The organism is Nocardia sp. NPDC058658, assembly GCF_042716665.1.
Taxonomy (GTDB): domain Bacteria; phylum Actinomycetota; class Actinomycetes; order Mycobacteriales; family Mycobacteriaceae; genus Nocardia.
Map to the genome: position 1 here is coordinate 115,343 of NZ_JBHXRR010000011.1, position 57,671 is coordinate 173,013.

The window sequence follows — 57,671 nt, forward strand, 5'->3', positions numbered from 1 at the left end:
TGGCGAAGCGCGAGGCCAAGCCGTCGTTGGCGGCCAGCAACCGGTCGATCTCGCCGTCGTAGCCGGCGATGATCACCACGAGCCGATCGCGGTCGTTCTCCATCCGCGCCAGCAACGTGTCCACCGCCTCGCGACCGAACGCGTCACCGCCCGACAGTCCGGTCTGGATCAGCGTGTAGGCCTCGTCGATGAACAGCACGCCGTCCATCGCGCTGTCGATCAGCTTCTCGGACTTGATCGCGGTGCCGCCGAGGTTCTGACTCACGAAGTCGACACGCTTGGCCTCGACCACCTTGTCGGTCTTCAACAGTCCGACACCGCAATAGATCTTGGCGACCACCCGCGCGATGGTGGTCTTACCGGTACCGGGCGGACCGGTGAAAGCCAGGTGCTGGCCCCTGGACTGACTCGAAAGGCCTTTGCCCGCACGGATTTTGGCCAGCTGCGCCGAGGACTGCAGCTTGGCCACCTGGTTCTTCACCGAGGCGAGCCCGACCTGCTTGTCGAGTTGTGCGCGTGCCTCGGCGAGCACGGTCTTCGCCCGGTCCTCGGCGGCGGCCTCGTTCATCGAGGCCAGCGTCGGCGCGGAGGTGGGGTCCCACTTGTCGGTGCGCGCGTCGATCACCTCGCGGCTGGTGACCACGATCCGGAAGGTGCGGTCACGCATCGCCGTGGTGTTGGCGGCGAAATCGGGCAGCTGCGAGTAGACCTGCTCGAACAGCTTCTGTGCCTCGGCCTCGTTACCCGATTCCCGCAGGCACAGGCCACGGTTGTACATGGCGGTGAACTTGGCCGACGGAATCGGGCCTGCCTCAGCCTGTTCCATCCGCCGGATCGCCTCGCCGAACAATCCCAGCTGCGCGCACGCGGTGCCGACCATCACATTCGCGCCGGTGGCCAGGTAGGGGTCCTTCCAGCTTTCCGAACCGGCCAGCACGGTCATCACATCCGACCAGCGCTGCGTGTTGTAGTGCAGGATGCCGCGGATGTAGGCGCTGATCCGGTCGTCGATCTGTTTGTCGGGATCGTCGACCCGGCCTTCGCGCAGTTTCGCCAGTTCGTCGAGCACCTGCTCGGCCTGGTCGTAGTCGGTGTCGGCGATCAGCTGCGCTGCCCAGGCCAGCCAGATCTCGGTGAGCCCGGCCAGCGGGTAGTCGATGTAGAGCCCGGGCAGGAAGCGCCCGGCCATCGCGCGCGGGGCGAGACCGATCCGGCGCTGCTCGCGACCGAGCGAATCTCCGCTGGTGCGATGCAGATTGAACAGCACCTCCTTGGTCACCTCGCCCGCGGCCGCGCGGCCGAGCCACGCGTCGCACATCGACGAATCCCATTCCGTCGCGCGCTGGAACGCCAGCTTCGCGTACTCCTGATCACGCGCGGATTCCTGACCGTCGATGGACAGACCGAGCGAAAGGACGCCCGCGTCGAAGGCGCGCTGAGCCTGGCGAATGTCTGGCATGTGTTGTCGGACCCCGAAATCTTCGTCTGGTGGACAGCTGGTGTTCAATCCGGCGGAAAAGACTTCCATCGCGCCGGTTTGCCCTGTCCGTTAGATTAGGTAACGCTGCCGTGTGGTCGCAACGGAAGTAGTCAGCTACGACTGAGAGTTCATCACTGGTGTCGACGTTGTTAGGCAATGAGCCCGAACTATGCCGAGTTTCAGTGATCGGGGGTGATACGCAGCTCGACATAGGTCTGCCCGCCACGGTGCCGATCGCCGGATTCATCGGTGATCTGGTGGCGTTGATCCGTTCGAGGGATCCGCGCCTGCCCGACGGCGACGAGGACTCCGCCCCGGTCCGTGCCCAGCACTGGACGCTGGCGCGGCTCGGGCAGGACCCCCTCGCGCCAAGTCGCACGCTCACCGAGGCCGAGGTCTACGACGGTGAGTTGCTGGTGCTGAGCCCGGTGACCCGCAAGGAGTCGCCCGCGCTGTTCGACGATGTGATCGATGCCGTATCCCGGCTCACCGCAGGCGAATTCCGCGGTTGGTCCGGATCGGCGGCCCGCTGGACCGGGCTGGTGCTCGCGACCGTTTCGATCATCGCCGCACTCGCGCTGCTGATCGTCTCGCGCGCCGAAAGCGATCCGCTCGCCCCCGCCCTTGCGCTGCTCGGCACCGGGATCGCGGCCTCGGCCGCGGCCGGGATCGCCGCGCGGAAATTCACGGATTCGGTTACCGCGAACTGGCTTTCGCTGGACGCGCTGCTGCTGTTGTTCGGCGGTGGCGCACTGGTGGTGCCCGGCCCGCTCGGCGCGGGCAGTCTGTTGCTCGGCAGCGTGGTGCTGCTGGTCGCGGCGGTGATCGGGTACCGGGTGACCGGCCTCGGCGCCGGATTGTTCGCGGCCGCCATCACCGTCAGCCTGTTCGGCGCGGTGGTCGGCGCGATCTATCTGATCTGGCATCCGGGGCTGGCCAAGCTGTTCGCGGGCGTGCTCGTGGCGGCGGTGATCCTGCTGTCGTCGGTGGCCCGGCTGGCCGCGGTGACGGCACGACTGCCGATTCCACCGGTGCCGACCGCGGGCGGGGCGATCGACCCCGCCGATCACGAGCAGCGCCCGACCATCGAGGGCGTGGGTGCCGTTGGTGCGATCGCGTTGCCGTCGGCGGCCGGGCTCGGCGAACGCGCCAGGGTCGCGAATCAGATCCAGACCGGTCTCGTCGTCGCCTGCGCGCTGGCAGCGCTGATCGGCGCCGTCGGTGCGGCAGATCCGTTCGGCACCTTCCACTCCGGTGGTGTCGCGCTGGCCACGGTCGCGGCGATCGTGCTGTGTCTGCGCGGTCGCTCCTACGCCGATCTGGTGCAGGCCGCCACGCTGATCACCGCGGGCGGGCTCACCCTGCTCGCGCTCGTGACCGGGCTCGGCCTCGGCCATGATTCGCTCGAATTCGTCGCGGTGGCAATGCTGTTGGTGATGGCGGGTGGTGTTGTCGGGTTCGGTGTCATCGGGCCCCATGTCGAAGTGACCCCGGTGACGCGGCGAATGATCGAGATCTTCGAGTACCTGTTGATCATCGCGATGATCCCGCTCGCGCTGTGGGTGATGGATGTGTACTCGACCGCCCGCAACATATGACCGGCGCAGCCATGCGCCGCGCGCTGCTGCGGTTGACCTGCGCGGTGACCGTACTCGGCACCGTCGCCGGATTTCCGATGCCCGCGAGTGCCATCGCCCCGCCGCGGATCGACCAGGGCGCGCTCGACGCCGCACTGGCGCTCAGCGGTAGACCGGCGCCGCTCGAGGCGACCGAACAGCGCGAACTGTGTGCCGAACCGGTACTGCGCGGCAACGCCCCGGTCGAACCGCCGATGGCACAGCAGGTCCTCGATCTGCCCTCGGCCTGGCAGTTCAGCCGGGGCGCCGGGCAGAAGGTGGCTGTGATCGACACCGGCGTCAACCGGCATCCGCGCCTGCCCGCGCTGCAGGCGGGCGGTGACTACGTGAGCGATTCCGACGGCACCGTCGACTGCGACGGCCACGGGACCTTGGTGGCAGGCATCATCGCCGCCCGCCCCTCACCCGACGACGCGTTCGTCGGTGTCGCCCCCGATGCGGAGATCCTGGCCATCCGCCAGCTCAGCCTCGCCTACGACCGCAAGGACCGGGGCGGTGCGGTCAAAGAGGACGGCGCGCTGCGCAGCGACGGCTACGGCAGTGTGCTCACCCTCGCCGGTGCGGTCGTGCGCGCGGTGGACATGGGCGCCACCGTGATCAACATCTCCGAAGTAGCTTGCACCGCAGCTGGTTCCAACACCGCCGACGGTGCGCTCGGCGCGGCCGTGAAGTACGCCTACGACCGCAATGTGGTGGTCGTAGCGGCGGCGGGGAATGTGGAGCAGGGCGGGCCGTGCGAGAACCAGAACGAGGGGTCCGGCTGGAGTTCGGTGACCACGGTCCCGTCCCCGGCGTGGTTCACCCCGTATGTGCTGTCGGTCGGTTCGGTCGATGCCGACGGTCAGCCCTCGGCGCTGTCACTGCGCGGGCCGTGGGTGGGGGCTGCCGCCATCGGCCGCAACATCGTGTCGCTGGACAGCAAGCCCGGCGGCACCGGCCTTGTCGACGGCGTACAGACGATGGAGGGTGTGCAGCCGGTCGACGGAACCAGTTTCGCCGCACCGTATGTCGCCGGGCTGGCCGCGCTGATCCGGTCACGCTTTCCGGAACTGACCGCCCAGCAGGTGATCGACCGGATCACCCGCACCGCGCACGCACCGGGTCGCGGCCGCGACGATGCCATCGGCGCCGGTCTGATCGACCCGCTCGCGGCGCTCACCGCACCGCTGTCCGGCGAGCAGCCGAGCACGGGCGCCGATGTCGGTCATCCGATCGCGCAACCCTATGTGGCGCCGGACCCGGATCAACGACCGCGCCAGGTCGCGATCGCCGGATCGCTGTTTCTGTTGGGCGCCTTGGGAATCGGCGCCGCGTTCGGGTTCCCGTTCCGTCGGCGCGGTGTCGATCTCAATCGGGAATTCGAGGAGTAGAGGGTTCGATGGCAACCGAAGGTTTCGTCCGTCGCCCCCGGATCGCGCCGCCGCGCGCACCGGGCGGTGAAGTAGCGCTCACCCCGCCGCCGGAGATCCAGCGCGCGATCCCGTCGCCGCTGATGATGAAGCTGATGCCCGTGATCATGGTGGTCGCGGTGGTCGGCATGATCGCGATGATGGTCACGATGGGCCGCAATCTGCTGGCCAATCCGATGATGATGATGTTCCCGATGATGATGCTCATGTCGATGGTCGGCATGATGGCGGGCATGCGCGGCGGTGGCCCCAAGCGCGCCGTCGAGCTCAACGAGGAACGCAAGGACTACTTCCGGTACCTGGACCAGGTGCGCAAGGACGTGCGCACCACCGGCACCAAACAGCTGGAGACGCTCGGCTGGAGCCATCCCGAACCCGCCGATCTGCCGTCGCTGATCGGCAGCAGGCGGATGTGGGAGCGCCGCCCCAACGATCCCGACTTCGGGCATGTGCGTGTCGGCGTCGGCAGCCACCGGCTCGCCACCAGGCTGGCCAGGCCCGAAACCGGTCCGCTCGAAGACCTGGAACCGGTGTCGACGGTGGCGTTGCGCCGTTTCGTTCGCACGCATTCGGTGGTGCACGAACTGCCGACCGCGGTCTCGCTGCGCGCCTTCCCCGCCATCAATATCGGTGGTGACCTCGACGAGGGCCGCGAGCTGGTGCGGGCCATGCTGATGGAACTGACCACCTTCCACGGGCCGGACAATCTCGTCGTCGCCATTGTCTGCGCCGATCCGGACACGCACTGGGCCTGGGCGAAATGGCTTCCGCACGTGCAACATCCGTCAGTGCGCGACGGACTCGGCTCGGCGCGAATGATGTACACCTCGCTGGGCGAGCTCGAATCGGCGTTGCAGACCGAGCTGATGGAACGCGGCCGGTTCATGCGCAATCCGCAGCCGACCCAGGGCAGGTTGCACCTGGTGGTGGTGATCGACGACGGCTACATCAGCGGCAACGAGCGCACCATCAGCGAATCCGGCCTCGACTCGGTGACCGTGCTCGATCTGACCGCGCCAGAGAACGGACTCGCGGCGCGGCGCGGCCTGCAACTGGTCGTTGCCGACGGCGCGGTGTCGGCGCGCAGTGCCGCCGGGGTGGAACGGTTCGCCACGGCCGACGAGGTCAGTCAGGCGGAGGCGGCGGCGTTCGCACGCGCGCTGGCCCGCTACCGGCTCGCGACGGCCGCGCAGATCGTCAGCCTGGGGGAGGGCACCACCAGCGACCCCGGCCTGATGGCCCTGTTGCGCATTCCCGACGCCGCCCAGATCGACCCGGCCAGGGTGTGGCGACCGCGCACCGCGCGCGAACGCCTTCGGGTACCGATCGGTATCACCCCGGACGGCACGCCCGTCGAGATCGACATCAAGGAGTCGGCCGAGAACGGCATGGGCCCGCACGGTCTGTGCATCGGCGCCACCGGCTCCGGCAAGTCGGAATTCCTTCGTACACTGGTGCTTTCGCTGGTCACCACGCACTCACCGGATGCGCTCAACCTGGTGCTCGTCGACTTCAAGGGTGGCGCGACCTTCCTCGGCCTCGATTCGCTGCCGCACGTCGCGGCCGTGATCACCAACCTCGAGGACGAACTCTCGCTGGTCGACCGCATGAAGGACGCGCTGGCCGGTGAGATGAACCGCCGCCAGGAACTGCTGCGCTCGGCGGGCAACTACGCCAACGTCACCGACTACGAGAAGGCAAGGGCGGCAGGCGTTCCGCTCGATCCGCTACCCGCGCTGTTCGTGGTCGTCGACGAGTTCTCCGAATTGCTCTCGCAGAAGCCCGATTTCGCCGAGCTGTTCGTGATGATCGGCCGCCTCGGCCGCTCGCTGCACGTACACCTGCTGCTGGCCTCGCAGCGCCTCGAGGAGAACAAGCTGCGCGGCTTGGAATCGCACCTGTCCTACCGGATCGGTCTGCGCACCTTCTCGGCCAACGAATCACGCGCGGTCCTCGGCATCACCGATGCTTACCACCTACCCAGCGTGCCCGGCGCGGGCTACCTGAAAAGCGATGCCTCCGAACCGCTTCGGTTCAACGCCAGCTATGTTTCCGGTTCCTATGTCGCGCCGGTCGGCACGGTCATCGACGACGACGGTGCGCCGGTCGGCGGCCAACGGCCGGTGGTCTTCACCGCTGCCCCCGTCGAAGCCGTGGAGGTCGAGGCGGAACAGGAGGAGAACGACCCGGTTCTGCGCGGTCGCCCGGAACTTCCGCCACCGCCCCCGCCCAGCGGGCAGAGCGCGGAGGAGGGTATCCCGGATTCGCTGCTCGACGTGGTGGTCAAGCGACTGACCGGGCACGGCAGGCCGGCCCACGAGGTGTGGCTGCCACCGCTGGAGGAATCGCCGACCGCCGACATGTTGCTGCCCGACCCCGACTGGCGTTCGCCGGTGAACCGGCACGGTCAGCTGTGGATGCCGATCGGTGTCATCGACAAGCCCTACGAGCAGCGCCGCGACGTGCTCACCATCAATCTCGCAGGCGCACAGGGCAACGTGGCGGTGGTCGGTGGCCCGCAGTCGGGCAAGTCGACCACCTTGCGCACGATCATCCTGGCCGCGGCCGCCACGCACACGCCAGAACAGGTGCAGTTCTACTGCCTCGACTTCGGTGGCGGCAGCATGGCCGGCCTGGTCGGGATCCCGCACGTCGGTTCGGTCGCCGGTCGTCTCGACGGCGATCGGGTCCGGCGCACCATCGCCGAACTCACCACCCTCATGCGGCAGCGCGAGGAACGGTTCGCCGAACTCGGCATCGAATCCATGTCGGAGTTCCGTCGGCGTAAGTTCTCCGCGCTGGAGGCGCGCCAGATCAACGGCACCACCGCCGCACCGGGCGACCTGCTCGCCGCCGACCAGTTCGGTGACGTCTTCCTGGTGATCGACGGCTGGGGTGCCATCCGCGAGGAATTCGACATCCTCGAACCGCTGATCAATGCCATTGCCACCCAGGGGCTTTCGTTCGGCGTCCACCTGATGATCGCCGCCTCGCGGTGGGCCGAGATTCGGCCGGTGGTCAAGGATCAGGTCGGTACCAGACTCGAGCTCCGCCTCGGCGATCCCGGCGACTCGGAGATGAATCGGCGCACCGCGCACCAGGTTCCGGTCGGCAGGCCGGGCCGCGGTCTCACCCGCGAGCAGTTGCACATGCTGATCGCGTTGCCCCGCCTGGATTCGGACTCCGACCCGTCCACGGTCGCCGACGGTGTCACCAGGGCACGTGAGGAGCTCATCGCGCTGTATCCGGGACGACGTGCCCCGCAGGTACGCATGCTGCCGCTGAGCTTCCCGCGCGACGAGGTCATCGCCGCGGCCAAGGAACAGGGCGTCCAACTCGACCGCAGCAAGGTCGTCGTCGGTCTCGGCGAGTCCGAACTGCAGCCGCTGGTACTGGATTTCGGTCTCGAACCACACTTCATGGCCTTCGCCGACGTGGAATGCGGCAAGACCACGCTGCTGCGCAACATCGTGATGAGCATCGCCGAACAGTCCGACGCGTCGCAGGCGCGGGTCATCCTGATCGACTACCGGCGCACCATGCTCGGGGTGCTCGAAGGCGATCAGCTGGCCGGTTACTCGACCTCGTCGCAGACCTGCGGGCCGATGATCGCCGAGGTCGCGGCCTACCTGTCCAAGCGAATCCCCGGTTCCGACATCACCCAGCAGCAACTGCGCGAACGCAGCTGGTGGTCGGGCCCGGAGATCTATGTCGTCGTCGACGACTACGACATGGTGGTCACCGGATCGGCCAACCCCTTCGCCCCGCTGCTCGAATACCTGCCCCAGGCACGCGATATCGGCCTGCACCTGGTGGTCACCCGCCGGATCGGTGGCGCGTCGCGTGCGCTGTACGACCCGGTGCTCGGCGCGATGAAGAACCTGTCGGTGCAGACGCTGATCATGAGCGGTTCCCGGGACGAAGGAAAGCTGATCGGCGATGTTCGCCCGAGCAAGATGCCGCCCGGCCGCGGCACGCTGGTCTCCCGCAGCCAGGGCGTCGAACTCGTGCACATCGCCGACCTGCCGACGCTCTGATCAGTCCCGCGTCGAAGCCGTCGAGAGCCGTTGCCGCGCACGGACAACGGTGAATCCCGCCGGCAGACGGCGCGGCCACGTCGCAACCTGTCTCTCGAACAATGCTCTGGAGGGGCCGGTGGCGACGGGTCCGGCGACCCGGGCCAGCGCGAAACCCGCGCGGCGGTAGTAGTCGTGGAGTTCGGTGTTGGTCGTCCACGCGTCGAGCCGAACCCACGGCCGATGTTGCTGGGCGGCCAATCGCGCCGCATGAGCCAGCAGATGATCACCCACCCGACGACCCGCGAACCGCAGATCCACGATCATGAAATGCACGATCACCGACTCCGCCAGCTCCCACGCCGACCACAACCCCGGATCCGCCCGATGGTTCACCGTGATCGTCCCAGCCGACTCACCGTCCACCTCCGCGATCCACGTCTCACCCCGATCCAGCGCCCGCCCCACCGCCCCCGCGAAGATCTCGATCGGTCGCCCGCGCCCGGCCACCGTCCACTGGTCCGACCCGCGAGCCGTCAGCCACGACGTGCGTTGCACGCGCAGGCGGCAGATCAGCGGCAGGTCGCCCAGGGTGGCCGGGCGCATGCGCACCGTCATGGCAGGGCGACGGCCGACCCGGGGGCGATGCCCAGTGCGCGGGCGATGACGTCGGTGCCGGTGGTGTCGCCGAGTTGGTAGGCCAGCTGGTTGCGGCCTGCCAGGGAGCGGTGGCGGGTGGCGCGGGTGACGCGTTCGTGGTTGGCGCCGATGCGCAGGTGGTCGAGCAGGACGGTGCCGGTGGCGACGCCGAGGACGGCGGCTTCCTCGGCGGTGGCGGCGCGGGCCAGCACGGTGTCGCGGTGGGCGGTTTCGCCGTAGCCGCGGTCGGCGAGGCGGCGGGTGGTGCCCTCGGGGATGTCGCGTGGGGAGTCGATGCCCGCGGCTTCGGCCAGGTCGCGGGGGTAGAAGCTCACCTCCCACGACCACGGTTCGTTGTCGAGGTACTGCACGACCGTGCGGGCGAGCACCCAGGAGTCGGCGGCGACACCGAGCCAGCGCGCGACTTCGGTGCTGGCGGGTTCCATCCTGGTGCTGAACTGTTTGGAGGGTTCCCGGTTGGCCGCGCGCGCGATCTCTTCGAAGATGTCGTGCGCGGACTTGGGCCGATCGCGGCGGATGTGGTCGGTGACCACCGACTCCAGGACTTCCTGGTTGCGCACGATGGTGCCGCGGGAAGTCGCTGTGTAGACCAGATTTTCGGCGACCAGCACCTGAATCGCGTTGCGCGAGGTGGTGATCGAGACCTGCATCTGATCGGCGAGCTCGGAGTGACTCGGAAGCCGGTCGCCCGGTTTCCATGTGCCCGCGCGGATCTCCTCACGGAGAAGGTTCGCGATCCGGAGATAGGTCGGACCGTCCGCCATCTTGCTCCTCGGTAAGTCGTGCAGGTAACGAAGTGTACTCGTATCGGTTACCTACGGCCGAGTAATGCTTGACAGTGAGCTTGCGAGGTTTATTGTAATGAACGTCCTGATCCGGTGCTCTGCGGCGATGACGGCGAGGCAACGTGGCTGGTTCGGAGAGTTCAACAGTTGTAATGGCTTTCCCCGACACACTCCGGAGTGTCGATACCGCCGGGCCCCCGCCCGCTACCGGTCTGTTACCCCTCTCCGACATTCTCGTCCGGGCGTGTCGCGGACATCGGGTGGTCGGCGGACCGCTGCTGTGGTTCGCGCGCGACCTGGCCGTGCTGCACGAGAAACGGGTGGTCGGACGCGGCGGCCGGGTCGACACCGACCCGGAGGCTCTGCGCGAAATCGACTGTCGCCGTAGCGAACTGGTGCTGGCGATCGACGACTGGGTGCTGCGTGGGATCCCGCAACACCGTCTCGGCGCGACCCTGCACACCGAGACCGTCGGCGCCGTCATCGACCGCATGGCCGAAGCTTCGGTGCGAGCCCACCACGCCCTGATGACGATGGCCGCCCACGACGAGATGCTGCACAGCGCCTGGCACCACCTGGCCGAACTGGCCGACGCCTACGACGATTTGGTGCGCGATGTGCTGGCCGGACGTCGGCGGTTGCCGGAGTGGTGACCCAACTCTTCGACGCGGCGCAGGCGGCTGCCGCGGCGGTGACCTAGTCCAGTTCGGAGACCGTGCCCGCGTTGTTCACCGCGGGCACGGCTTTTCGTATCAGCCCAGGCGGTGGTGCTGGACGCCGAACTCGTCGGCCACCGTGGCGGCCAGTTCGACGTAGGCGCGCTTGGTGCTCTTGTGCAGGCGGTGCAGGTCGATTTCGGCGCCCTCGGAGAGGTGTTCGTCGAAGGGGATGATGTGGACGGCGCGGCAGCGGGACAGGAAGTACTGGCGTAGCTGCTGGACGCCGACGTTGGGGGAGCCCTCGCGGGGGAGGTTGATGACGACCACCGCGTTGCGGACCAGGTGGTCGTGGCCGTGCAGGGACAGCCAGTCGAGGGTGGCGGCGGCGCTGCGGGCGCCGTCGATCGCGGCGGAGGAGATCAGCACAAGGGAGTGGGCGAGGTCGAGGACGCCGCTCATCGCCGAGTGCATCAGGCCGGTGCCGCAGTCGGTGAGGATGATGTTGTAGAAGCGCTGCAGGATGCGGGCGACGGCGCGGTATTCCTCGTCGTTGAACGCCTCCGAGGCGGCCGGATCACGTTCGCTGGCAAGGACTTCCAGGCGGCTCGAGCCCTGGGAGGTGTGCCTGCGGACATCGGAATAGCGCTGGATCGACGGGTCGAGCAGTAGATCGCGCACGGTCGAGCGGGTCTGGATGGCGACGCGCTGCGACAGGGTGCCGAAGTCGGGGTTGGCGTCGACGGCGATCACCCGGTCGCCGCGGATCGAGGCGAAGATCGAGCCGAGACCGGTGGTGGTGGTCGTCTTGCCGACGCCGCCCTTCAGCGAGAGCACCGCGATGCGGTAATCGCCCCTGACGGGCTGCCGGATGCGGGCCACGAGCTCCTGCAGGCGCAGCTCCTCGGCGGACATGCCGGGGTTGATCGCGCCACCGGAAACGTGGTGCACGGCCTTGCGCCAACCACTGCCAGGCGCCTTCTTGGCGCGCTTGACGGGGACGTCGTCGAGGGAGGGTTGGTAGCCCTGTTGCTGTGCGCCCCAACCGGGTTGGCCGTAGGGCGGTTGGCCCTGGTTTCCCGGCTGCTGATGCTGCGGGGACGCGGTGGGCTGCTGGTACTGCTGATGCACCGGGGTGCCATCGGGGTGGAACTGGGGGGCATTCGGCTGCTGATATTGCTGCGCGAAGGTGCCGTTCGGCTGGTGCTGGGGTGCCGCAGTGCCGTCGGGCAGGAACTGCTGGCCGGGCTGCCGATACTGGCGCGCTGGGGTGCCGTCCGCGTGGTACTGCGGTGCAGGCGTGCCATCGGGCAGATACTGCTGGCCGGGGCCGTTGGGCTGCGGGTGCTGAGGCGCGGGTGTGCCGTCGGGCAGGAACTGCTGCGCGGGCGTGCCATTGGGAAGGTACTGCTGGCCCGGTCCGGTGGGCTGCTGCTGTGTGGGAGCCCGGTCGGGCTGGTACGGCAGTGACGGGCCGTTCGGCAGGAACTGTTGCTGCGCACCCTGATTCGGCTGAGCGAACTGCGAAGCCTGGGCGCCGTCGAGCGGATTCTGTTGCGCGGGTGCGCCGTCGGGCAGTCGGTGCTGCGTGGGCGCGGCATCTGGCCGGCGCGGAGCCGCGCCGTCGGGCCGCACGGCGACACCGTCGGGCCCGTAGGTGGGCAGCCCGTCGGGCTGTTGGTGCTGTGCCGGGGTGCCGTCGGGACGTGGATACGGCGAGACGGCATCGGCCGCTTGCACGAATTCACCGGAGCGATAACCGGTTTGGGCAGGGCGAGCCTGGTCCGGCGCGTTCGAGCCGCCCTCCGGTCCGTGGCTCGGCAGTCGCGGATCATCGGACCGGAAGACCTCGGTCCGCCCGTCCGGCGCATGCGTCGGCGCGACGGGTGTGGGATCGCCGGGCACCGAGTTGTATTGCGTCGCAGGATAAGTCGACGGCTGCACCGTCTCGCCCGACGCGTACGGCGACCGCTGGTCCGCGGACTGCTGCGGAGCGACCGATTCACCGGAGCTGTACGGAGATCCGTGCGGTGCCGCGGATTCGCCTGTGGCGTGCGGGGATCGGTCGCCCGAATGCCCGACGCCGGAGAATGCCTCAGTAGCCGAGTGGTCGGTCGGCGACGGCGCTGTGTGCGGCCGCTCGGGCTCGCCGGTGACAGGTCGCGGATCCGATTGCACAGCGCGCGAAGGCACTTCGGGCACCGCGTGATCCAGCGCGGCATCCTGCGACATGGATTCGGCTGCAGTGTGCGCGGCTCGGTGGGACGTCCGCGCGGCATCGGGCTGCGCATCACGGGTCGCGGAGTCCGAGTGCGGTTCAGGTGTTTCCGCAGGTGCCGGCGAGGACGTGCCATCGGCGAACGGGTCCCAGGCGGCCTGCGCTTCGGCGGCGGGCACTGGGGTTGCGGTGGGCGGCGATGCCGTGTCGGCGGGCTGTTCGGCCTCGCGGGGCGGGACGACCGGCTGCGGTGGGGCGGTCAGGCGCGGTGGGGCCTGGGTCGGGCGGGCAGGCGGGTCCGGCAGGGGAGGGGGTGGGGGGAGGTCGGGGCGTTGCGGGGTCGGGCCGAGCGGGGTGAAGCCGGTCGACGGTGCCGCCGGGGTGCGCGTCGGGAGCGAGCCATCGGCGTGATTTGGCGACTCAGCGGTCGGTGCGGGCCCCGCGTGGGCGGACGGCCCGCCCTGAGCAGGCGATGTGGCGGTCGGCGACGGCTGGCCGGTGTGCCACGGCATCGAGTCGTCCGCAGGACCTGTGGTCGCAGACGGCCGCTGGGCATTCGGCCGCGGGGCCGAGTCGCTCGGCGACGGAACGAGCGGGTTCGGGGCAGCCTGCCAACCGGCCCTCGCCTGCTGCTCCCGGCTCGGGGACCGCAGGTGGTCGCGGCCGGGCTGCTCGTAAGTAGGACGCGGCGGCTCCTCGCGGCGCGGCTGCTGGTGGGACGGGCCGGGGATCAGCGGGCTCGCGGGCGGCGGCGTCGACCAACCGGACTGGGGAGCGGGCTCGGCTGGAGCAGCGGTGGCCTCTTCGTCGGCTTCGCGGTCCTTGCGGCGGCGCCTGCCCTTGTCCTTACGCGGGGCGTCGTCACCGCGGCTCATGAAGCGGCGGCGTTTGGGTGCCTCGTCGATCTCGTCGTCCTGGGGCAGGTTCTCGACCGGAGCCTCGTAACCGACCTGCGTGACATCGCTTTCCGACAGCCACGGCGGCAGCATGGGGAGGCTGTCGTTGTTGCGGCTCACCGGCACGCCTCACTCACCAGGGTCCCCCGATTCTGATCGACCCAATTATCCGACGCCGTGGAGTTTACGCGACAACCCAGCCGACGTGGCGGGCGCCTCATCTCTGGGGCCATACCTCTGACGGCCCACCGTCAACCCCCGGATCTCTGGGTAACGAGCCAGCCGGATCGCACAGCGTAAGGCCCGTTCGGGGTGTACCGTGCGGGGCACTTTTGCCTCTGACCGCCCGGCCCGGTAAGCTTGAGCGGCGGTGCACCTATGCGCCGACTGTTCGCATGCATGTCGACTGATCGTCGGCCGTTGCGAGTGAGCAGCACGAACCAAAACTCAGGTTGAGCGTAACCGGGATCGCGGAGGATATGGCGAAGAAAGACGGGGCCATCGAGGTCGAGGGTCGAGTTGTCGAGCCGCTGCCCAATGCGATGTTCCGGATCGAGCTCGAGAACGGTCACAAGGTTCTCGCGCACATCAGCGGAAAGATGCGGCAGCACTACATTCGTATCCTTCCGGAAGACCGCGTTGTCGTCGAGCTGTCGCCGTACGACCTCTCACGCGGCCGGATTGTCTACCGCTACAAGTGATGCCTGACGGCGTCGCGAGCCCCACCGGCGCGCGGCGTCGCACAGTGTCCCGGCATCGGGACGCACCCCAGACTTCCCCAGTCCTCAGGCTGGGGAAAAACTGTGTTCACACACCTGTGTGGACCAATACAAGATTGGACTGACGTGAAGGTTAATCCGAGCGTCAAGAAGATCTGCGAGAAGTGCAAGGTGATCCGCCGTCACGGGCGAGTCATGGTGATCTGCGACAACCTGCGCCACAAGCAGCGTCAGGGCTGAGTCTCCCCTCACCACCGGGCACCGATCGTCTGATCGGACTGACCGAAAGAAGAACTCCCAGATCCAGCGCGTACGCACGTGTGCGCGCCATCCACCGGCACGGAGGCCGGTGCCCCCATTCAGTACTCGGGGGGACGGACGGGGAGCAGACCTCCGCAACCATTAAGGAACCTGCCACATGGCACGTCTGATGGGCGTTGATCTCCCGCGCGAAAAGCGCATGGAGATCGCGCTGACCTACATCTTCGGAATCGGGCGCACCCGCGCCACCCAGATCCTGGCCGAGACGGGCGTCAGCCCCGACCTGCGCTCCAAGGATCTGACCGACGACGACCTCGCGAAGCTTCGTGAGTTCATCGAGGCCACGGACTACAAGGTCGAAGGTGACCTGCGCCGCGAGGTGCAGGCCGATATTCGTCGCAAGATCGAGATCGGCTGCTACCAGGGCATCCGCCACCGTCGTGGCCTGCCTGTGCGTGGTCAGCGCACCAAGACCAATGCGCGTACGCGCAAGGGTCCGAAGAAGACCGTCGCCGGCAAGAAGAAGTAGGGATAGCGTATGCCTCCGAAGAGCCGGGCCGCTGGCCCGAAGAAGACTCAGAAGTCGCGTCGCCGGGATAAGAAGAACATCCCGCACGGCCACGCGCACATCAAGAGCACGTTCAACAACACCATCGTCTCGATCACCGACCCCGAGGGCAATGTCATCTCGTGGGCGTCGTCGGGTCACGTCGGTTTCAAGGGTTCGCGTAAGAGCACCCCGTTCGCCGCGCAGCTCGCTGCCGAGAACGCTGCCCGCAAGGCGCAGGAGAACGGCGTCAAGAAGGTCGACGTGTTCGTGAAGGGCCCGGGTTCGGGCCGCGAGACCGCGATCCGTTCGCTGCAGGCCGCAGGCCTCGAGGTCGGCTCGATCTCCGATGTCACTCCTCAGCCGCACAACGGCTGCCGTCCGCCCAAGCGGCGTCGCGTCTAATAGCGGGAAAGGAAAAAGCTTAAAATGGCACGTTATACAGGCCCCATCACCCGCAAGTCGCGTCGTCTGCGCGTCGACCTCGTCGGAGGCGACCAGGCGTTCGAGCGTCGTCCTTACCCGCCCGGCCAGCACGGCCGCGCGCGGATCAAGGAATCCGAGTACCTCATGCAGCTGCAGGAGAAGCAGAAGGCTCGCTTCTCGTACGGCGTCATGGAGAAGCAGTTCCGTCGTTACTACGAAGAGGCCAACCGCCTCAAGGGTAAGACCGGCGACAACCTGCTCCGTCTGCTCGAGTCGCGTCTGGACAACGTCGTGTACCGCGCCGGTCTGGCCCGTACCCGTCGTCAGGCCCGTCAGCTGGTCAGCCACGGTCACTTCATCGTCAACGGTGTCAAGGTGGACGTCCCCAGCTACCAGGTCTCCCAGTACGACATCATCGATGTCAAGGAGAAGTCGCTCCCGACGCTGCCGTTCCAGGTAGCTCGCGAGACCGTCGGCGACCGCCCGGTTCCCGGTTGGCTGCAGGTCGTCCCCGGCCGCCTGCGCATCCTGGTGCACCAGCTGCCCGAGCGCGCGCAGATCGATGTGCCGCTGCAGGAACAGCTCATCGTCGAGTACTACTCGAAGTAAGCGCTTTTGGTGGGGGTCGCTACGCGGCGGCCCCCGCAATCACTGATCAGGCATCAAATAGTGGATGCCCAGACAGGAAGTAGATCCTCATGCTGATTTCCCAGCGTCCGACACTGACCGAAGAGGTTGTGGCGGAGAACCGCTCGAAGTTCACCATCGAACCCCTCGAGCCGGGCTTCGGTTACACCCTCGGCAACTCGCTGCGTCGTACCCTGCTGTCCTCCATCCCGGGGGCCGCGGTCACGAGCATCCGCATCGACGGCGTCCTGCACGAGTTCACCACCGTCCCCGGCGTGAAGGAAGATGTCACCGACATCATCCTGAACCTCAAGGGCCTGGTCGTGTCCTCCGAAGAGGACGAGCCGGTCACCATGTACGTGCGTAAGCAGGGCCCGGGCACCGTCACCGCTGGTGACATCGTCCCGCCCGCCGGCGTCATCGTGCACAACCCGGACATGCACATCGCCACCCTGAACGACAAGGGCAAGCTCGAGATCGAGCTCGTCGTCGAGCGGGGCCGCGGCTACGTGCCCGCCGTGCAGAACAAGGCGACCGGTGCGGAAATCGGCCGGATCCCCGTGGATTCGATCTACTCCCCGGTGCTCAAGGTGACCTACAAGGTCGAGGCCACCCGTGTCGAGCAGCGCACCGACTTCGACCGTCTCATCCTCGACGTGGAGACCAAGAACTCCATCACGGCTCGGGACGCGCTGGCTTCGGCCGGTAAGACCCTGGTCGAGCTCTTCGGCCTGGCCCGTGAGCTCAACGTCGAAGCCGAGGGCATCGAGATCGGCCCCAGCCCGGCCGAGGCAGATCACATCGCCTCGTTCGGTCTGCCGATCGAGGACCTGGACCTCACCGTCCGGTCCTACAACTGCCTCAAGCGCGAGGGTGTGCACACGGTGGGCGAGCTCGTTGCCCGCACCGAGTCGGACCTGCTCGACATCCGCAACTTCGGCCAGAAGTCCATCGACGAGGTGAAGGTCAAGCTGCACACGCTCGGCCTCTCGCTCAAGGACAGCCCGGCGTCGTTCGACCCGTCCTCCGTGGTGGGTTACGACGCGAGCACCGGAACGTGGAGCGACAGCGGCACGTTCAGTGATACCGACGGCGGCGAGCAGGACTACGCCGAAACCGAACAGCTTTAATACGCCCAGGAGAAACCCACAATGCCCAAGCCCAAGAAGGGTCGCCGGTTCGGCGGCTCGGCGTCGCACCAGAAGGCGATCTTCGCCAACCTGGCCACGGCGCTTTTCGAGCACGGTCGGATCACGACCACCGAGGCCAAGGCCAAGGCGGTGCGTCCCTACGCCGAGAAGATCATCACCAAGGCGAAGGCCGGCAGCCTTGCCGACCGTCGTGAGGTCATGAAGGACATCCGCAACAAGGACGTCGTCCACGTCCTGTTCGCCGACATCGGTCCCTCGTTCGAGGGTCGCGAAGGTGGATATACACGAATCACCAAGGCGCTGCCGCGCAAGGGTGACAACGCGCCGATGGCCATCATCGAGCTCGTCCGCGAGAAGACCGTGACCAACGAGGCCGATCGTGCCCGTCGTGTCGCCGCTTCGCAGAAGACCGAAGAGGCTCCGGCCGCTGAGGTCGTCGACGAGACCGTCGCCGACGAGACCGTGGCTGACGCCCCGGCCGCCGACGAGGCCACCGAGGACAAGAAGGACGCCTGATCTCAGGCATCTTGGCCGAGCCCGTCACCCTTCGTGGGTGGCGGGCTCGGTTCTTTTCCGTGTGCGAGTTCAGGAGGATGGCATGACGCGGGTGCGGCTCGGGATCAGTTATGACGGAACCGATTTCATCGGCTGGGCGCGTCAGCCCGGGTTGCGCACGGTGCAGGGTGTGTTGGAGGAGTCGCTGTCGAAGGTGTTGCGTGAGCCCATCGTTTTGACGGTCGCCGGGCGCACCGATGCGGGTGTGCACGCCGAGGGTCAGGTCGCGCACTTCGACACCTCGGTGGAATTCGACGCGGACAAGCTGATGTACCGGATGGCGAAATTCCTCCCCAAGGATGTACGGATCACCGAAATCCGCACAGCGCCTTCGGAATTCGACGCCCGCTTCTCCGCGATGCGCCGCCACTACGCCTACCGCCTCACCACCGCCCCCTACGGCGCTCAGCCGTTGCAGGCGCGCGGAGTGGTGCCGTGCAAGCCCGGCGTCGACCTCGAGGCCATGCGCGCCGCCTCCCGAAACCTGTTGGGCCTGCACAACTTCGCTGCTTTCTGCCGCCGTCGTGAGGGCGCAACCACCATTCGCGAACTCCAGCGCTTCGATTGGGAACGCGACGGCGACTTCCTCACCGCCTACGTCAGCGCCGACGCCTTCTGTTGGTCGATGGTCCGCAGCCTCGTGGGCGCCGTCCTCGCCGTCGGGGAAGGCCGCCGCACCCCCGACTGGACCGCCACCCTGCTCGCCGAAACCGAACGCTCCAGCTCGGTCACCGTCGCCCCCGCCCACGGCCTGAGCCTGATCGCCGTCGACTACCCCGCCGACACCGACCTCGCCGCCCGCAACATCCAAACCCGCGAAACCCGAACCGTCCCGGAGCCCGGGTGCTGCGGCGATTAGTCGTGCGCCGCGCGCAAGTCATTGCTTCTGAGGGGGATAATGCCATTCAGACGAAATGGTCGGCGGTAGGGGAGGAGCTGTGAGTTCGGTGGAGCGCGGTGAATCCTTTGCGGAGTGGGAGTCGTTTCTTTCCGAGAGTTACGTCCCGTTGGCTGTCGACCCGGATCGGGGCGCGGAGTTTCACGGTGCGATTCATCGCAGCAGGATGGCCGGATTCGACTTGTCGACGATCAGTTCGAGTGCGCAGCGGATTCGGCGGACCAAGCGAGGGATAGCGCGGACCGAAGGGGAGTTTCTGCTCGGGTCGATTGTCGTCGAGGGGATCGGGCGGCTGCATCAGGACGGTCGGGTCGCGGTGGTGCGGGCCGGGGACATGGTCTTCTATGACACGTCCCGGCCGTATCACTGGGAGATCGACGAGTCGTGGGCGCAGGTCGTCGTGCAGGCCCCGCTCGAGTCGGTGCGCGCGGAAGCCGGGGCGGAACTGGGTAAAATGCCGACCGCGGTGGCGCTCGGATCCCACACCGCGGCGGGCGTGGTCGCGACGTTCTTTCGAGATCTGGCGCGAATCGAGCAGGCCGCGCCCGAGCACGCGAACGTACTGGCCGACAACGGGCTCACGCTGCTGGCTTCGGCGGTCCGGCTCGCGGCGGGCGAGCTGCCGACCGGGCCGCCGGCGCAGGCGCTGGTTCGCGAACACGTGCTCACCTATATGCGTCGGCGCTGCACCGATCCGCGGCTGAACGTCGACGAGATCGCGCAGGCCTGCCTGCTGTCGCGACGCAGCCTCTATCGCGTGTTCGGTGACGAGGGGGTCGGCGCGGTGCTGCGGCAGATGCGGGTGGATGCGGCGCGCGCACTGCTGCTCGGCGATCGCGGTCGGTCGATGGCGTCGGTCGCGGTTTCGTCCGGGTTTTCGTCCGAACGGCAGTTCTTCCGTGCTTTCCGGTGGGAAACGGGTATGACCCCTGGTGAGTTCCGAGAAACGCACGGCACCTGAAGAAACCGACGGGTTGGCACGTCCCGTCAGTCGACTGGCACGAATTGACAGTTTGAGACGCGCAATTCTGCGAGAGAGTGAAAAGAGCACTTTTACTCCGATAGGCGACCAGGGGGCACGATGAGCCGGATACGTGTGGCGGCGGTGCAAGCCGAGCCGAGGTGGTTGAACCTGTCTGCGGGAGTCGAGCAGACCATCGGGTATATCGAACAGGCCGCCGACGATGGTGCCGGACTGGTCGCGTTCCCCGAGACTTTCCTGCCGGGATTTCCCTGGTGGATGTGGCTGAACTCGGTTGACTGGGGCGGGGAATTCCTGGCCAGATATCGCGCGAACGCGCTCACCGCCGACGGACCCGAATTGCGGGCGATCGCCTATGCCGCCCGCCGCAAGGGGATTCACGTGTCGGTCGGATTCGCGGAGCGGGCCGGGGACGAGATCTTCATGTCCCAGGCGCTGATCGACACGAACGGCACGATCACGGTGGTCCGCAAGGCCGAGCCGACCGGGCTCGAACGCACCGTGTTCAACACCTCCGACGGCGGCCTGCTGGTCCGCGACACCGAACTCGGACGGATCGGCGTTCTCGGCGGCACCGACCACCTGCGTGCCGACCTGCGCGCCCGCATGCACGAACAACGCGAACAGATCCACATCGCGGCCTGGCCCGGCTTCACCGTCTACTACGGCGAGGACAAGGAGTGGGGCGGCGACCTCGACACCGCGGCCAGCGTTCGCTACGCGATGGACGGATCGACGCACGTCATCGCGCCGGTCGCCGTCGTTCCGGTGGCGGGCTGGGAGGTTGTCGACGCGCGGATGCCGGATCGGCGGCTGCTGCGTGGCGGTGGAGGGGTTTCGCGGGTCTTCGGGCCCGGCGGGTTGGAGCTGGCTGCGCCGTTGGCCGAGGGGCAGGAGGGGTTGTTGTTCGCCGATCTCGAGGTCGGCCGGGCGCTGCGGACGATCGGTGAGCGGGCGCCGAGGGTGACGAGTGGGCGGGTTGTTCGGCGCGAACCGGTGCGCGCGGGGATCGTTGAATCGGCCTGATAGATGCGAATCGAAGACCTCCGAAAGTAGTTCGCACAGCGATGTTTTCGCTGATAGAGCGAACCTCGCTGCCCTTGAACGGGATATGGTGCCGGGGCTATTGTTGGCCGATGCCGTAGGGGCGACTACGCCTGGGTTCCGGAGGTCGGCTGCTGATGGCCATCGAGACGTACGAGTTCTCCTCGCCGACGCCGCGCAGTGCCGCGCGCGACGAATGGGAAGCACTGATGTCGCAGACCTACGTGCCGCTCGCGGTCGACACTCATCCCGAGGCACCCTTCTACGGCCGGGTCACCACCGGCTCATTGACCGGTCCGGACGACTTCAGCCTGACAGCCCTCGCGGGCAGCAATCAGGCGTTCCGCCGCTCCAAAGGTCATGTCGCCCGTTCCAGTGACGGCTACCTCTTGGCGAGCATCCACACCAAGGGTGGGGCCTGCCTGCATCAGCACGGCCGGTCTGCCCCGGTCAGCGGGGGTGACATGGTCTTCTACGACACCACCGTGCCGTACCACTGGACCAACGGATCAGGTGATTGGAGCGACAGTCGAGACTTCGAGCAGGTCGTCGTGCAGGTGCCGATCAGCCTGCTCCGGGACCAACCCGGCCTGGAACAGTTGGAGTTGCCGACGGCGGTGACCGTGCCTGCCGACAGCGCGGCAGGCGTGGTCGCCGGCTTTTTCCGCAAGCTCGCGAGGTTTCAGCACGAGGCTCCTGCCGAAGCCGAAGTCCTGGCGGGCAGCGCGCTCGGACTGATCGGATCCGCGGTACTGCTGGCCGCGGGGGAACGGCCGACCGATTCGCCCGCCGAAGCGCTGAGTCGCGAACACGTCATGGTCTATCTGCGCAAACGCTATATAGACCCGGAATTGTCCGTCGACGAGGTCGCGGCGGCCTGCCATATCTCGCGCCGCACCCTGTTCCGGATCTTCGACGGCGGCGAGAGTTTCAACGCCAGCTTGCGCAAGCTGCGGGTTCGGCACGCGCAATCGCTGCTCATCAGCAGCCACTCGCATCCGTCGAGCGCGGTAGCCTTCGGTTCGGGATTTGCTTCCGAACGGCATTTCTATCGCGCGTTCCACCGCGAAACCGGAATGACGCCCGGCGAATACCGCCAGTCCCGTCGAAGTGGAATCTGCTGAAAGAGTTTTGCGTAGCGGGGTTTTCGCTGGTCAAGTGACCTGGAAGGTATTGAGGGGGTGTGAGCGCGGGGCTATTCTTGTGCGATGCCGTAGTGACGGCTATGCCTGATTCCCGTTTTTCCGGAGGACGCCTATGGCGAACGAGCCGACGACGCTCGAGTTCTCGGCGCCATCGCCCCGCAGTGCCGAGTTCGAACAGTGGGCAGCGTTGATGGAGCAGACCTACTTTCCGCTCACGCTCGCGCCCATCACCGAGGCGCCCACGTTCGGGCGGGTGACCAGCGGGATGCTGCCCGGGGCACCCGACTGCTCGTTCACCGCGCTCGCGGGTGGGAATCAGGAATTCCGTCGTACCAAGGCAGACGTGGCCCGCGCCTCCGAGGAATACCTGCTGGCCAGCATCCAGGTTTCCGGTCAGGCCAGGCTCACTCAGGACGGCCGATCGGTGTTGCTGCAGCCGGGGGATATGACGTTCACGGACACCTCGATGCCCTCGCTCTGGAACGACAGCATGGCCTATGAACAGGTACTCGTGCGAGTGCCGATGCGGGTACTGCGCGAACAACCGGGGCTCGGCCGGATACGGATCCCGACGGCGACAGCGATCGCACCGGAGAGTCCAGCGGGCGTGGTGGCCAACTACTTTCGTGATCTGGCGCGGATCCGTGAGAGTTCACCGGACCAGGCCGACATCCTGGCCGGCAGCGCGCTCGACCTGCTCGGCTCGGCGGTGTTACTGGCCTCTGGTGCCGAACCCGTCGACACGCCCGCCGATGCGCTCAGCCGCGAACACGTGCTCGTCTACCTCCGAAAGCGTTGCACCGACCCGGAATTGACGGTCGACGAGATCGCGGGCGCCTGTCATATCTCGCGCCGTACCCTGTTTCGACTTTTCGACGGATCGGGCGACACCCTCAATACGACTTTGCGCAGGTTACGAGTCAGACATGCGCTGAAAATGTTGGCGCGCAACAATACTCAATCTCCGGCGATCGTTGCGTTCGCCTCCGGCTTTGCCTCCGAACGGCAGTTCTATCGCGTCTTTCGCCAGGAAACCGGGATGACCCCGCGTGCGTACCGACAGGCGCAGCACTGACCGGTGATCAACATGGCACCGATTGTCAGAACCTTGGCGCGGTCGGACTGTAAGTACATATGCACGTGCATCACACTGGATTTCGTTGGACCAGTGGAGCGCGAGGGGCGGGCACGATGGCGATTCGGATCAGGGCAGCGGCGGTGCAAGCCGAGCCGGCGTGGCTGTATCTGCCCGCCGGGGTCGCGCAGACGATCGGTTTCATCGAGGACGCGGGCGCCGGTGGGGCGCAGCTCGTGGCGTTTCCCGAGGTGTTCCTGCCGGGGTATCCGTGGTGGTTGTGGCTGAACGCGGTCGACTGGGGGTCGGAGTTCCGGTCGCGCTATCTGGCCAACGCGATGACCAGAGACGGCGCCGAGATGACTGCGATCGCCGATGCCGCGCAGTGGGCCGGGGTATGGGTGGTGCTCGGGTTCGCCGAACGGGTTGGCGACGAGGTCTACATGGCGCAGGCGATCGTGAGTCCTGCCGGGCTGGTGCAGGTTTCGCGCAAACAGTGGCCGACGCAGCTCGAACGAGAAGTCTTCGCCGACGGGGTGGTGCCGTCGGTGGTTTACCACACCGAACTGGGCCGGGTCGGCGTCCTGGGGGGAGCCGATCACCTGTGCCCGGACCGGCGCGTGGACCTGTGGCGGGAGCAGGTCCACGTTGCCGCGTTCTCCGGATTCACGGTGTATCACGAGGTCGGCGACGACATCGTGGTCGCGGTGAACAGTACGGTCGCCGAGCAGTACGCGCGGGACAGCGGAACAGTGGTGATCGCGCCAACGGCCTTGGTCCCGATGACGGGGTGGTCGGTGGTCGACGCGCGCTCACCGGAACATCTGCTGCTCAGCGGCGGGGGAGGCGTGGCCAGGATCCTCGGGCCGGACGGCCGCGACCTGGTCCGGCCGCTGCCGCCCGGCAAGCCGGGGTTGCTGTTCGCCGACATCGAGCTCGACGAGTCGGGCAACCCGTGGACAGATGGTCGCGCCGATATGCGCGCGGCCGGTTAGCGATAGCCGAATCCTGTGACTCAGGATTGTTCGAGTGGCGATTCGATATTGATACGAGACATCTTCGGTGTCATTTACGAACGATAACGCTGTTGGGTAAAAGTTTGGCTGCGGTGACGGACCCAGCGTTAGTGGTGTGCTGATCGGGTAATGCTAGGTTTCTATCGAGAGGTCGGCGATAGCAATCTAGAAACGGGTGCAGTATGAACACATCCTCGGCCGCCTCATTCGGTGAATGGGAAGCAGTCATGTCGAATTCCTACGTCCCGGTAACGATCGATCCGCTCGGTCCGGAAACATCTTTCACCGGTGAGCTCACGCGCGCCTCGGCCGGCGGAGCCGAGTTCACCACTCTGCGTTCCAGCGGGCAGCGGGTGCGGCGCACCCGGCAACATATCGCCCAGTCGAGTGCCGAGGTGTTGTACGTCGGTATCTGTCTTTCGGGTACCGGGCGGATCGCGCAGGACGGCCGAGTGGCCGAATTACGCCCTGGCGAAATGGTTTTTGTCGACAGCAGGCGCCCGAACTGGTGGGAGTCCGACGGGGTGCACGAGCAGATCGTCATTCAGGTGCCGACTCAGGAGCTGGCCGAGCGTGGCGGCTGGGTCGAGTCGTCCACGCCCGCCGCGATCACCATGACCCCCGATTCCGCAGCCGGCCCGGTGATCGAGTTCTTCCGCAATGTGACGACGTTACAGCGCACCGCGCCCGCTCAGGCAGCGGAGCTGGCGGCGCACAGTATGCCGCTGCTGGCCTCGACGCTCGCGCTGACTTCGGGGCAGTTGCCAGGTGAACTCGGCGAACGGGCACACGCACGGCTGCGGGTGCGCGACGTCCTTCGTCGGCGCTGTGGCGACCCCACGCTGACGGTGGACGACATCGCCCGGGAATGCCTGCTCTCACGCCGAGCCCTGTATCGCCTCTTCGAGGACGGCGAACCCGGTGTGATGGAGCGGCTGTGGTCGATCCGGGTCGAGCGGGCGAAATCATTGTTCGCGGCATACCCGGACCGGACGGTCGCCGCCGTAGCGGCCGAGTCCGGGTTCGCGACAGAACGGCAGTTCTACCGGGCATTCCGAGCCAAGACGGGGATCACTCCCGGCGAGCACCGGGCGCGGCTTCATCAGATCCCGGCAGGGTAGTGATGACGGCCTTCGAAGGGTTTCCGGAGGTCGCCTCGACTGCGGAGGTACCGGCGCGGGAAGCATTCGGACACTGGGAGCAGCTGGTCACCGGTTCGCTCATCGAGGTGTCGATCGCGCCGACGGTGCCGGATGCGTTCGAAGGGCAGATCAGGTCGTCCGACTTCGGTGATGTCGTCGTGGGCACCGTGGCGGCCGGCGGCCATGAACTGCGGCGGACGCGGCGGCATATCGCCAGGTCGAGCGAGCCGCACATCATCGGCAGTGTCGTGCTCTCGGGGCACGCTCAGGTGGAGCACGCGGGCAACAGCGTCGCGCTGGCACCAGGCGCGATGATCTTCTACGACACCGCGCAGCCGATTCGGTGGCGCTCCGACGGCCCGTTCGAGGACCTCACCATCCGCGTTCCCCGGCAACGAGTCGTCGACTACTTCGGGTTCCGTGCTGATGCCTTGCCTGCGGGGAGGGTCGTCGGCGAGGGTGGCGTCGGGCTCATGCTGGCCAGATTCTTCCAACGGGTCGCGCAATTGCAGAGCACCGATCCGACGGCGGCGGCGGTACTCGCGGCCAACGGAATCGATCTTCTCGGTGCGGCGGCCACCATCGCGGCGGGCGGGCGGCCCGGCCGAACGCAGGCCGGAGCGGTGAACGGGCAGCACGTGCTCGACTATCTGCACGCCAACTTCACCGACCCCGGATTGACGGTCGATCGGATCGCGGACGCCTGCCGAGTATCGCGCCGAACGCTCTATCGGGTGGTCGAGGAGTTCGAGGGCGGGCTGGGTGCGATGCTGCGCGAACTGCGATTGGAACGGGCGCGAGAGTTGCTCGCGGCGGCGGATTTCCGTTCGGTGGCGGCCGTGGCATGCGCTTCCGGATTCGCCACCGAGCGGCAGTTCTATCGCGCGTTCCAGGCAGCCATGGGCATGACGCCGGGCGAGTTTCGCGCGATAGCTCGTAGCGGTGTTCACATCGGATAGCTGCCGTCCGTTATTCGGTGGGCAAAACTATTTCTTCTGCCAACAAATCGCGGTACCGATATGCCGACCCAGGAACTGCGCTTCCGACGCTCAATTTCTTCGACTCATTGATGTCGGGAGTAGCAATCGGCGCACACGGTGTGGCGCGGTCGCGTTCATCCTGCCCGGTCGTGACGGTGTGCTCGTACTTCTCATGACCGGCGTCGCCGTCTCGGGGAGCCTGGCGGTCACCTTGCCGAGACAGCCCCGGTCTGAAGCAGTTGGCCTATTCCTCGTCGTGGTACCGCATTACGGACGCGCACAGTCGCAGCATCGCGATGGCTGTGGTGCTGGCTGGGGTCATCGCGGTGATCGTTCGCGTGCGGGCCCATGTCATCGCGGCTGCCCGAGTCGCCAGCGAATGACACGTGTGCAATTACGTGAAGGTTCCGTTGCTGGCATGCTCGGTCCGTCGGGCGGCATGAAATGACAGTTTGCGCCCCGGAGCTCTCATGCATAGTGAAATGAACGTACTTCAGCGTTCAATCAGCGAGGAGCTCATCGATGTCGAATCGAGTGCGAGTAGGAGCAGTCCAGGCCGAACCGAAATGGCTGAATCGGATTGCCGGTGTCGAGCAAGTCATCGGATACATCGAAACCGCGGGCGACCGTGGTGTCGATCTCCTGGCTTTTCCGGAAACCTTCCTGCCCGGGTTTCCGTGGTGGATGTGGCTGAAATCTGTCGATTGGGGCGAGGAGTTCGCCTCGCGCTACCTGGCGAATTCGCTCGCCGCCGACGGCCTCGAGTTACAGGCGATCGCCAGCGCGGCCAACCGGAAAGGCGTCACCGTCTCGCTCGGATTCGCCGAGCGTGCCGAACGCGAAGTATTCATGTCGCAAGCGCTGATCGAGCCCGACGGCACTATCACGATCGTGCGCAAGGGCGACCCGACCGGCCTCGAGCGCACGGTATTCGCGCGGAGTGCGGGCGGAACTCTCGTGCGCGACACCCTGTGTGGTCGCGTCGGCGTACTCGGGGGCAGTGACCACTGGCGATCGGAGATCAGTGCGCGTACCCGCAGTGCGGGCGAACAGATCCATATTGCCGCCTGGTCCGGATTCGCCCACTGCGAGGGCGACGAGTTGTTCGGCCCCGAACTCAATACCTCGACCTGTGTGCGTTACGCGATGGACGCCGCGGCCTACGTGGTCGCCCCGGTTGCGGTCGTGCCGGTCACCGGTTGGGAAGTCGTCGACTCGCGTATCCCCGACCGCAGGCTGCTGCGCGGCGGCGGCGGTGTCTCACGGATCCTCGGCCCGAACGGGTTGGAGATGGCCGCACCGCTCGCCGAGGGAACGGAAGGCCTGCTCGTGGCCGACCTCGACCTGAGCCGGACGTCGCGACTGACGCAGCTTCGTCGGGTGGGTTCGACTCTCCACGCCGAGCCATCGAATTCGCGATCGGCCCGGGCGGTGTGAGCGAACCGGTCGGCCTTAGGACCGCACCAGGCGGGCGATGGCGTCGGTGGCCTCTTTGATCTTCGCTTCGGCCTCGGGGCCACCGGCGACCGCTGCGTCGACCACGCAGTGCGAGATGTGGTCCTCGAGCAGGCCCATCGCCACGGCCTGCAGCGCCTTGGTCATCGCCGAGACCTGGGTGAGGATGTCGATGCAGTATTTTTCCTCTTCGACCATGCGCTGCAGCCCGCGGGACTGGCCCTCGATGCGGCGCAGTCGCTTGAGGTAGTCGTCCTTGGCGGTGATGTAGCCGTGGCCCGTGTGCTCGCCGTCGGTCGCGGTGTCGGGGGTGGGTGTGCTCACCGGAGGTCTCCTCGCCTGCTGGGTAGCTCGCCTGGCGAACTAATACCCCCCTAGGGTACAGTTCCGCGGCGGAATTGTCAGATGCGCGGTCCCGGTGGTGCGTGCGGGTGTGGCGGACGGAAGAATCAGCGCCATGAGTTCGCTTCCCCGCCCCGCGCTCGCCGTCATCGGTGGCAGCGGTTTCTACGATTTCTTCGACAATGACGCGACGCACGTCGAGGTCGACACACCGTACGGCGCGCCGAGTGCGCCGATCGCGATCGGGGAGGTCGAAGGCCGCGCCGTCGCCTTCCTGCCGCGCCACGGCAAGCAGCACGAGTTCGCCCCGCACACCCTGCCCTACCAGGCCAATATGTGGGCGCTGCGTTCGCTCGGGGTGCGCCGGGTGTTCGCGCCGTGCGCGGTCGGCAGCCTGCGCGCCGATTGGGGTCCGGGAACCGTGGCGGTGCCGGATCAGCTCGTCGACCGGACCTCGGGTCGTCCGCAGACCTATTTCGACGGCGGTGGCGTGCACGTCTCCTTCGCCGACCCCTATTGCGACGATCTGCGCGCCGCCGCAGTGCGAGCGGGCCGCGACACCGACGCCGAGCACGACCAGGCAGGAACCTCGAGTGCGCTCCGGGTCGAGGATTCGGGCACGATGGTCGTCGTGCAGGGCCCGCGCTTCTCGACTCGCGCCGAGAGCCGCTGGTTCGCCGGGCAGGGCTGGGACCTGGTCAACATGACCGGCCACCCCGAAGCCGTCCTCGCCCGCGAACTCGAAATGTGCTACGCCGCAGTCGCTCTCGTCACCGATCTGGATGCCGGGCTCGAAGAGGGCGACGGTGTGCACGCGGTCGACGTGTTCGCCGAGTTCAAGAAGAACCTGGGCCCGTTCAAGGAGCTCATGCGTCGGGCGGTCACCGCGGTCGACGGCACCGACACCTGTGACCGCTGCCGCGTGCACGCCGGGGTCTCGCTGCCCTTCGAACTGCCCTGACCGCTACGGCGTCGAGGTGACCTGCACCTGAGCGAGCACGAACGTGGCTGCCGCGCCACCGCCGGGCAGCGGGGACACCTCGACGTCGACAGTGAGCCAGCCGCCGTCCTCGGCGGCCAGCCGCAACCCGGCCAGCCCGGCACGGGTGGCACCGGCCAGGATCTCGGCGCGCAGCGCGGCGATCCTGGGCCGGTCGTCGGGGTGCGGGACGGTCCGCTCGTCGACCCCGCGCCACGCCAGCCCCGGCACCGGCTCGCTGACCCAGCGCACCGTGCGCACCTGCGCGGTGTCGAGGATGACCAGATAGAGCCCGGCCTGGGTTTCGCGCAGCAGCTCGAGGGTGGCCGCCTCGAACGACTTGGGTTGCGGGGCAACGCTGTCGGTGACGTCGACGGTGACTCCCCGCCACTCGAACCGCTGCCCCTCCGTGCCGTTTCGCGCGGCGATCAGCACCGAACGCGGCCCGATCGCCGAATGCACGGTGGCGATACCCGACCACCGGCTGCCGGGATCCGAACGATGCAGTGCCCCGGCGAATTCCAGGCCGTGATCGAAACGCTCGACGAGCTGGAACGAATCGGCCGCGCTGTAATCGACTGGGTCATCGGCGAATTGAGGCCCGAGATCCGCGGGCCGGGTGCGCACGCGACGGTTGCGCGCATCGATCTGAAAGGGCGAGACATTGAGCGCGTCGGCGGGTGCGCCGGCGCCGACCCACACCTTCACCGCATGCGTCGAGGACCCCGGCCACACCACCGGCTCGGCCCGAAAGCGCAGCTCCGACCAAGGATTTCGCGACTTCGGCAGTACCTGCTCGATCGGCTGACCCGTCTCGTGCGTACCCGCGACCAGAGGTCGCAGCCGGGCCGGAATCGCCCGGTGGTACGACGCCCACTCACGTGGCGTGGTCCCCGTGGTCAGCATCGACCAGGTGTCCGGCTCGCCCAATGTCTCTACCAATTGCCACCGTCCAAGAATCACGTGACCCCCTTCGCTCCCCACGAGTACTTCACGACTGTGTCCCATCGTGCCTGATCGGAGTGAGCGCCAGATCAGGGGGCGTGGGTCGATAGGCTTGCGGCATGAACGCACCGTTGCGGTTGGAGATCATCGTCGCGAGCAACCGTCCCGACAGATTCGCGGACGTGCCCGCGGGTTGGCTGGTCACCGCGCTGCGCGAGCGGCCCGATTTCGAGGTGGGGGTGCTCGACCTACGCGAGCTCGGCCTGCCCGCCGATCTCACGGAATCACCTGCCACCGAAGGTTTTCGGGCCAGGTTGGCCACGGCCGACGCCATCATCGCGGTCACCTCCGAGTACAACCACGGCTACCCGGCCGCCCTGAAGACCGCGCTCGACAGTGCCAAGCACGAGTGGCGGGCCAAGCCGATCGGGTTCGTGTCCTACGGCGGGCTGTCGGGCGGATTGCGCGCGGTGGAGCAGTTGCGGCAGGTGGTCGCGGAACTGCACATGGTGTCGGTGCGCGAATCGGTGAGCTTCGCCCAGGCCAAACGACGCTTCGACAAGACCGGCATGACCGACGACGACGCCGCGATCGACGCCTGCGACCGCATGCTGAACCAATTGGCCTGGTGGGGAACGACTCTGCGCGCCGCCCGCACCGTAGAGCCCTATCCGGGCTGAGCGGTCAGGCGGAAGCCATCGCACGCTGCCCGCGCGGCTGACCGATGTAGGTCGCCTCGCGGGGGATCGACACCAGCGTGAGGTTCACCCTGGTCGTGCCCGTGCGTAGGACCACCCGGTTGCCGATCGCGCCGGGCTGGAAGATCTCCAAGTCGGGGCGTGAAGCAGGCCAGCCGTTGGGGTCACCGGTGAGGTAGATCGTGGTGACACCGGCGTGCGGGGCGGGCGCGAGCACACCGTCGACGACCGTCGCGGTGAAACCCGCGTCGGACTGGTGTGTTTCGACCGCGATGGTGAGACGCTCCGGATTGCCGACGGTGGTGACCAGCTGCTCCCAGGCCTGCGCCCGGTCGGTGCGCACCAGCACCCGCTCGCCGACGGCCAGCGCACGGAACACCAACTGCTGGGCCAGATACAGCTCACCCGCCACATACACCGTGGAGATACCGGTACCGACGATCCTGGTGGCGACGCCGTTGCCCTCGTCGTCGGAGCCGAGCAGCTGCCCGCAACCCGAGGACGGCAGGTGCAGCGCGCCGATGACGTCGATCGGGTACTCGATGGTCGGGATCGTGTCGTCGACACCGGGCACCGCGATCGGCAGGTGCGCGAGCAGCGCGTCGCGATGACGGCCGCGCATCGACACCATGCCCTTGGACTTGGTCTTCTCCGGCAGCTCCCGCGCCGTCAAACGCCAAGCGGCACCGACACTCACGGATTCGGCGTCGCTACCGGGACGCAGCCGCACGGCCACCGTGGTGCCCCGCGACGGCGCAACCCACAGCTGCGCGAGCAGATCCGAGCCGAGCTGCTTGGGATCCACTGCGGCGCCGATGTTCACGGCATTGCCGATCTCGGCGTACTTCCAGCGCTGCGTCAGCGTGCGCGGGTCCAGACCCGCGGTGATCTGCTGCACGGCCTTGCGGATTTCCGGCGCGGTGAGGATGCGCGCGTTGCAATCGGCGTCTTCGAGGGTGCGCATGATCCGCTGGGTGGCGATGGTGACCGAACGGGAAGCGCCGTCGGTGCCACCACCGCGACGAGCCGTCGCGTTCGGGCAGGCCACCGCGTCGAAACTGATCGCGAGCCAGACCGTGCGGTGCGCGGTGGCGGGCAGCGGGCCGAGCAGCGATTCGTAGATCGCGCCCGCGGGCGTGCCGGACCGGCTGCGGTGGCCGTGGCTGATGATGTCGATCCCGCTGAGCAGGATGTCGTGCTGATTGAGGCAGGCGGCCAGCTCGGGCAGCGGCAACAGGTGCGAGGCGTGCACGGCGGTGCGGGCGATGCGGGTGAGCCCACCACGCGGCGCGAGCACCTCGACGACGGTGACCACGCGACTGCCGTCCCAGTACAGGCCGAGCGAACGGCCGTCGGTGTCACGGAAGTCGACGGTGTCGCCGAGGGTGTACTCGCGCTTGCCGGAATACCTGCGGATCGTGGAGATCCAATCGAGGATCGTGCGCTTGCCGATCGGGATCAGCGGGATCAGCGCCACCGCGACCCCGATGCCGAGCGACGGCAGCGGATCGAGCCCGCAGATCATCGCGACAACCCCTGCGATCAGGCCGAGGACCTGCGCGGTGATCAGTTGCGACAACGTAATCCGACCGAACAGCGGGCGCGGTTGCGCGCCGGTGAACTCAGCCATTCGTTCCTCCCCCAGGTACCCGATTGTCGAGGCGACCGATGGCCGCATGCGAACATCTGCTGCCGGGAACTGTACTGTGTTGCCCGGACGAGAGCACTGTTCGGGGGAGGAACCATGCCTTCAAAACCCACAACGCGCTGGCAGGTCAGCGGATACCGCTTCCTGGTGCGGCGAATGGAGCACGCCCTGGTGCGCCGGGATGTGCGAATGCTGCACGACCCGATGCGCGCGCAGACGCGTGCCTACGTGGTCGGATTGGTGCTGGGCCTGGTGGTCCTGGCCGGCTGCGGCATCCTCGCGCTGTTGCGCCCACAGGACAAGATCGGCGACAGCAAGATCCTGATCGCCAAGGAATCCGGCGGCGTGTATGTGGTCGTCGAGAACGTCGTGCATCCCGCGCTGAACCTGGCTTCGGCCCGGTTGGCGGCCGGTGAGGCGTCGAAGGCGGCGATCGTCAAGGAGTCCGAACTCGGGAAGAAGCCGCGCGGTCAGCTGATCGGCATTCCCGGTGCGCCGTCGTCGATCCTGTACGACAAGGGCGGCAAGGGGCGGACCTGGACGGTGTGCGATCAGCTCAAGTCCGACGGCAGTGCTGATCTGACCACGTCGGTGCTGGCGGGTGACCCGAGTTTGGGTGCCAAGGCGTCGAAGGTCGAAGACGGCAAGGCCATGCTCGTGAAGGGCAAGGACGCGACCTATCTGGTCTACGACGGCAAGCGTGCTCGGGTGAAGATGGACGATCCGGCCGTCACCCACGCGCTCGGCGTCACTGGTTTGACCCCCCGTCCGATCAGCGAGGGACTGCTCAACGCGATTCCCGAAGTCCTGCCGATCATCACGCCGGTGATCGACAACCCCGGTGCCACACCGACTTACAACGTGAGCAGTCACAAGATCGGTGACGTGGTCCAGGTCTTCAACGAGTCCAACCAGAACTACGTGGTGCTCCAGGACGGACTGCAGCCGATCACGGCTGTGACCGCCCAGATCATTCGCAACTTCTACCCGACGACGATGCCCGGCACCACGATTCAGACCACCGACCGCACCTACGCGCCGACCGTGCAGAACCCGCTGAAGGTGCAGGACTACCCGCGCGACCGGCCCACGCTGATCACCGCCAAGGACCAGCCCGTCAGCTGCATGTCGTGGAAGCCGATCGCGGGCGCCACCGACAACGCCGATGCCACCGCGCGCGCCGAACTCACCCTGCTCACCGGCATCGACCTGCCGATCCCGGACAAGGCGAAGATGGTCGATCTCGCGCAGGCCGACGGCGCGGGTCCCAACGCGGACACCGTCTTCATCCCGCCGGCCTCTGGCGCCTACGTCCAGTCCACCGGCATCGAGCCGAACAGCCGTCGCAAGGACAGCCTGTTCTACATCGCCGACACCGGCGTCCGCTTCGGCATCAAGAACGGCGACGCGGTCAAGGCGCTCGGGCTGGAGGAAGTCAAGGCCGAACCGGCGCCGTGGCCGATCATCGGGCTGCTCGCGGGTGGGCCGACGATGGGTCGGGAAGAGGCGATGGTCGCGCACGACGGTGTCGCGCCGGATCCCTCGCCCGCCAAAAAGCCTGTGGCCGAGGTGAAGTGAGCTAGTCGGGCGGTGTGGTCGAGCGGAGTTCGGCGACCTCGGTCCGCAGGGCTTTGACCTCGTCGACCAGTTCGCGGAGCGTGGCCTCGGCGCGGTCGGTGGCATCGTCGACGGTCTTGAGCTGTTCGACGACCCAGCTGGTCATGGTGCCGATGGCGAACGAGATCAGGCCGATGCCCAAGGTCATCAGGATCAGCGAGACGAAGCGGCCCTCGGTGGTCACCGGGTAGACATCGCCGAACCCGACGGTGGTCACCGTGACCGCCGACCACCACAGCGCGTCGCCGAACGATTCGATCTTGCTGTCGGGTGCGCCGTATTCGGCGTCGAAGAACGCCAGGCTCGTCAGCAACAGGATCAGCACCGAGCTGGTGGCCACGAAGGTCACCAGCCGAGTGCGTGGATGCGTCGCCCGATTGAGCGCGTCGAGCAGCAGTAGGGAGGCTCGGAGTAGGCGCAGCGGCCGAAACGGCGGCACGAGGACGACCAGCAGGTCCAACGGATGCTTGCGTACGAACCGCACCCGGTCGCCGGACAGCCACAACCTGACCGCGAAATCGACCGCGAACACAGCCCAGATCGCGATATCCGCCCACAGCAGAGCGGCATCGAGCGTCGGTGACGCATCGGTGTCGAGCACCCGCCACGCGTACATGACGACGAACACCACCGCGAGCACGATCAACGGCAGATTGGTCGCACGCTCCCACCGCTGCCTGCGGGTAAGCGGTCGTTCGGTTGTATTCATACGGCTACCTGGGTAGATGGGTCCTCGGCCCCAGGACCGTACCCTGCTCTGTGGTCGAGCAGGTCAGAGATCGTCGGCTGACATCCCGAACTTTCGGCGGATCGGGAACGACGCCAGCACACCGAGGACCAGGATCAGGCCGATCGCGCCGGAACCGATCAGGGCCACATTGCGCGCGGTGTTATCGGGCGGCGGCGGCGGTGCGGGTACCGCGAGCTGCAGACTGCGGGCCGGACTTGCCTGCTTCGGCGGCAGTTCTCTCGGCACCTCGTTGGTCAGCGCCGCGACGGGATCGACTGCGCCGTAACCGATGTAGGGGTTCCAGCCCTCGGCCGGTGCGTGAGCGGTGGCCTGCAGTCGTTCGATGACCTGCTTGGCGGTCAGATCCGGGAACCGGTCGCGTACCAGCGCGGCGACACCGGCGACATATGGCGAGGCGAAACTCGTTCCGCTGTAAGCCATGTACTTGCCCTGGTTGTCGTACTTGCCGTCGGAGATGCCGGTGGTCCTGGCATCCAGGGACGTAATCCCTTCTCCCGGTGCGGCAATGCCGACCCACGGACCGGGCACGGTGAACGACGACGGGGCGCCGTTCGCGCCGATCGAGCCGACCGACAGAACGTACTCGTCGTACCAGGCGGGGTTGACGTAGGTGCGGATCGTGCTCCACAGATCCTGCGCGGGCTTGAGCGGGTCGGGTCCGGGATTGCCTGACTTGCAGGCACCGTCGGAGTTGCCAGCGGAGCTGACGATTACCGCGTCCTTCTCGACTGCCGCGTACTGCACCGCCGCGCCGAGCGCACGGAATGCCGGCTCGTTCGCCGGTGAACTCGTCGGGCAGGAAACCAGTGAGATGTTGATCACGCTCGCGCCGAAGTCGGCTGCACGTCGAACCGCACTGGCGAGCGAGGAAACCTTTCCGTAGCCGTCCGGGAAGTCATCGGGCGACTTGTTCCGTCCGGCGCCTTCGGCTTGGTAGAGCGTGCTGTTCTGGCGAATGCTGAGGATGCGGGCTTCCGGCGCCACACCGGAGAACCCTTGGCCATCGACCTGGGTCGCGCCGATGATCCCGGCCACGACCGTGCCGTGCACGTCACAGTCCTCGGTGCCGTCGCCGCCGGCGGCCACATAATCGCCGCCCGCCCACAGGTCGGGCAGACGAGGATGCGGTTGCACGCCGGTATCGATCACCGCGACGAGTTGCCCCGCGCCACGCGAGAATTGCCATGCGCGGTCCAGATCGAGCGAACGCTGGCTGGTCGGAATGACGGCGAGCGAATTGCTTGCTTGCGTCCGGAAACACAGGCCGTTGGCACCGCTGCCCTTTTCGGTCTTGTCCGGCGGCGCGGCTGGATCACCGGCGGGCAACATCCCGGGATCGATGGCAGGCGGCCGCTCGGCGTGAGCCGTGCCGTACAGCCCGAACCCGGCGTTCAGACCGACGACAAGAGCAACGGCCGTCAGTCGAAAGCCGAGCCTCACAGCCCGCGAACCAGCGAGTAGAGATCGGCGACCCAGAACACCAGCGGCAGCACCGCGGCGACGAACGCGTATTCGAGCAGTTCGACGGCCCGGCGCATCGGCGGAGTCGCGGACTGGTTCGGCAGGATCAAACCCATCACCAGCGCCGAGACCAGGATCACCAGCGCGGCGCCGAAAACGACCAGGGGCTGGCGCATTTCGAGTGCGACGCCGATCAGCATGATCAGCACGATCGCCGCACCACCCGCGATCAACACGATGGCCTGTTCGGCGCCCGCGTAGGTGCGGCTGCGGAACATCAGCACCACCGCGCACACCAGTGCCAGCGAGATGCCGGGCCAGTAGGGGTCCTCGGCACCGGCGTTGGTCGCCAGCAGCGCGCCGACGACGGTGACCAGCGTGGTCGCGCTGACCAGGCCCGCGAGGTAGTTACGGGCGCGCTCGGACCGTGCGCGCAGGGCATCGAGGGTCGGCAGGGCGCGGTGGTCGTCCGGGTCGTCCTCGGTGGGATCGATCGGGGTGCCGGGGGAGGGGACCGGCGGCAACGGCAGTTTCGCCAGCAGCATCGAAATACGCGGCGAGAGAGACAATCCGGCCAGACCGAGGGCCGCGACAACCGCGCCGATCGCCTTGACCGGCTGATCGGTGAGCAGCCCCACCAGCGCGGCGGGCACCCCGAACACCGAGACGGTCGCCGTACCGATGAACAGCGCCAGCCCGATGCCGGTGACCCGCCACGCGAGCACTGCGATGGCGCCGAGCAGCGCGAATCCGAGCAGCAGATGCGCCGCACCGTAATGATCGGGGACCAGCAGCAGACCCGCGGTGAACGCGGTCGGCAGCGCGCAGCCACCGAGTACCAGCGCGGCCGAGGTGTCGCGGTACATGCGGCTGAGCACCGTGCCCGCCACCACACACAGGATCGAGACGAACAGCGCCAGCGACCCGGATACCCAGAACGGCAACGCATCCGGCGCGGCCAACAGCCCGAAGCAACCGACCAGCATGGTGATCGCGGCGAGCACCGAACCGGTGATGCGAGCCGTCTTCGGCGTCCAGCTGCGGTAGTGCTCGGCATCGGCGACCGCGACGTTGTACATGATGTCGTCGAACAGTGGCGTCGGCGCCGCGTGCGAGGCGCTCTCCAGCATCAGCAGTTCGCCGTCACGCACGCCCTGCTCGCCCAGGCTCAGCGAGTTCGAGAACGGGGGGTGGCCGATGCGCGCGAGCACCCATTCGGCGGGCTCGTAGCGTTCGCCGTCGTTGTCGAAATCATTCGATCGACTGTGCTGGGCGACCATGTCGACCACGCTGGGAATGACCAGGGCAACCGGCACATCCACCGGGATCGCCATGTCGACCTGAGTGTGCTTGGCCAGGATGGTCACGCGGGCAAGGTCCGGCGCGCGAACGATGCCGCGTGCGGAGTCCTCTTCCACATGATGATCGAGTCGCGCGTGCGTCAAAACTCCCCCAGTTCCGTCTCTACCTCGTGTTTCCGCTCGACCGCTCTTAACGGTCGACAGTTTGCGGAACCCACCGTTCGGACAGCAGAATGCCTGACGAACCATACGACATGTCGGCGCCGACCTCTACACTGAGCCGCGACGACAGCTGAGCGAGTAGTCAAGCAGGGGGAGTCTTCGACCATGAGCACCGTCAGGTTCCAGCGCCGTGCCCGGCGCGAAATGCCGCGTACTCCGGGTGGCGAGGTCACCTTGCAGCCGCCGCCGGAGATCCCGCGGATCACCCCGGGCAGCCTGCTGATGAAGCTGATGCCCGTCGTGATGGTGGTCGGCATGGTCGGCATGATGGCGCTGATGTTCACCCAGGGCAGCGGCATGCTGTCCAACCCGATGTCGATGATGTTCCCGATGATGATGATCATGTCGATGGTCACCATGTTCGGCCAGGGCGGCGGCAAAGGGGCCAAGGCCGCGGAGGCCAACGAGGACCGCAAGGACTACCTGCGCTACCTCGATCAGGTCCGTAAAGATGTCGACGAGACCGCCAAGCAGCAGCGCGCCGCCGTCGAGTGGAGCCACCCCGAGCCCGGCCTGATCTGGATGCTCGCCGGCACCAGCCGGATGTGGGAGCGCCGCTCCGGCGACAAAGACTTCTGCCACGCGCGCATCGGCCTCGGCGGCCAGCGCCTCGCGACCCGGCTGGTGGCCCCCGAAACCGGCCCCGTCGAGGAACTCGAACCCATCGCCGCGGTCTCGCTGCGCCGCTTCGTGCGCGCGCATTCCACCGTCCCCGACCTGCCCACCGCCATCGCGGTGAAGGGCTTCGGCACCGTCGCTCTCGACGGCGACCGCGCCCAGGCGCGCGACATGACCCGCGCGATGTTGTTGCAGCTGTGCATGTTCCAGGCGCCCGACCAGGTGCTCGTCGCCGTGGTCTGTGGTCCCGACACCGCCCGCGAGTGGGAGTGGACCAAGTGGCTCCCGCACACCCAGCACCCCGATTCCCAAGACGGCATCGGCACCCAGCGCATGTTCTACGGCTCCATCCGCGAGGCGATGGCGGGCCTGCATCCGCTGCTGGGCAACCGGGTGCGCTACTCGCGTAACCAGCCCAACAACCCGAACATGGTGCACGTGGTGATCGTCGTCGACGGCGGCCTGCTCGAGGCCGAGGACGACCAGCTGCGCGAGTCCGGGTACGAGGGTGTCACCATCATCGACCTGTGCAATTACGCACCGCGCCTTGCCGTTTCGCGCGGCATCAAGATGGTCGTCGAAAACGGCGAGTGCCTCGGCCGCGGCGCCACCGGCAACCAGGAACGCTTCGCCACCATCGACCGCGTCAGCGCCGAACAGGCCCAGCAGCTCGCCCGCCGTCTAGCCCCCTACCGCGCGGCCACCCAGCGCAGCAGCGACGTCGAGACCGACGACTCCGAGGTGATCTCGACCTGGTCGCAGCTGATGAGCCTCGGCGACATCGGCACGTTCAGCCCCGCCAGCGCGTGGCGTCCCCGCTACGGCCGCGAACGTCTGCGCGTGCCGTTCGGCATCGGCGCCGACGGTGCCCCGGTGGAACTCGACATCAAGGAAGCCGCCGAGAACGGCATGGGCCCGCACGGCCTGTGCATCGGCGCGACCGGTTCCGGTAAGTCGGAATTCCTGCGCACCCTGGTGCTCAGCCTGCTCGCCACCCACTCGCCCGACCAGCTCAACCTGGTCCTCGTCGACTTCAAGGGTGGCGCGACCTTCCTCGGCCTCGACGGCGTCCCGCACGTCGCCGCGGTCATCACCAACCTCGAGGACGAAGCCGACCTCGTCGACCGTATGAAAGACGCCCTCGCCGGCGAGATGAATCGTCGTCAAGAGGTCTTGCGTCAGGCGGGCAACTTCGCCAACGTCTCCGAATACGAGAAGGCCCGCGCCGCCGGCGCCGACCTCGACCCGCTACCCGCCCTGTTCGTCGTGCTCGACGAGTTCTCCGAACTCCTCACCCAGCACCCCGACTTCGCCGAACTGTTCGTGATGATCGGCCGCCTCGGCCGCTCCTTGCAGGTCCACCTCCTGCTCGCCTCGCAGCGCCTCGAAGAAGGCAAGCTCAAGGGCCTGGAATCGCACCTGTCCTACCGCATCGGCCTGAAAACCTTCTCCGCCAACGAATCCCGCCAGGTCCTCGGCGTCCCCGACGCCTACAACCTGCCGAGCACCCCCGGCGGCGGCTACCTGAAGTCCGACTCCGGCGAGATCCAGCGCTTCCAAGCCTCCTACGTCTCCGGTCCGTATGTCGGCGGCGGCTCGGCCCGCGAGGTCACCAGCGCGGGCATCGTCGGCGGCGAAATCGACGTCAACGCACGGCCTTTCGCGGCCACCCACGTCGGCTTCCGTGCCGCCGACCGGGTTCCGCTGCCGGTCGAGGCCGAGTTCGAGCCGGAGCCCGTCGGCGACGAGAACGAGCAGATGTCGAACCTGGACATGCTGGTCTCGCGCATCCAGAGCTACGGCCAGGCACGCAAAGCTCACGAGATCTGGTTGCCGCCGCTCGACGAGGCACCGACTCTCGACCAGCTGATCCCACGTTCGATCCTCACGGGCGAGTACTCGGCAGCCGCGACGCTTCGCGCGCCGATCGGCATCGTCGACCGGCCCTACGACCAGCGCCGCGATCCGCTGATGCTCGATCTGTCCGGTTCGCGTGGCCACGTGGCGATCGTCGGAGGCCCCCAGTCGGGTAAGTCGACGGCACTGCGCTCGCTCGTGATGGCAATGTCGCTGACTCACACCGCTGAACAAGTGCAGTTCTACTGCCTCGATTTCGGTGGCGGAACCCTGTCCAGCCTGCAGGGATTGCCGCACGTCGGCTCGGTCGCCAGCCGGTTGGATCCTGACAAAGTGCGCCGGACGGTCGCGGAGATGTCTTCGCTCGTCCGTCAGCGCGAGCGTCGATTCCACCAGCTGGGAATCGAGTCCATGGTCGAGTACCGGCGCTTGCGGGCTATGGACCCGAACAGCAGTCCGGCCGCCGCTGGTGCCCATGAGGATCCTTACGGCGACGCGTTCCTCGTCATCGATGGTTTCGGAACCATCCGTCAGGACTACGAAGCAATCGAACAGCAGGTCACAAACCTTGCCCTGCAAGGTCTTTCGTATGGTGTCCACGTAGTCATCGGCCTTTCGCGCTGGATGGAAGCCCGTCCGGCATTGAAGGATCAGATCGGTACGCGCATCGAGCTCCGTCTCGGCGACCCGATGGACTCCGAGATCGGACGCAAGTTCGCCTCGCTTGTCCCGCAAGGTCGTCCGGGCCGAGGTATCACGCCCGACGCGCTGCACATGTTGGTGGCACTGCCACGTGTCGACGGCAGCTCCGACCCGGTCGATATCAGTACCGGAGTGGCACAGGCTGTCGAATTGATCGCGTCGCGCACTCCCGGCCGACCTGCCCCAGGCACCCGGACGCTACCGGATCAGTTCGACCGGGCCGATCTGCTCCGCGATATGCGCAATTGGCCCACCGAAATGGATCCGTCTCGGCCGTGCATGCATATACCGATCGGCGTAAACGAATCCGAGCTCGCGCCTGTCGTGCTCAACCTCGCGGATACTCCGCACTTCCTGGTTTTTGGTGACAGCGAATGCGGCAAGACCGCACTGCTGCGCAGTATCTGCCAGGGCTTGGCGGAATCCAATACGCCAGCGCAAGCGAAGATCATCCTGGGTGACTACCGCAGAACCCTGCTCGGCACAGTTGAAGGCGATCACCTGGCTGGCTACGCACCCTCGTCGGAGGTATTAACTCCCTTCATCCAGCAGGCCGCCGGGATCCTGAAGTCTCGTTTGCCCGGCGCGAACATCACCCAACAGGAGTTGCGTGCTCGTTCGTGGTGGACGGGCCCAGAGCTCTACGTCATCGTTGATGACTACGACCTGGTGGTGACGCCTTCGGGCAACCCGATTTCGCCGCTCGTCGAGTTCATTCCACATGCCAAAGACATCGGATTCCATCTGATCATCGCCCGCCGTTCCGGTGGTGCATCGCGTGCGATGTATGACCCCGTGCTCTCCCGAATGAAGGACGTGGGGTGCATCGGTCTGGTGATGAGCGGTAGCAGAGACGAGGGTCAGCTCTTCGGCACGGTGCGCGCCAGCGCGATGCCGCCCGGCCGAGGAACCCTGGTCACCAGGAACGCCGTCGATCTTGTGCAGTTGGCATGGACGCCGGCTTTGTGAACGACATAGATGTCGTGATCAGCGATGCGCGCATGTGGGCGCGCACCGCTACTCGGCACGCGGACGTCGTCGCTTCGGTGATGCCGGTCCAGAACGGGCTAGCCGTCGGTGTGCCCGTGGGGCCCACGCACCCTGCGGTGTACGCGTGGGCGATGGCCGACTCGGCGTGGATCGGGTTCATGCCCGCACCGGTGTCTGCCGCGGCCGCGATCGACGCGATGGTCGATGAGCTGTTCTCGGATCTACGCCCGTTAGCCGCGAGCCCGTCGATCTCTGTGGCGCATCCCAGTTCTTGGTCGTCGGTCCGGCGCGCGAGTATCGAGAACTCGCTTGGTCGGTACTCGAGTAATGTTGTACTGGAGCCTGTTTCCACGCGGATCGCCGCGCTGAGGCAGCCGCTTGCGACCTCCGAGTTGATCGTCGTCGTCGAAATCGAGCCCCTGGACGTCACTGTCAGCGCGGTCGGTCGATCCCGGGATCATGTCGTGCTCTCCGCTTGTGAGCGCGACCCGACGATGGGCGCGGACGAAGTGAGCGAGGCAGTCAGCGAACGCCTGGCCGCGATGATCCTTCGGGTCTTGGACGGCCATCGACCATCGACAGTGGTTGTGGTCGGACAACACGATGAGCGGTTGCTGGAACTCCTTCGCGCGTTCGTCGCAGAGTCCTGGAGCGTTCAGCAGCCCCTTGTCCAACCGATGGCTTTCACTGCTCTTCTCCGATCTTGGGCGGCAAGAGTCGACCAGGGTGTGTCCGCGGAAGCGCAGAGGCAGTCCGATTGGGTGGGCACACTGCGCGACCGCGCGGCAGCATCTGCTCCGTCTCCCTGGGGCGGTCCCGCAAAAATCGCGGCGGTAGCCGCAGTGATCCTGACCGTCCTCACCGTGGGCGTCGTCGTGATCGCGACCACCAGGGGCGGCGGCGCCGACGCAACAGCCACCGGCGAGACAACGACTCGGCTGCCAGAACCGACAACCTCCCTTCCGTCGTCATCACGATCGCCGGCCCCTTCACCGCACCACGCGATGGGCCGAGTCACCTTCGACGTTCCGCAAGACTGGCAGCTCGCGCCGGGTGCGACACCCGAACGAGCCACGCTGGTCCCGAAGTTAGCCGCTGCTGCCCGAATTACTGTGACGTACAACACTGTTGCGGATCGCTCCGGATATGATGAAGTGCTTAGGGACATCACGTCGCGAATAGATCGGGCAGAGCCCGGCCGGTTCGGTACGCCAGAACGTGACGTGGTGTTCGCTGGGCGCCGGGGGATCGGCTACCAAGAGCTCCCTGGCGACGGATCCGTCGTCAGGTGGTACGTCCTGCTCGATCATGGTGTCCAGACCAACGTTGGTTGCCAGCATGGATCGGAAGGATGGGGGACTGTCGGATCTGCGTGTGAGGAGGTCATGAGATCCGTCGCGATCACGCCGTAGACTCTGGAAAATTTTCTGGAAAATTACGGAACCGAACGCACTGCCCGTGCGTCTAACCAATATGAAGGGCTCAGATCGCCACCAGGGGGGTCTGGTCCACTGCTGGCCACGATGGATCGGTTCGCGCAGGGCGGACCGGGATGACAAAGGAGCTGATCATGCCATTCCAGGCAAATGCCGGCGAAATCTCAGATTTCGCCACCAAGGTTATGAAGCCGAAGCACGACGAGATCAACGCGATGATCCGCGCTTCCGAGGATCGGGCCAATGCGGTCGCGGAAAGTAACTCATTCAAAGGCTCCGCCGGTGGGGCGTTTCAGAATGTCATGCTCGAGTACCTCAAGTCGGCGCGCGCCCTCAATGAAGCATTGATGACCAATGCGGAAAACGTTGGGTCCGTCGCAGTGAAGATCGATGACCAGGAAGCGCGGGCCGCACAGGAGATGATGGCTGCCCCGCAGAAACTCAACATGTGACCACCAACTAACTCATTTACGAAGGGATTGGGCATACCATGGACTACGGCGAAATCAAATACAACTTTGAGGCCATCGACGATGCAGGAACCGGTCTGCAGAAGGACGCGCAAGATATTGCGACCGCTCTGCAGGATCTCGAAAACCTGTTCCAGGATTTCATCGTGAAGAGCTTTCCCGAGGGCGAAGGCTCGGGAGCGTTCTCTATCCTGCAAACGAAATGGTCAGGGCAGTCGGTCGAGCTGAACCAAGATCTCCAGGCGGTCGGTGCCAAGGTCGTTTCCGGTGGTCAGCACATGGCAGATACTGACAAAGCACTGGCCAAGTTTCTACTGAACGGGTAGTTGATCTACCTAACATGAGAAGGGGCCCGGATCAGTCCGGGCCCCTTCCCCATTCTATCGACACTGGGTGCGACTCGCGCATGCCAGGCTCGACGGAGGACCCGGCCTCCGCTGTCAGCCGGAGGGCCCAATTTGGCCGTCTTTAACGGCCTACGGCCAGGAGTTTGTACTGCGCGGCTGTCCGCTGCGCTAGGTCGAGAACATGCAGCGAAGTAACCCTCGCGACGTAGCGGTCGTACTGCACGTAGCAAATCGGCACGAAACGGTAAGAATTGACTGTCTTATCACGTGCTTCAAAACACTGTGCATTCGGTAGATGTGCCGGACTCTCGATGACTTTGTAATACTCCCGCTCAGGTTGAAGTAGCCCGGCCAAAAGCCGTTCCGCTGCGTCCGCGTCCGCTGCTCGGTACACACGCGTGTAGGCGTCGGTCGCGACGAAATCGACTTTGGCGTCGGCATATGCCGACGCCGCCGCTCGAGGGTTATTCTCTCGAGCCAAGGCGGCCTGTGCTGGCTCGACAGCACCCTCGGGCACTTCACTACTCCATTCGCCTTTGACGCTTGGTAGCGTGCGGCTCAGCATTTCATCTACGTCGATCGGTAGGTTCGCCATCTCGCTTATCGGCGTTGGTGTGTAATCCGCCAGCATCTCGATGGTCTTCTTGAAGGCCTTGGTGCTGAACGTGACTGCGGGTTCGGGATCCGGCGGTATGGTCATCGGATCTATGAAGGCGACGCCGATAACCATCGTCTTGTGCAACAGCCACGAATGGAGTTCACCATTGTGCCATGTAGTGAGGGCAGTGGAAAAATCAGGGATGTTTACGGATGTACCACTCTTGATGACACGCTGCGTATCGAAAATTCGGCGTACTGAATTCTCTGCTTTTGCAGAAGTCTCGTACTGTAGAACCTGGATGTAAGCACGGCGGCCCGCCGAACTGGCGAATCTGCGCTGCCCGGCAGTATCCCAACCTGCCAAGACTTCCTTGAAGATCTCCTTGCCGTCAGCTTTCTCGATTCCGATTATGGATCCGGGTAGTGACGAGGTCGCCCGCGGTTCGTAAGCACCGTAAGCAAATTCGAAACTGGGATCGATATCGTACGGGATCGGTACGTGGGCGGCCAGGCGAACCGCCTCGATCGCTTGACCGCTGGCATCGACCTTGGCCGTGTTCGGGTCGCGGGGTGCGGACGGGAAGCTTCCGGTTTCGAGTTTGCTCAGGTCTACGCCTGGTTTTGGGGCTTGGCTTTCTGAATCAGCGCTGCATGCCGTCGTCATGGTGATAGCAATGATGGCGGTGGCGCAGATGAGGTGGCTAAGGACTCGCATTGATCTCACTCGCTCTTCGCCAGGACGGCATACTGAGCAGCCGCGCGCTCGTAGAGGGTTGGGTCGACTTTTCCGGCCAATTTTTGCGGGGCGACTACTACGCCGACATAACGCCCGTGGACAACGGCGCACATTGCCTGGTAGTGGCGGATCTCATCTACTTCGTAGAGGCGGATACACCGAGTATCGGCGAGACCTGGTGGAGATTCTATCCTCTCGTCATTGTGGCCGAGAGTCACCAACGCAGATTGCAGATGGAATGCCGAAGCCAAGTCTTTTGTTCGGTACACAACGGAGTACCGCCTGCCGACCAGATCGACGCCGCTCTCGGCGAAGGCTGCCTTCATCAGAGCCTGGTTGCGCTCGAACGCTAGTTCGCCTGCAGGCGAGTAGGCGTGGAAATCGAGTTCGCTCGTGAATGGGTCGCTGTAGGTCGGCGATTTGGGCAGTGCCCTGCGCATGATTCCATCCGGATCGATGGGCGTATCGAGAATATCTTCCAGGGGCGTTGGCTTTAGCTGATCGAGTTTGGCCAGCTGATCCGCGACACCCTTCTCGAGGGTTTTGGTGACTGAGGTCTGATCGGGCTGAGATGCACCATAGTTTATTAACGTGACATAGGGGCCTCGGGTGGCCACAGCGATCGCCGACAAATCGTCCTTTATGGATGCCTTGATATCGGGATGTCCGTCGAGCCTCACCGGTCGGCGACTTTCTTCGCCCTCGTAGCTTATCCGATCCATCTGTTCGGCCGCCGCCCGTGCGGCCTGATCGGTCGGGAACCTGTATATTGCAGCTATCAGCTTCTGGGGGGTACGTTTGTTTCCGTCTGTGCGAGCGAAGTAAGTTCCAGCGATCAACTTATTGTCAGCCATCACAGGCCGGTACTTCTCTGGAAGGGCGGGTGTCTTGAACGGGCCGCCAGGATCGGCATAGGTCTCGACGGCAAGAGCGACTGTGAGGTCTGGATCCACATCGGTGGCGGTTACCATAAAGTTGAGCATGCGGTTCGCTTCGATGAGTCGAACATCCGCGGGCTTGGCCGTGTCTGGCAGCTCATATTGTGTCGGCTCAGCTGAATAGCCGCCGAGATTAAGCCTTTCCAGATTAACCGGCGTCATGCTCGGGACGGGGTTGCCAACAACTGTGCCCGATGAGCATCCAGTGAGAGCTACTCCGCCTGCCGTAGCCAGAACGAGTAGACTTCTTCGTAAGTCCATCAATCCCCCGCTATCTATCTGATGTTTCTGGTGTGAATGCGTGAGCTACTTGATGGCCCTCGAAATCGCGGGGACCATCTTTTCCAAGAGAATGGCTTGAGATTGGCTGCTCCAGACCTGGAAGGCCTGGACTGTAGACGGATCGTCGATGACGACGACCTTGCCGCTGCCGCTGGTCAATGAGTAGGGCAGTCCGCGGAAGCCGCCGTTGCCGGCTTGGCTGTCAGTGCGGAGGATGAGGATGACGTCAGTGTTGTTCTTTACGTTGTAGTCACCGACAGACAACGCGCGCGGTGACTTCTCTTCGCCCACCGCTTTGAATTCAGAGTTGTAGTCGAAATCCAAGTCACGCAAGAACTTCCACTGGTCGCTCGGGTTGAGAACAGCGGAGAGTGTGGAATTACCGAAGTTGTATGCGGTGATGGTTTTTCCGCTGAACTCGGGGTGCTCGGAGCGGGCCTGTGCCATGGCGTCGCCGCCGCCGGAGCCCCCATCCGGCCTGGTCAGAACGAACACTCCGGTTCCGACCAATGCGGCAACAACGAGGGTGATCAGGCCGGTCAGCAGCAGCTTTCGGGTTCGCTTGGGTCGGTACGGGGTGGGGTTGCGTGAGGTGATGACGTCGTGTTCAGAGACTCCGCCACCGGGACCGACGTAGGCCGCTACCGGGCGACTCGGGTCGGTGCCCCACTGGGTGGGTCTGACCACGTCGGTAGCTGCAGTTACGGGCGAGGCCGTTGGCATGCTCGATGCGGTGTAGAAACCCTGGGAGGCAGGTGCCTGCATGGAGGCGCCGAACAGTGCGGCGTGCGCATCCTGGACGAACTCGCGACAGGTGGCGTAGCGATGAGCCGGGTCCTTGGCCATGACCTTGGCGATGACGCGGTCGATGGTAGGCGGGAGGTCCGGGCGTATTGCGGTGACGCGGGGCGGCGGTTCGTGCAGGTGGCCCATCATGACCATGGCCGAAACTGTTGCGGGGTAGGGATTCTGGCCGGTGAGCAGCTTGTAGAGCGAGCAGCCCAGGCTGTAGATGTCGGCGCGGTGGTCGACTTTGCTGCCCATCAACTGCTCAGGGGGAGCGTAGGCGATCGTGGCCATGATATTGCCGGTGGCGGTCAGCTCTTGGCGGTCGTCGGCGGACTTGGCGACACCGAAATCGGTGAGCAGGACGCGTTCCTCGTCGCCGTCCTCGGCCGCGGCGATCATGAAGTTGGCGGGCTTGATATCGCGGTGGAGCAGGCCGCGGCGGTGCGCGTAGTCCAGGCCCTTGCCGACTTCGCCGATGATGCGCAGGGCGCGATGTGTCGGCATGACGGACGGACCCTTGGCGACCTCGGCCGAGGCGTCGGTGCCGTCGACGTACTGCATCGCGATCCAGAGCTGACCGTCCTCGTCGCCGCGGTTGTACACCGCGACGATGTTGGGATGGTCAAGGGCTGCGGCGAGATTGGCTTCGCGTTCGAAACGGCCGCGGAACTCGGGGTCGGTGGAGAGATCGCCGCTGAGCACCTTGAGGGCGTCGCGGCGGGGCAGGCTCGGGTTCTGGGCGAGGTAGACGGTGCCCATGCCACCGGCACCGAGCACCTTGATCACTCGGTAGCCACCAACAATTGCGCCGGGCCGCAAGGCCATTCGCGTCTCCTCTATCTTTCGCGCGCCCCGCAGTGCACGTGCCAACCAGGGCAATCTAACAGGTGCTGCGTTACCGCACCGTGCGCGCGGTCATCCGTTGAATCCGTTCAGCAGCTTGTACTGGGCTGAGATTCGTTGGTGCACATCCTGCAGCGACTTACTGGACGTGCTGATGACGTATCGGCCGAATGTGCCTACGCATTGCGGTTTCTCCAGGAAGGCGGACTTCGCCGCGGGATTCACCGCGAAGCACCGGAAGCTGGGCAGGTTCGGTGGGCTGTCTGCCTTGACGTAGTTCGTGTTCTCGCTGGTCTGGCTTTCGGACCAGGCTTGGAAGCGAGTCGCGGCATTCTCGTCCCGGGCGCGGAACACGGTCGCGGCATCGAACGCCAGGTAGTCGATGCCTGCGTCGGCGTAGGCGGCGCGGGCGGATTCGGACTTCTTCTCGAAGTGAAGCGCGGCCTGCGCGGGGTACACAGCAGAGGGGCTGGTGCCACTTTCGGAGCGCGAGGTGACTTCCGCAGGCAGAACGTGGCTCAGCAATCCCTCGGTGTCGAGGGGGAGTTTGCTGATCTCGCTCAAGGGAGTCGGCGTGTACGAGCGGAGCATCTCTAGATGTTTGTCGAAGAACCGTTGTGCGACAACGGCATCCGAATCAGCGTCGTAAGGAAGACCCAGCCAGTCGGTGACCTGGATGAACAGCAACATGTCCCCGCGGGCGAGCCAGGCGCGCAGGTTCTGAAATGGCAGGTTCTGAGTGTTGTGCTCGACCTTGGCCGGCACGTTCGGGTATCCCGGAATCGTACGTGCCGGTCCTGGGGCGCGATTGGACAGTTCGGTCGCGGCGAAGGCGGCCTGGTCGGGCGTTTCGAAGCGAATGCTCATGGTCGCGGTTTCCCGGCCGCCGTTGGATACCTCCCGGCGGCTCGACGAGCTTTCCCATCCTGCGACCAATCCCGGGATCACAGCATTGAAATCCTTGTAATCGATTCCTACACCGGAGAACGATGGCGGCTCGATGGGGGTGAGATGGCGATGACGGGAGTGGTTTCCCGTCCCGAAGACGAAGCGCGGATCGTATTGGACAGCAACAGGGGTCGCGGCACCGATGCGGATCGACTCGCGTTGGGCACCCGATGTCGGTTTCCGGGTGGCTTCCACATCGACCGGCGTGGTCGGGTAGTTGCCGGAGTCAAGCGTTGTGATGTCGATCTTCGGGGCCGGCGGCGCCGTCGCTGCCTCGGTGTCGTCGCCGCACGCGCTCAGCAGAAGTCCGAGCGCCACAAATGCGCTGCTCACGCGAAGTTTTCGCATATCTCTACTCGCTCTTCTTCAGGATCGCGTACTGCGCGGCGGTTCGCTCCTGCAGTGTCGGGTCGGTCTGCAGTCCCGTCTTGGACAGCGATGCCATCGACATCACCACGGCTACATACCGGTCATAGACGAGTACACAGAATCCGTTGAAGTTGCGGTTCTTGTCCTCCTCGGCCAGCCGGACGCATTGCGCGTCGGCGATGCCGGGGGGCGGGTCGAGAACGCTGTCGTCTTTACCGCGCTTGGCCAGGGCTGTCTGCAGGAGAAAGGCGGATTCGACGTCGCGGGTCCGGTACACCGTGCTGTAGCGACGTCCGATCAGGTCGACACCGGCCGCTTCGTACGCCTTGCGAACTTCGAGCGGATTGCGTTCGTAGTGCAGCATCGCCGACGGCAGGAGGGTACCGAAGTCCTCTTGGAGAAAACTCATGCCGTACGGGTCACCTGCCGGGGACTTGTCCATGGTCCGCCGCACGATTCCGTCGGGGTCGCGGGGCAGGTCCATCAGCTCGTCGGGCGCGATCACCTTGAAGGCATCCAGCGCGGGGATCTGCAGGTCCATCGACTGCTTGATCTTCGCCGCCAGCCCGGTCGCATCGGGTGTCGGCTGGGCGATGGAGTTGACGATCACGAAAGGGCCGTGCTGCTGAAAAGCATTGACGCCCATGTCATCTGCGCTGGAGCCGTTGGCGTCGCGATAGCCCGGGATGGTCACCGGGTGGCGAGGGCGTTCGCCTGCCATGTTGACCTGATACATGGCGGCGGCGGCGTTCTTGGCATCCTGGTCGGTGGCGAACTGCAGCACGCCGACCATCATCATCTCGAGATTTCGAACGGTGCCGTTCGTTCGGACTTCGGTAACCCCGACCACCAGGTTGTTCTTGAATACGGCATCTGTGAACTGCGCGGGAAGACTGCCCGTCTTCGTCATCGCGCTTTCGTTCGAGAAGATCCTCGTGTAGCCGAGTTCCTTCAAAGAGGGGAGCACATCGTTGGGGTGCACAAGGGTGCTCAGCAGCCGACGGCCCTCGATCAATCGGATTCTGTCCGAGACTCCCGACGAGAAACTGTCGACGAACGGTGTGGGTTCGACGACCTGGGCGCCTGTCTTGAGCGCGGTCACATCCACCGGTGTCAGTCCCGGCTTCGCCTGACCGGAAATCGGTGCGGCACAACCTGAACCGGCAACAAGTACAGCGAGTAGTCCGGCCACCCGCAGAGTGTTCTTCATCGCGGAATTCCTCATTGGGCCGTCAGCAGAATGTATTGGGCGGTCGCCTGTTGATGCAGGTCTTGCAGGTTCTTGTTGCGGGCCTGCACGACGTATCTGTCGACGTGCATGAAACAGATGTGGTCGGACGTTTTGGTCTCGCCCTGCGACTCGTACGTGTTGGCGAAACACTTGACCGGCGACGTCAGCTTCGACGGAGCCTGCACTTCCTTCATGTCCTTGTCCGGCTCGATCAGCCCTTGGTACATGCCGTTCGCACCGGCGGCCGTCGCCGACCGGAAGACGACCGTATTGCCGAAACTGACCAGCTCGATGCCGTATTCAGCGAAGTCCGCGAGGATCCCGGGCGATGGATCCTGGTACAAGCTGAGCGCGACACGGCCGGTGGAGTAGCCGTCGGGCTGCTCACGCACCGGAGATGCGGGATCGGACGGCAGTGTTAGGCCGAGCTGGCCCGTCGGGTCGAGCGGAATGCGCTCGAGCTTGTCCGAGGGGGTCGGCTCGAACTTGTCCAGCAACGGGATCTGCACGGCGAGCGCCTGCTCGACCTGCCTGGTCAGCGATCCCAGATCGGGGGCGCTGGTCTCGTCGTCGATCTTCATGAAGATGACGTAGCGGTCGTGCACGGTCCACGAACCGATCGACGACACCGACGGGCGCCAGTGCGCGAATGTGTTGGGGTACTTGGTGATCGGTACCTTGACGTTTTCGGTGTTGAAGGTGAAGTCGTCGTTTTCCAGCGTCGGACCGACCGACTCCGCGGTCTTCGCATCGGGGAACATCAGCACCGAGAGGTGGAGCTTGCGCATCTTGTCCTCGGCGTTGGGCGCGGTGGCCCACGAGTTCAGCCAGCCCGCGACGAGATCCTCGGCCACTTCGTCGAAGGTGTCGTTGACGATGAGCCCGCCGAGACCCTTCCGATTCAGCACGATCTGCGCGCTCGGGACGAACGACTCGAATCGGTAGTCGCGGACATACGCCGGGTCGATCTCGAACGGCACCGCGACAAAGTCGCCGAGGCGCTGGGCTTCCCAGGCACGGCCCTGGGTCAAGCTCTTGGCGTTGCCGACCACGCGTGGCTTGGTCTGGTAGTTGCCGAAGTCGAGATCTGACGTCTCCGGCGCGACCCGAGTCGCGGACCCGGCTACCTGTCCGCCGCAGCCGACAACTGTGGCAGCGACAACGGCGGCGACAGTTGCCTGAACGGCGACCCGGGTAATAGATACCCCACGGTTGAGCCTCACGCCTCCCCCTCCAACTAGCACTTCGATCCGATCGTGAGCTCGTGGGCCCACCACTTCCCCGGTGATCTGGTTCGCGGGCATCGTAGCGCACCCCTCACCCGACGATCTCGTCGAACAGCGTTACGCGCGCGGCCTCGACAGAAGTTGTCACAGCAGTCGGCTGCCCAATTGTTCGTAACACTTTCGCGGGCGATCGGTCCGACTACCGCAGCAAATCGTCACCCCCGGCCAGCCTTGTATCGGTGGCGAGATTGCGGAGGAAGAACTCCGGAATTGCGGAATCCACGAGCCGAAATTTCCTAACCTATCTGGCATAATCGCAGCATGGACGGCACATTGACCGGGATCGCTCCTCGGCGCTTGACGGGCGTTGTGGAGGCCCGGATGGCTGAGGAACCAGTGCTGGTGCTCAACGGCGCGCGCACCGTCGGCAAAAGCACACTGCTCGCGCACATCGCGAACTCGGCGAATCGCACGGTGCTCGACCTCGACGACCCAGCCACGCGTGCGGCAGTTCGCAACGATCCCGGCCGGTTCGTCAGCGGGCGCGGTCCGATTCTGATCGATGAGTACCAGCACGTGCCGGAACTGTTGGATGCCATCAAAGCTGAACTGAACCGCGACCTGAGTCCTGGCCGATTCGTACTGGCGGGATCGACGCGATACTCGACCTTGCCTCAGGCTGGACAGGCTCTCACCGGAAGAGTCGACATCATCGATGTCAATCCGTTGTCGCAGGGCGAGATCGGCGGAACCCGCGAGTCGTTCATCGAAGATCTCCTCAACGGCGGCCAGCCACCAGATCGCACCGTAGCCTCGACGACCACGCGTGACGACTACGCCCGCCGCATCACCTCCGGCGGAATGCCGGTTGCGCTGCGCCGCCCTGCCGGGGCTTCGCGATCACGATGGTTCGCGAACTATCAACAGCTGGTACTGGAGCGGGACGTACTCGAAATCAGCCGCATCCGGCAACGAGAGATGTTGCCCCAACTGTTCGCTCAGCTGACGATGCGAACCGGTCAGGTGCTCAATCTGACGAGTGCTGCCCAAGCGATCGGCTTGGAGAAGTCGACTGCCGAGAACTACCTGCGACTACTCGAGGCAGTCTTCCTCCTGTATCGATTGCCTGCTTGGGGCACCACACTCGGCTCGAGAGTCGCAAGGCATCCCAAGTTGCATCTGGTCGACTCGGGCCTTGCCGCGTGGAAGCTGGGATTGACACCCGCCAAGATCGACAGCGGAATGCCTGCCGCCCTCTCCGAGTACGGACATCTGGCCGAAACCTTCGCTGTGAGTGAGATTCTCAAGCAACTCAGTTGGTGGGATGGGCAGGCCTCATTCGGACACTTCCGGACGAGCGAGGGCGAAGAAGTCGACTTGGTCGTCGAGACCGACGACGGGCGAATCATCGCCTTCGAATTCAAGGTCGGTAGCCGAGTGCACGGCGAAGACCTACGGGGCATCAGAACACTGCGTGAGCGCCTCGGCGACCGCCTCGCGACGGCGGTCGTCTTCTATACCGGTGAGCACATGTACCGGCATGAAGAGGGGGCGTTCGTCGTCCCGCTCGACGGGCTGTGGAGTTGATCGAGCGGACGTCGAATGCGCCTCAGTTGTATCCAGCCAGCAGTTTGTACTGGGCGGCGAGGCGTTGGTGGGCGTCCTGGATGTTCGCGCCTACGGATTTGATGACGTAGCGGCCGACTGTGGTGATGCAGATCGGTGGGGTGCTCGCGAAGAATTTCTCGCCTGGTTTGGTGTTGTAGCAGTGGGCGCCGGGCATGTTGGGTGGGCCGTCGACCTGGGTGTACTTCGGGTCGGTCGTCGAGTCGGCTTCCTCTGCGGCCATGTAGCGGACCGCGGCGGCCGGGTCGCGGGTGCGGAATACCGAGCCGGTGGCGAAGGATGCGTAGTCGACGCCTGCGTCACTCATCGCCGGTGTCAGTTTGTCGGGTCGGCTTGCCAGATGCTCCAGGGCCTGTGCTGGGTATACGCGACCGATGGTGTCCTTTTCGACCGATAGGGTGCGGCTCACCATGCCGTCGACATCGAGGGGCAGCGTCTCGAGCTCGCTGACCGGCGTCGGCGCGTAGGACTCGAGCATCTCGAGTTGCTTGTCGAAGAAGCGTTTCACAATGTCGGCGTTGGCGGCCGCGTCGTAGTGCGCGCTCACCGGGTCTGTCACCTCGATGTGGATCAGCATGTCGCCGCGGACCAGCCAGGCCCGCATGTACTGCGTCACGTACCCGCCTTTGGTGACAGCCACCCGCACTCGAGCATCCGGATAACCCGGGATTTCGCCGGGAACGCCTTTGGTGCGACGCCCCAGCTCTTCGTAAGCGAACCGCGATTGGTCACTGTTGGTGAATCGTTGGGTGATCGTGGTGATTCCGCGTCCGGCATCGAAATGATCTCGACGTTGGCCGGCCGTTCTCCAGCCTGCGAGGACGCCGGGAATGGCCGCGAGGGCCTCCTTCCCGTTCTGGAATTCTGCGCCGTTGTACGCCACCGGTTTATCACTGGTAATTGCGCGGTCGATCCGAAGCCGCGCGATGACGAAACGATGATCGTACTCGAATGGTACGGGCGTGACCGCGCCGATTCTGATGGCCTCGAGTGCGGCTCCCGAGCGTGGGCTCCTTGTCGGTTCGACGTCGAGGGGCGTAGTGGGGTAGTTGCCGGAATCCAACGTGGTGACATCTACCTCGGGCGAAGACGAGGTTGCTGATTCAGGGCTGCCTCCGCAGGCACTCAACAGAACTGTGAGAGCGACAAAAGCGCTGTACGCATGGATATTTCGCATGAGTTCTACTCGCTCTTCGTCAGAATCGCATACTGCGCGGCGGTCCGTTCTTGCAACGTCACATCAACGGACAGTGATCTCTTCATCTGACCTACCGTCGACATCACCACCGCGACGTACCGGTCATAGACCAGGACACAGAATCCGTCGAAATCGCGGTTCTTGTCCGGCTCGGCCAGCCGAACGCATCGGGCGTCGGCGATACCCGGTGGCGGATCGAGCACCATGTCGTTCTTGCCGCGACGAGCGAGGACGTTCTGCAATGTGAACGCGGCCTCGACATCACGAGTTCGGTAGATGGTGCTGTAGCGGCGTCCGATCAAATCGACACCGGCATCCTCGAACGCCTTGCGCGTTTCGAGGGCATTGCGTTCGAAGTGGAGGATCCCTGACGGGAGGAACGTCCCGAAATCCTCGTCGTTGAATCCCATTTGCAACGGGTCGCCTGCCGGTGATTTATCCATTGCCCGTCGCATGATGCCGTCCTGGTCGAGCGGAAGGTCTAGCAGATCGTCGTCGGCAATCAGTGGGAACTTGTCCAGTGCGGCGATTTGCTGGTCCAGAAATCTCTTGATCTTGTCAGCCGATGCGTCACGGTCCAGTTGGGGTTCTTGTATCGCAGCGACGATTACGAATGGCCCATGTTGCTGAAAGGCGTTGACGCTGACATCCGAAACGGAGCCATTGGCTTTGGGATATCCGGGGATCGGGAATGGTTGTCGCGGGTTCTCCCGCGACGTTCCCACCTGGTAAATGTCGGTGGCGACATTTTCGGCGTTCCGTGCGGTACCGAATTGCAGAATGCCGACACGTATCGACTCGAAGTTGCGAACGCTCCCGTTCGTCCGCCCCGAGGTGACCCCGACTACCAGATCGTTCGCGTTGACAGTGTCGCTGAACTCGGCCGGAAGCCCGCCGGTTTTCGACATTTCGTCCGTGGTGGCGAAGATCCTGGTGTAGCTCAGTTCGGTCAGTTCCGGCACGAAATCTATGGGGTGCGCCAAGATGTTGAGAAGTCGCCTTCCTTCGATCAATCTGACCCGCTCGGCAGTGAATGTGCCGAACTTCAGTTCGAAGGCGGTGGGCTCGGTGACCATCGCACCGGTCTTCAACGCGGCCACGTCCACCGGCGTCATCCCAGGCTTCGCCTGACCGGGAATGGATGCGGCACAACCTGATCCAAGGACCACCACCGCGAGTAGTCCGACGATTCGCCTCAACTGTGCCCCCCGATTTCACTTGGCTCTGGGGCGGCAGCGGTGCGCAAAGCGATCATTCCTCCCCGAAACGATGGTCGGCGGAATCCTACGTCACCGCGATCGGGGGAGTGGGGTCGAGCGAATCTACAAACTGTTGGCCAGCAGCGCGTACTGGGCGGTGACCTTCTGGCGGACTTCGGGTTCGGTGTCGGCGCTGACCATGGCCAGGTAGCGCTTGTAGGTGACGTAGCAGCGGTAGATGTAGTCGTCTTCTTTGTTGCCGGTGTCGTTGAGTTTCAGGCAGGTGGCGGTGGGGACGTCGGTGGGGGCGGTGATGGGGTCGTAGTGGCCTGCTGAGTCGATGAGGCCTTGCATGAGGGATCGGGCGGCGGGTTGGTCGCGGACTCGGGTGACGGCGCCGCCGTCGACTACCGCGTGGGCCTCGACTCCTGTTGTGGTGACGAGGTTTTGGCGGGTGGTGAGGTTGGTTGCCTTGTTGATGAGGTGTTCGGGGGCGTAGGAGGCGAACGTGTACTCGCCGGGGCGCATGTCGGCGCGGTCTTCGACGACGGCGCGGGCGAGGAGGCCGGTGGGGTCGACGGGGAGGTCGGCGATCTTGTCGGCGGGGGTGGGGGTGAACTTCGCGAGTTGGGCGAGTTCGGCGGCGAGGTTCTTGTCGATCCAGGCGGTGAGGTCGGTGGCGTCGGCGCGGGGGCGCTGGATGAACAGGGAGATCACGAACTCTTTGTGGGCGAGGAAGGCGCCGATGGTGGGGACGCCCGGTCGCCAGTGGAGGTACGCCTCGGGGTATTCGGTCGAGGTGAGTTTGCGGTTGTCGGGGGAGACGGCGAGGTCGACGTCTTCGAGTTCGCGTGCAGCGAGGGTGGCTGCGGAGGCGGTGGGGAAGCGGAACAGTGCGGTGGTCAGGGCGGTCGTGTCGGGGCCTGGTCGGGTTTCGCCGGGGGGATCGGCTTTGTCGGCGCCGAGGGCGACGTAGCCGGTGATGAATTTCCGGTTCTCCAGAACAGGTTTGGAGACATTGGCGACGAAATCCAGCGCGCGTTCGATATCGGGGACGACCACACCGCCGCGACCGTGCGACAGCGACGGGTCGATCCGCACCGCGGGTACGACGGCCGCCGACATCCGCGCGCCTTCGACCAGCGCGCCTCTGTTGCCCGCGGTGTCGGTGTAGGTGTGTCGATCGGTGGCGAAGGTTCCGGTCTCCAGACCGCGCACATCGGGTTCGCCCGCGACGGGTGTGCCGCTGACCGCGCAGCCGGTGAGGGCTATGAGGGCCCCGCTCAGTGCGAGCGCGACGCGAATTCTGGTCGAATCGATCATCGGATTCCCCTCGATGTTCCTCCCACAACACCTATGAAGTTACCGGACCGACCCCGCCCAGGGGGACCGATGCGGGGTGCTTGCCATACTCTGGATGTCATGGTCACCTCTGTGCTGCGAGGCCGATACCTGTGAGGGATCGGCAGGTCGAAGTGGTGCTCGGAAGTCACGCGGTGGCACGGGTCGCGGGCGCGGTGAT

The 57,671-nt window shown here is 65.6% G+C and carries 48 protein-coding genes (2 of these 48 running past the window's edge); 29 read left to right on the forward strand and 19 right to left on the reverse strand.

Annotated elements, in window-relative coordinates:
* On the reverse strand, nt 1-1,459 hold the 5' portion of the coding sequence (eccA, locus tag ACFWUP_RS18025) for a type VII secretion AAA-ATPase EccA (protein WP_379235589.1). It extends 383 nt beyond the left edge of the window; 1,459 of the gene's 1,842 nt are visible here — the first part of the coding sequence; its start codon is at nt 1,457-1,459; its stop codon lies beyond the left edge, outside the window.
* A 158-nt stretch (nt 1,460-1,617) separates the two neighbouring features.
* Here eccA and eccD (ACFWUP_RS18030) point away from each other — a divergent pair, with 158 nt between their 5' ends.
* The 3 genes from eccD (ACFWUP_RS18030) to eccCa (ACFWUP_RS18040) are packed head-to-tail and all read left to right on the forward strand — an operon-like array spanning nt 1,618 to nt 8,563.
* Nucleotides 1,618-3,078 (forward strand): type VII secretion integral membrane protein EccD, encoded by a 1,461-nt coding sequence (gene eccD, locus ACFWUP_RS18030; RefSeq protein ID WP_379235591.1) that lies wholly within the window; start codon nt 1,618-1,620, stop codon nt 3,076-3,078.
* Complete coding sequence (gene mycP, locus ACFWUP_RS18035; protein ID WP_379235593.1) at nt 3,075-4,487, forward strand: type VII secretion-associated serine protease mycosin; 1,413 nt, start codon at nt 3,075-3,077, stop codon at nt 4,485-4,487. Before eccD (ACFWUP_RS18030) ends, mycP (ACFWUP_RS18035) begins: the two co-directional genes overlap by 4 nt.
* Nucleotides 4,488-4,495: 8 nt before the next feature.
* Nucleotides 4,496-8,563: a type VII secretion protein EccCa gene (gene eccCa, locus ACFWUP_RS18040; RefSeq protein WP_379235595.1), complete on the forward strand. Its 4,068-nt coding sequence runs from the start codon at nt 4,496-4,498 to the stop codon at nt 8,561-8,563.
* On the opposite strand, the gene ACFWUP_RS18045 is transcribed toward eccCa (ACFWUP_RS18040), so the two are convergent.
* Nucleotides 8,564-9,148 carry a GNAT family N-acetyltransferase gene (locus ACFWUP_RS18045; RefSeq protein WP_379235597.1) on the reverse strand — a complete coding sequence of 195 codons (585 nt, stop codon included), beginning with the start codon at nt 9,146-9,148 and terminating at the stop codon, nt 8,564-8,566.
* Between the two features lie 8 nt (nt 9,149-9,156).
* Complete coding sequence (locus ACFWUP_RS18050) at nt 9,157-9,966, reverse strand: GntR family transcriptional regulator (RefSeq protein WP_379235599.1); 810 nt, start codon at nt 9,964-9,966, stop codon at nt 9,157-9,159.
* Nucleotides 9,967-10,247: 281 nt separating this feature from the next.
* On the opposite strand from ACFWUP_RS18050, the gene ACFWUP_RS18055 reads away from it, so the two are divergent.
* Nucleotides 10,248-10,640, forward strand: a complete 393-nt coding sequence (locus ACFWUP_RS18055; protein WP_379235601.1) for a DUF4254 domain-containing protein — start codon at nt 10,248-10,250, stop codon at nt 10,638-10,640.
* Nucleotides 10,641-10,739: 99 nt separating this feature from the next.
* On the opposite strand, the gene ACFWUP_RS18060 is transcribed toward ACFWUP_RS18055, so the two are convergent.
* Nucleotides 10,740-13,877, reverse strand: a complete 3,138-nt coding sequence (locus ACFWUP_RS18060) for an AAA family ATPase (protein ID WP_379235603.1) — start codon at nt 13,875-13,877, stop codon at nt 10,740-10,742.
* 359 nt (nt 13,878-14,236) lie between these two features.
* On the opposite strand from ACFWUP_RS18060, the gene infA reads away from it, so the two are divergent.
* The 16 genes from infA to ACFWUP_RS18140 all read left to right on the forward strand — a co-directional run bounded on the left by infA (nt 14,237) and on the right by ACFWUP_RS18140 (nt 27,762).
* Complete coding sequence (gene infA, locus ACFWUP_RS18065; protein ID WP_003418601.1) at nt 14,237-14,458, forward strand: translation initiation factor IF-1; 222 nt, start codon at nt 14,237-14,239, stop codon at nt 14,456-14,458.
* A 144-nt stretch (nt 14,459-14,602) separates the two neighbouring features.
* Nucleotides 14,603-14,716 carry a 50S ribosomal protein L36 gene (gene rpmJ / locus ACFWUP_RS18070; RefSeq protein ID WP_056818299.1) on the forward strand — a complete coding sequence of 38 codons (114 nt, stop codon included), beginning with the start codon at nt 14,603-14,605 and terminating at the stop codon, nt 14,714-14,716.
* Nucleotides 14,717-14,894: 178 nt separating this feature from the next.
* The gene (gene rpsM, locus ACFWUP_RS18075) at nt 14,895-15,266 is read left to right on the forward strand and encodes a 30S ribosomal protein S13 (protein ID WP_266296680.1); all 372 of its coding nucleotides are present in this window, start codon (nt 14,895-14,897) and stop codon (nt 15,264-15,266) included.
* Nucleotides 15,267-15,275: 9 nt separating this feature from the next.
* Nucleotides 15,276-15,689, forward strand: a complete 414-nt coding sequence (rpsK, locus tag ACFWUP_RS18080) for a 30S ribosomal protein S11 (RefSeq protein ID WP_019045110.1) — start codon at nt 15,276-15,278, stop codon at nt 15,687-15,689.
* A 24-nt stretch (nt 15,690-15,713) separates the two neighbouring features.
* Nucleotides 15,714-16,319 (forward strand): 30S ribosomal protein S4, encoded by a 606-nt coding sequence (gene rpsD, locus ACFWUP_RS18085; RefSeq protein WP_379235605.1) that lies wholly within the window; start codon nt 15,714-15,716, stop codon nt 16,317-16,319.
* A gap of 89 nt (nt 16,320-16,408) precedes the next feature.
* Nucleotides 16,409-17,467, forward strand: a complete 1,059-nt coding sequence (locus ACFWUP_RS18090) for a DNA-directed RNA polymerase subunit alpha (protein WP_056818293.1) — start codon at nt 16,409-16,411, stop codon at nt 17,465-17,467.
* Nucleotides 17,468-17,488: 21 nt separating this feature from the next.
* The gene (gene rplQ / locus ACFWUP_RS18095; RefSeq protein WP_056818291.1) at nt 17,489-18,004 is read left to right on the forward strand and encodes a 50S ribosomal protein L17; all 516 of its coding nucleotides are present in this window, start codon (nt 17,489-17,491) and stop codon (nt 18,002-18,004) included.
* Nucleotides 18,005-18,086: 82 nt separating this feature from the next.
* Nucleotides 18,087-18,902: a tRNA pseudouridine(38-40) synthase TruA gene (gene truA / locus ACFWUP_RS18100; protein ID WP_379235607.1), complete on the forward strand. Its 816-nt coding sequence runs from the start codon at nt 18,087-18,089 to the stop codon at nt 18,900-18,902.
* A 79-nt stretch (nt 18,903-18,981) separates the two neighbouring features.
* Nucleotides 18,982-19,902: a helix-turn-helix domain-containing protein gene (locus ACFWUP_RS18105; RefSeq protein WP_379235609.1), complete on the forward strand. Its 921-nt coding sequence runs from the start codon at nt 18,982-18,984 to the stop codon at nt 19,900-19,902.
* Between the two features lie 120 nt (nt 19,903-20,022).
* Complete coding sequence (locus ACFWUP_RS18110; RefSeq protein ID WP_379235611.1) at nt 20,023-20,949, forward strand: nitrilase-related carbon-nitrogen hydrolase; 927 nt, start codon at nt 20,023-20,025, stop codon at nt 20,947-20,949.
* Between the two features lie 155 nt (nt 20,950-21,104).
* Entirely contained in the window at nt 21,105-22,091 is a 987-nt protein-coding gene (locus ACFWUP_RS18115) for a helix-turn-helix domain-containing protein (protein ID WP_379235613.1), read from the forward strand.
* Nucleotides 22,092-22,224: 133 nt separating this feature from the next.
* Nucleotides 22,225-23,187 carry a helix-turn-helix domain-containing protein gene (locus tag ACFWUP_RS18120; protein ID WP_379235615.1) on the forward strand — a complete coding sequence of 321 codons (963 nt, stop codon included), beginning with the start codon at nt 22,225-22,227 and terminating at the stop codon, nt 23,185-23,187.
* Between the two features lie 116 nt (nt 23,188-23,303).
* Entirely contained in the window at nt 23,304-24,182 is an 879-nt protein-coding gene (locus tag ACFWUP_RS18125; RefSeq protein ID WP_379235617.1) for a nitrilase-related carbon-nitrogen hydrolase, read from the forward strand.
* Between the two features lie 248 nt (nt 24,183-24,430).
* Nucleotides 24,431-25,324, forward strand: coding sequence for a helix-turn-helix domain-containing protein (locus ACFWUP_RS18130; RefSeq protein ID WP_379235619.1), 894 nt, complete (start codon nt 24,431-24,433; stop codon nt 25,322-25,324).
* Between the two features lie 2 nt (nt 25,325-25,326).
* Entirely contained in the window at nt 25,327-26,304 is a 978-nt protein-coding gene (locus ACFWUP_RS18135) for a helix-turn-helix domain-containing protein (protein ID WP_379235621.1), read from the forward strand.
* Nucleotides 26,305-26,847: 543 nt separating this feature from the next.
* The gene (locus tag ACFWUP_RS18140; protein ID WP_379235623.1) at nt 26,848-27,762 is read left to right on the forward strand and encodes a nitrilase-related carbon-nitrogen hydrolase; all 915 of its coding nucleotides are present in this window, start codon (nt 26,848-26,850) and stop codon (nt 27,760-27,762) included.
* Between the two features lie 15 nt (nt 27,763-27,777).
* Here the strand turns inward: ACFWUP_RS18140 and ACFWUP_RS18145 are convergent, their stop codons facing one another.
* On the reverse strand, nt 27,778-28,104 hold the full coding sequence (locus tag ACFWUP_RS18145) for a metal-sensitive transcriptional regulator (RefSeq protein ID WP_379235625.1): 327 nt from the start codon (nt 28,102-28,104) through the stop codon (nt 27,778-27,780).
* Between the two features lie 133 nt (nt 28,105-28,237).
* On the opposite strand from ACFWUP_RS18145, the gene ACFWUP_RS18150 reads away from it, so the two are divergent.
* Nucleotides 28,238-29,083 carry an S-methyl-5'-thioadenosine phosphorylase gene (locus tag ACFWUP_RS18150; protein ID WP_379235627.1) on the forward strand — a complete coding sequence of 282 codons (846 nt, stop codon included), beginning with the start codon at nt 28,238-28,240 and terminating at the stop codon, nt 29,081-29,083.
* Between the two features lie 3 nt (nt 29,084-29,086).
* Here ACFWUP_RS18150 and ACFWUP_RS18155 read toward each other — a convergent pair whose 3' ends face one another.
* Entirely contained in the window at nt 29,087-30,064 is a 978-nt protein-coding gene (locus tag ACFWUP_RS18155; RefSeq protein ID WP_379235629.1) for a GAF domain-containing protein, read from the reverse strand.
* 101 nt (nt 30,065-30,165) lie between these two features.
* Between ACFWUP_RS18155 and ACFWUP_RS18160 the strand changes: the two genes are divergently transcribed.
* The gene (locus tag ACFWUP_RS18160) at nt 30,166-30,726 is read left to right on the forward strand and encodes an NADPH-dependent FMN reductase (RefSeq protein ID WP_379235631.1); all 561 of its coding nucleotides are present in this window, start codon (nt 30,166-30,168) and stop codon (nt 30,724-30,726) included.
* A 4-nt stretch (nt 30,727-30,730) separates the two neighbouring features.
* On the opposite strand, the gene eccE is transcribed toward ACFWUP_RS18160, so the two are convergent.
* Nucleotides 30,731-32,374, reverse strand: a complete 1,644-nt coding sequence (gene eccE / locus ACFWUP_RS18165; protein ID WP_379235633.1) for a type VII secretion protein EccE — start codon at nt 32,372-32,374, stop codon at nt 30,731-30,733.
* A gap of 114 nt (nt 32,375-32,488) precedes the next feature.
* Between eccE and eccB the strand changes: the two genes are divergently transcribed.
* Entirely contained in the window at nt 32,489-33,970 is a 1,482-nt protein-coding gene (eccB, locus tag ACFWUP_RS18170) for a type VII secretion protein EccB (protein WP_379235635.1), read from the forward strand.
* Between the two features lies 1 nt (nt 33,971).
* Here eccB and ACFWUP_RS18175 read toward each other — a convergent pair whose 3' ends face one another.
* From ACFWUP_RS18175 to eccD (ACFWUP_RS18185), 3 genes are all read right to left on the reverse strand, one after another.
* Complete coding sequence (locus ACFWUP_RS18175; protein WP_379235637.1) at nt 33,972-34,718, reverse strand: potassium channel family protein; 747 nt, start codon at nt 34,716-34,718, stop codon at nt 33,972-33,974.
* Between the two features lie 63 nt (nt 34,719-34,781).
* The gene (gene mycP, locus ACFWUP_RS18180) at nt 34,782-36,200 is read right to left on the reverse strand and encodes a type VII secretion-associated serine protease mycosin (protein ID WP_379235639.1); all 1,419 of its coding nucleotides are present in this window, start codon (nt 36,198-36,200) and stop codon (nt 34,782-34,784) included.
* On the reverse strand, nt 36,197-37,666 hold the full coding sequence (gene eccD / locus ACFWUP_RS18185) for a type VII secretion integral membrane protein EccD (RefSeq protein ID WP_379235641.1): 1,470 nt from the start codon (nt 37,664-37,666) through the stop codon (nt 36,197-36,199). Before eccD (ACFWUP_RS18185) ends, mycP (ACFWUP_RS18180) begins: the two co-directional genes overlap by 4 nt.
* Nucleotides 37,667-37,849: 183 nt before the next feature.
* Here eccD (ACFWUP_RS18185) and eccCa (ACFWUP_RS18190) point away from each other — a divergent pair, with 183 nt between their 5' ends.
* The 4 genes from eccCa (ACFWUP_RS18190) to ACFWUP_RS18205 all read left to right on the forward strand — a co-directional run bounded on the left by eccCa (ACFWUP_RS18190) (nt 37,850) and on the right by ACFWUP_RS18205 (nt 44,143).
* Nucleotides 37,850-41,890 carry a type VII secretion protein EccCa gene (gene eccCa, locus ACFWUP_RS18190; protein ID WP_379235643.1) on the forward strand — a complete coding sequence of 1,347 codons (4,041 nt, stop codon included), beginning with the start codon at nt 37,850-37,852 and terminating at the stop codon, nt 41,888-41,890.
* Nucleotides 41,872-43,323, forward strand: a complete 1,452-nt coding sequence (locus ACFWUP_RS18195; protein WP_379235645.1) for a type VII secretion-associated protein — start codon at nt 41,872-41,874, stop codon at nt 43,321-43,323. The genes eccCa (ACFWUP_RS18190) and ACFWUP_RS18195 overlap by 19 nt, the downstream gene beginning before the upstream one ends.
* A 140-nt stretch (nt 43,324-43,463) precedes the next feature.
* Nucleotides 43,464-43,799 (forward strand): WXG100 family type VII secretion target, encoded by a 336-nt coding sequence (locus ACFWUP_RS18200; RefSeq protein WP_379235647.1) that lies wholly within the window; start codon nt 43,464-43,466, stop codon nt 43,797-43,799.
* A 38-nt stretch (nt 43,800-43,837) separates the two neighbouring features.
* Nucleotides 43,838-44,143 carry a WXG100 family type VII secretion target gene (locus tag ACFWUP_RS18205; protein WP_379235649.1) on the forward strand — a complete coding sequence of 102 codons (306 nt, stop codon included), beginning with the start codon at nt 43,838-43,840 and terminating at the stop codon, nt 44,141-44,143.
* 142 nt (nt 44,144-44,285) lie between these two features.
* Here the strand turns inward: ACFWUP_RS18205 and ACFWUP_RS18210 are convergent, their stop codons facing one another.
* The 6 genes from ACFWUP_RS18210 to ACFWUP_RS18235 all read right to left on the reverse strand — a co-directional run bounded on the left by ACFWUP_RS18210 (nt 44,286) and on the right by ACFWUP_RS18235 (nt 52,123).
* Nucleotides 44,286-45,479 (reverse strand): hypothetical protein, encoded by a 1,194-nt coding sequence (locus ACFWUP_RS18210; protein ID WP_379235651.1) that lies wholly within the window; start codon nt 45,477-45,479, stop codon nt 44,286-44,288.
* A gap of 5 nt (nt 45,480-45,484) precedes the next feature.
* The gene (locus tag ACFWUP_RS18215; protein ID WP_379235653.1) at nt 45,485-46,600 is read right to left on the reverse strand and encodes a hypothetical protein; all 1,116 of its coding nucleotides are present in this window, start codon (nt 46,598-46,600) and stop codon (nt 45,485-45,487) included.
* A gap of 144 nt (nt 46,601-46,744) precedes the next feature.
* Nucleotides 46,745-48,334 (reverse strand): serine/threonine-protein kinase, encoded by a 1,590-nt coding sequence (locus ACFWUP_RS18220; protein WP_379235655.1) that lies wholly within the window; start codon nt 48,332-48,334, stop codon nt 46,745-46,747.
* 90 nt (nt 48,335-48,424) lie between these two features.
* Nucleotides 48,425-49,633, reverse strand: coding sequence for a hypothetical protein (locus ACFWUP_RS18225; protein WP_379235657.1), 1,209 nt, complete (start codon nt 49,631-49,633; stop codon nt 48,425-48,427).
* A gap of 19 nt (nt 49,634-49,652) precedes the next feature.
* Nucleotides 49,653-50,879 carry a hypothetical protein gene (locus tag ACFWUP_RS18230; protein ID WP_379235659.1) on the reverse strand — a complete coding sequence of 409 codons (1,227 nt, stop codon included), beginning with the start codon at nt 50,877-50,879 and terminating at the stop codon, nt 49,653-49,655.
* 11 nt (nt 50,880-50,890) lie between these two features.
* Nucleotides 50,891-52,123 (reverse strand): hypothetical protein, encoded by a 1,233-nt coding sequence (locus ACFWUP_RS18235; RefSeq protein ID WP_379235661.1) that lies wholly within the window; start codon nt 52,121-52,123, stop codon nt 50,891-50,893.
* A gap of 384 nt (nt 52,124-52,507) precedes the next feature.
* On the opposite strand from ACFWUP_RS18235, the gene ACFWUP_RS18240 reads away from it, so the two are divergent.
* Entirely contained in the window at nt 52,508-53,713 is a 1,206-nt protein-coding gene (locus ACFWUP_RS18240) for an ATP-binding protein (protein ID WP_379235663.1), read from the forward strand.
* A 22-nt stretch (nt 53,714-53,735) separates the two neighbouring features.
* Here the strand turns inward: ACFWUP_RS18240 and ACFWUP_RS18245 are convergent, their stop codons facing one another.
* From ACFWUP_RS18245 to ACFWUP_RS18255, 3 genes are all read right to left on the reverse strand, one after another.
* Nucleotides 53,736-54,635: a hypothetical protein gene (locus ACFWUP_RS18245; protein WP_379235665.1), complete on the reverse strand. Its 900-nt coding sequence runs from the start codon at nt 54,633-54,635 to the stop codon at nt 53,736-53,738.
* Between the two features lie 299 nt (nt 54,636-54,934).
* Nucleotides 54,935-56,065, reverse strand: coding sequence for a hypothetical protein (locus tag ACFWUP_RS18250; RefSeq protein WP_379235666.1), 1,131 nt, complete (start codon nt 56,063-56,065; stop codon nt 54,935-54,937).
* Between the two features lie 207 nt (nt 56,066-56,272).
* Entirely contained in the window at nt 56,273-57,472 is a 1,200-nt protein-coding gene (locus ACFWUP_RS18255) for a hypothetical protein (protein WP_379235668.1), read from the reverse strand.
* Between the two features lie 131 nt (nt 57,473-57,603).
* On the opposite strand from ACFWUP_RS18255, the gene ACFWUP_RS18260 reads away from it, so the two are divergent.
* Nucleotides 57,604-57,671 carry the beginning of an FHA domain-containing protein gene (locus tag ACFWUP_RS18260; protein ID WP_379235670.1) on the forward strand. 1,243 nt of this gene lie beyond the right edge of the window, so 68 of the gene's 1,311 nt are visible here — the first part of the coding sequence; the start codon lies at nt 57,604-57,606; its stop codon lies off the right edge, out of view.

What these genes read in the sequence shown, in the direction of transcription:
- rpsK (WP_019045110.1), top strand. Translation starts at nt 15,276, where the DNA reads ATGCCTCCGAAGAGCCGGGCCGCTGGCCCGAAGAAGACTCAGAAGTCG.
- ACFWUP_RS18195 (WP_379235645.1), top strand. Translation starts at nt 41,872, where the DNA reads ATGGACGCCGGCTTTGTGAACGACATAGATGTCGTGATCAGCGATGCG.
- ACFWUP_RS18205 (WP_379235649.1), top strand. Translation starts at nt 43,838, where the DNA reads ATGGACTACGGCGAAATCAAATACAACTTTGAGGCCATCGACGATGCA.
- infA (WP_003418601.1), top strand. Translation starts at nt 14,237, where the DNA reads ATGGCGAAGAAAGACGGGGCCATCGAGGTCGAGGGTCGAGTTGTCGAG.
- ACFWUP_RS18210 (WP_379235651.1), bottom strand. Translation starts at nt 45,479, where the DNA reads ATGCGAGTCCTTAGCCACCTCATCTGCGCCACCGCCATCATTGCTATC.
- ACFWUP_RS18120 (WP_379235615.1), top strand. Translation starts at nt 22,225, where the DNA reads ATGGCGAACGAGCCGACGACGCTCGAGTTCTCGGCGCCATCGCCCCGC.
- ACFWUP_RS18090 (WP_056818293.1), top strand. Translation starts at nt 16,409, where the DNA reads ATGCTGATTTCCCAGCGTCCGACACTGACCGAAGAGGTTGTGGCGGAG.
- mycP (WP_379235593.1), top strand. Translation starts at nt 3,075, where the DNA reads ATGACCGGCGCAGCCATGCGCCGCGCGCTGCTGCGGTTGACCTGCGCG.
- rpsD (WP_379235605.1), top strand. Translation starts at nt 15,714, where the DNA reads ATGGCACGTTATACAGGCCCCATCACCCGCAAGTCGCGTCGTCTGCGC.
- eccCa (WP_379235643.1), top strand. Translation starts at nt 37,850, where the DNA reads ATGAGCACCGTCAGGTTCCAGCGCCGTGCCCGGCGCGAAATGCCGCGT.
- ACFWUP_RS18135 (WP_379235621.1), top strand. Translation starts at nt 25,327, where the DNA reads ATGACGGCCTTCGAAGGGTTTCCGGAGGTCGCCTCGACTGCGGAGGTA.
- eccE (WP_379235633.1), bottom strand. Translation starts at nt 32,374, where the DNA reads ATGGCTGAGTTCACCGGCGCGCAACCGCGCCCGCTGTTCGGTCGGATT.
- rpsM (WP_266296680.1), top strand. Translation starts at nt 14,895, where the DNA reads ATGGCACGTCTGATGGGCGTTGATCTCCCGCGCGAAAAGCGCATGGAG.
- ACFWUP_RS18200 (WP_379235647.1), top strand. Translation starts at nt 43,464, where the DNA reads ATGACAAAGGAGCTGATCATGCCATTCCAGGCAAATGCCGGCGAAATC.
- ACFWUP_RS18215 (WP_379235653.1), bottom strand. Translation starts at nt 46,600, where the DNA reads ATGACGCCGGTTAATCTGGAAAGGCTTAATCTCGGCGGCTATTCAGCT.
- ACFWUP_RS18255 (WP_379235668.1), bottom strand. Translation starts at nt 57,472, where the DNA reads ATGATCGATTCGACCAGAATTCGCGTCGCGCTCGCACTGAGCGGGGCC.
- ACFWUP_RS18140 (WP_379235623.1), top strand. Translation starts at nt 26,848, where the DNA reads ATGTCGAATCGAGTGCGAGTAGGAGCAGTCCAGGCCGAACCGAAATGG.
- ACFWUP_RS18175 (WP_379235637.1), bottom strand. Translation starts at nt 34,718, where the DNA reads ATGAATACAACCGAACGACCGCTTACCCGCAGGCAGCGGTGGGAGCGT.
- ACFWUP_RS18115 (WP_379235613.1), top strand. Translation starts at nt 21,105, where the DNA reads ATGGCCATCGAGACGTACGAGTTCTCCTCGCCGACGCCGCGCAGTGCC.
- ACFWUP_RS18240 (WP_379235663.1), top strand. Translation starts at nt 52,508, where the DNA reads ATGGCTGAGGAACCAGTGCTGGTGCTCAACGGCGCGCGCACCGTCGGC.
- ACFWUP_RS18130 (WP_379235619.1), top strand. Translation starts at nt 24,431, where the DNA reads ATGTCGAATTCCTACGTCCCGGTAACGATCGATCCGCTCGGTCCGGAA.
- rplQ (WP_056818291.1), top strand. Translation starts at nt 17,489, where the DNA reads ATGCCCAAGCCCAAGAAGGGTCGCCGGTTCGGCGGCTCGGCGTCGCAC.
- ACFWUP_RS18220 (WP_379235655.1), bottom strand. Translation starts at nt 48,334, where the DNA reads ATGGCCTTGCGGCCCGGCGCAATTGTTGGTGGCTACCGAGTGATCAAG.
- ACFWUP_RS18250 (WP_379235666.1), bottom strand. Translation starts at nt 56,065, where the DNA reads ATGACGCCGGTGGACGTGGCCGCGTTGAAGACCGGTGCGATGGTCACC.
- ACFWUP_RS18045 (WP_379235597.1), bottom strand. Translation starts at nt 9,148, where the DNA reads ATGCGCCCGGCCACCCTGGGCGACCTGCCGCTGATCTGCCGCCTGCGC.
- ACFWUP_RS18150 (WP_379235627.1), top strand. Translation starts at nt 28,238, where the DNA reads ATGAGTTCGCTTCCCCGCCCCGCGCTCGCCGTCATCGGTGGCAGCGGT.
- ACFWUP_RS18110 (WP_379235611.1), top strand. Translation starts at nt 20,023, where the DNA reads ATGAGCCGGATACGTGTGGCGGCGGTGCAAGCCGAGCCGAGGTGGTTG.
- eccB (WP_379235635.1), top strand. Translation starts at nt 32,489, where the DNA reads ATGCCTTCAAAACCCACAACGCGCTGGCAGGTCAGCGGATACCGCTTC.
- truA (WP_379235607.1), top strand. Translation starts at nt 18,087, where the DNA reads ATGACGCGGGTGCGGCTCGGGATCAGTTATGACGGAACCGATTTCATC.
- eccCa (WP_379235595.1), top strand. Translation starts at nt 4,496, where the DNA reads ATGGCAACCGAAGGTTTCGTCCGTCGCCCCCGGATCGCGCCGCCGCGC.
- ACFWUP_RS18050 (WP_379235599.1), bottom strand. Translation starts at nt 9,966, where the DNA reads ATGGCGGACGGTCCGACCTATCTCCGGATCGCGAACCTTCTCCGTGAG.
- ACFWUP_RS18160 (WP_379235631.1), top strand. Translation starts at nt 30,166, where the DNA reads ATGAACGCACCGTTGCGGTTGGAGATCATCGTCGCGAGCAACCGTCCC.
- ACFWUP_RS18230 (WP_379235659.1), bottom strand. Translation starts at nt 50,879, where the DNA reads ATGAAGAACACTCTGCGGGTGGCCGGACTACTCGCTGTACTTGTTGCC.
- ACFWUP_RS18125 (WP_379235617.1), top strand. Translation starts at nt 23,304, where the DNA reads ATGGCGATTCGGATCAGGGCAGCGGCGGTGCAAGCCGAGCCGGCGTGG.